The 57671-nt window shown below is 62.7% G+C and carries 48 protein-coding genes and 2 pseudogenes (1 of these 50 running past the window's edge); 28 read left to right on the plus strand and 22 right to left on the minus strand.

What is annotated here, in order from left to right:
- The coding region (locus NI2_RS08915; protein WP_371851951.1) for a WD40 repeat domain-containing protein at nt 1-326 on the plus strand (326 nt) is incomplete at its 5' end.
- A 1001-nt stretch (nt 327-1327) separates the two neighbouring features.
- On the opposite strand, the gene NI2_RS08920 is transcribed toward NI2_RS08915, so the two are convergent.
- Nucleotides 1328-1672, minus strand: a complete 345-nt coding sequence (locus tag NI2_RS08920) for a hypothetical protein (protein ID WP_133734071.1) — start codon at nt 1670-1672, stop codon at nt 1328-1330.
- Between the two features lie 273 nt (nt 1673-1945).
- Between NI2_RS08920 and NI2_RS08925 the strand changes: the two genes are divergently transcribed.
- From NI2_RS08925 to NI2_RS09020, 20 genes are all read left to right on the plus strand, one after another.
- Nucleotides 1946-2653, plus strand: coding sequence for a helix-turn-helix domain-containing protein (locus NI2_RS08925; RefSeq protein WP_208115357.1), 708 nt, complete (start codon nt 1946-1948; stop codon nt 2651-2653).
- Nucleotides 2654-2898: 245 nt separating this feature from the next.
- On the plus strand, nt 2899-3666 hold the full coding sequence (locus tag NI2_RS08930) for a TauD/TfdA dioxygenase family protein (RefSeq protein WP_084476216.1): 768 nt from the start codon (nt 2899-2901) through the stop codon (nt 3664-3666).
- A 13-nt stretch (nt 3667-3679) separates the two neighbouring features.
- Nucleotides 3680-4993 (plus strand): asparagine synthase C-terminal domain-containing protein, encoded by a 1314-nt coding sequence (locus tag NI2_RS08935; protein ID WP_067488362.1) that lies wholly within the window; start codon nt 3680-3682, stop codon nt 4991-4993.
- Between the two features lie 18 nt (nt 4994-5011).
- The gene (locus NI2_RS08940) at nt 5012-5791 is read left to right on the plus strand and encodes an enoyl-CoA hydratase/isomerase family protein (RefSeq protein WP_067488364.1); all 780 of its coding nucleotides are present in this window, start codon (nt 5012-5014) and stop codon (nt 5789-5791) included.
- Nucleotides 5791-10182, plus strand: coding sequence for an AMP-binding protein (locus NI2_RS08945; RefSeq protein ID WP_084476218.1), 4392 nt, complete (start codon nt 5791-5793; stop codon nt 10180-10182). The genes NI2_RS08940 and NI2_RS08945 overlap by 1 nt, the downstream gene beginning before the upstream one ends.
- On the plus strand, nt 10175-13909 hold the full coding sequence (locus tag NI2_RS08950) for a non-ribosomal peptide synthetase (RefSeq protein ID WP_067488368.1): 3735 nt from the start codon (nt 10175-10177) through the stop codon (nt 13907-13909). The genes NI2_RS08945 and NI2_RS08950 overlap by 8 nt, the downstream gene beginning before the upstream one ends.
- Nucleotides 13906-14160, plus strand: coding sequence for an acyl carrier protein (locus NI2_RS08955; protein WP_067488370.1), 255 nt, complete (start codon nt 13906-13908; stop codon nt 14158-14160). The genes NI2_RS08950 and NI2_RS08955 overlap by 4 nt, the downstream gene beginning before the upstream one ends.
- Before the next feature lie 113 nt (nt 14161-14273).
- A complete protein-coding gene (locus NI2_RS08960) occupies nt 14274-15269 on the plus strand; it encodes an acyl-CoA dehydrogenase family protein (protein ID WP_243749937.1) in 996 nt (331 codons plus the stop codon).
- Between the two features lie 5 nt (nt 15270-15274).
- Complete coding sequence (locus tag NI2_RS08965) at nt 15275-16045, plus strand: TauD/TfdA family dioxygenase (RefSeq protein ID WP_166655780.1); 771 nt, start codon at nt 15275-15277, stop codon at nt 16043-16045.
- An 80-nt stretch (nt 16046-16125) separates the two neighbouring features.
- The gene (locus tag NI2_RS08970) at nt 16126-17499 is read left to right on the plus strand and encodes an MFS transporter (RefSeq protein ID WP_243749938.1); all 1374 of its coding nucleotides are present in this window, start codon (nt 16126-16128) and stop codon (nt 17497-17499) included.
- Nucleotides 17496-18701, plus strand: coding sequence for a cytochrome P450 family protein (locus NI2_RS08975; RefSeq protein WP_067488376.1), 1206 nt, complete (start codon nt 17496-17498; stop codon nt 18699-18701). Before NI2_RS08970 ends, NI2_RS08975 begins: the two co-directional genes overlap by 4 nt.
- A 17-nt stretch (nt 18702-18718) precedes the next feature.
- Nucleotides 18719-19501 carry a phytanoyl-CoA dioxygenase family protein gene (locus NI2_RS08980; RefSeq protein WP_067488378.1) on the plus strand — a complete coding sequence of 261 codons (783 nt, stop codon included), beginning with the start codon at nt 18719-18721 and terminating at the stop codon, nt 19499-19501.
- On the plus strand, nt 19486-20610 hold the full coding sequence (locus NI2_RS08985) for a zinc-binding dehydrogenase (RefSeq protein WP_243749939.1): 1125 nt from the start codon (nt 19486-19488) through the stop codon (nt 20608-20610). The genes NI2_RS08980 and NI2_RS08985 overlap by 16 nt, the downstream gene beginning before the upstream one ends.
- Nucleotides 20610-21050 carry a methylmalonyl-CoA epimerase gene (mce, locus tag NI2_RS08990; protein ID WP_208115358.1) on the plus strand — a complete coding sequence of 147 codons (441 nt, stop codon included), beginning with the start codon at nt 20610-20612 and terminating at the stop codon, nt 21048-21050. Before NI2_RS08985 ends, mce begins: the two co-directional genes overlap by 1 nt.
- A 37-nt stretch (nt 21051-21087) precedes the next feature.
- A complete protein-coding gene (gene ccrA, locus NI2_RS08995; RefSeq protein ID WP_067488382.1) occupies nt 21088-22410 on the plus strand; it encodes a crotonyl-CoA carboxylase/reductase in 1323 nt (440 codons plus the stop codon).
- Between the two features lie 19 nt (nt 22411-22429).
- On the plus strand, nt 22430-24259 hold the full coding sequence (locus NI2_RS09000; RefSeq protein WP_067488384.1) for an acyl-CoA dehydrogenase: 1830 nt from the start codon (nt 22430-22432) through the stop codon (nt 24257-24259).
- A gap of 30 nt (nt 24260-24289) precedes the next feature.
- Nucleotides 24290-24733 (plus strand): VOC family protein, encoded by a 444-nt coding sequence (locus NI2_RS09005; protein WP_067488522.1) that lies wholly within the window; start codon nt 24290-24292, stop codon nt 24731-24733.
- Between the two features lie 49 nt (nt 24734-24782).
- Nucleotides 24783-25637 carry an alpha/beta fold hydrolase gene (locus NI2_RS09010; RefSeq protein ID WP_067488386.1) on the plus strand — a complete coding sequence of 285 codons (855 nt, stop codon included), beginning with the start codon at nt 24783-24785 and terminating at the stop codon, nt 25635-25637.
- 570 nt (nt 25638-26207) lie between these two features.
- Nucleotides 26208-26462: a helix-turn-helix domain-containing protein gene (locus NI2_RS35695; protein ID WP_067488388.1), complete on the plus strand. Its 255-nt coding sequence runs from the start codon at nt 26208-26210 to the stop codon at nt 26460-26462.
- Nucleotides 26459-26665, plus strand: a complete 207-nt coding sequence (locus NI2_RS09020; protein WP_067488390.1) for a hypothetical protein — start codon at nt 26459-26461, stop codon at nt 26663-26665. The genes NI2_RS35695 and NI2_RS09020 overlap by 4 nt, the downstream gene beginning before the upstream one ends.
- A gap of 407 nt (nt 26666-27072) precedes the next feature.
- Here the strand turns inward: NI2_RS09020 and NI2_RS32980 are convergent.
- The 3 genes and pseudogenes from NI2_RS32980 to NI2_RS35700 form a co-directional block, all read right to left on the minus strand.
- A pseudogene (locus NI2_RS32980) lies at nt 27073-27709 on the minus strand (integrase core domain-containing protein).
- A 173-nt stretch (nt 27710-27882) separates the two neighbouring features.
- A complete protein-coding gene (locus tag NI2_RS09030; RefSeq protein ID WP_133734100.1) occupies nt 27883-29310 on the minus strand; it encodes a peptide MFS transporter in 1428 nt (475 codons plus the stop codon).
- A gap of 867 nt (nt 29311-30177) precedes the next feature.
- Nucleotides 30178-30555, minus strand: a complete 378-nt coding sequence (locus NI2_RS35700; protein WP_133734073.1) for a response regulator transcription factor — start codon at nt 30553-30555, stop codon at nt 30178-30180.
- A 541-nt stretch (nt 30556-31096) separates the two neighbouring features.
- Between NI2_RS35700 and NI2_RS35835 the strand changes: the two are divergent.
- Nucleotides 31097-32260: pseudogene (locus NI2_RS35835) on the plus strand (ATP-binding protein).
- A 598-nt stretch (nt 32261-32858) separates the two neighbouring features.
- Here the strand turns inward: NI2_RS35835 and NI2_RS09035 are convergent.
- The 13 genes from NI2_RS09035 to NI2_RS09095 form a co-directional block, all read right to left on the minus strand.
- Nucleotides 32859-33410: an NUDIX domain-containing protein gene (locus tag NI2_RS09035; RefSeq protein ID WP_208115362.1), complete on the minus strand. Its 552-nt coding sequence runs from the start codon at nt 33408-33410 to the stop codon at nt 32859-32861.
- 9 nt (nt 33411-33419) lie between these two features.
- Nucleotides 33420-34652 carry an MFS transporter gene (locus NI2_RS09040; protein ID WP_084476226.1) on the minus strand — a complete coding sequence of 411 codons (1233 nt, stop codon included), beginning with the start codon at nt 34650-34652 and terminating at the stop codon, nt 33420-33422.
- Nucleotides 34653-34697: 45 nt separating this feature from the next.
- Entirely contained in the window at nt 34698-35855 is a 1158-nt protein-coding gene (locus tag NI2_RS09045) for an ATP-grasp domain-containing protein (protein WP_133734075.1), read from the minus strand.
- 128 nt (nt 35856-35983) lie between these two features.
- Nucleotides 35984-36784 carry a 2-keto-4-pentenoate hydratase gene (locus tag NI2_RS09050; RefSeq protein WP_067488399.1) on the minus strand — a complete coding sequence of 267 codons (801 nt, stop codon included), beginning with the start codon at nt 36782-36784 and terminating at the stop codon, nt 35984-35986.
- A complete protein-coding gene (locus NI2_RS09055; RefSeq protein ID WP_084476228.1) occupies nt 36781-37854 on the minus strand; it encodes a GDSL-type esterase/lipase family protein in 1074 nt (357 codons plus the stop codon). The genes NI2_RS09050 and NI2_RS09055 overlap by 4 nt, the downstream gene beginning before the upstream one ends.
- Before the next feature lie 36 nt (nt 37855-37890).
- The gene (locus NI2_RS09060; RefSeq protein ID WP_067488403.1) at nt 37891-38913 is read right to left on the minus strand and encodes an LLM class flavin-dependent oxidoreductase; all 1023 of its coding nucleotides are present in this window, start codon (nt 38911-38913) and stop codon (nt 37891-37893) included.
- Between the two features lie 40 nt (nt 38914-38953).
- A complete protein-coding gene (locus tag NI2_RS09065) occupies nt 38954-40066 on the minus strand; it encodes a radical SAM protein (protein ID WP_067488405.1) in 1113 nt (370 codons plus the stop codon).
- Complete coding sequence (locus tag NI2_RS09070) at nt 40063-41877, minus strand: M3 family metallopeptidase (protein WP_084476232.1); 1815 nt, start codon at nt 41875-41877, stop codon at nt 40063-40065. The genes NI2_RS09065 and NI2_RS09070 overlap by 4 nt, the downstream gene beginning before the upstream one ends.
- Nucleotides 41868-42515: an HAD family hydrolase gene (locus tag NI2_RS09075; protein ID WP_067488408.1), complete on the minus strand. Its 648-nt coding sequence runs from the start codon at nt 42513-42515 to the stop codon at nt 41868-41870. The genes NI2_RS09070 and NI2_RS09075 overlap by 10 nt, the downstream gene beginning before the upstream one ends.
- The gene (locus NI2_RS09080; protein ID WP_166655781.1) at nt 42500-43336 is read right to left on the minus strand and encodes a TauD/TfdA family dioxygenase; all 837 of its coding nucleotides are present in this window, start codon (nt 43334-43336) and stop codon (nt 42500-42502) included. Before NI2_RS09080 ends, NI2_RS09075 begins: the two co-directional genes overlap by 16 nt.
- A gap of 22 nt (nt 43337-43358) precedes the next feature.
- Entirely contained in the window at nt 43359-44573 is a 1215-nt protein-coding gene (locus NI2_RS09085) for a DegT/DnrJ/EryC1/StrS family aminotransferase (protein WP_084476239.1), read from the minus strand.
- Nucleotides 44570-45664, minus strand: a complete 1095-nt coding sequence (locus NI2_RS09090; protein WP_067488415.1) for an NAD-dependent epimerase/dehydratase family protein — start codon at nt 45662-45664, stop codon at nt 44570-44572. The genes NI2_RS09085 and NI2_RS09090 overlap by 4 nt, the downstream gene beginning before the upstream one ends.
- 183 nt (nt 45665-45847) lie before the next feature.
- Entirely contained in the window at nt 45848-46096 is a 249-nt protein-coding gene (locus NI2_RS09095) for a hypothetical protein (protein WP_067488417.1), read from the minus strand.
- Between the two features lie 87 nt (nt 46097-46183).
- Here NI2_RS09095 and NI2_RS35065 point away from each other — a divergent pair, with 87 nt between their 5' ends.
- Together NI2_RS35065 and tyrS are read left to right on the plus strand one after the other, a co-directional pair.
- Complete coding sequence (locus NI2_RS35065) at nt 46184-46309, plus strand: hypothetical protein (protein ID WP_255284008.1); 126 nt, start codon at nt 46184-46186, stop codon at nt 46307-46309.
- An 856-nt stretch (nt 46310-47165) separates the two neighbouring features.
- Nucleotides 47166-48131 (plus strand): tyrosine--tRNA ligase, encoded by a 966-nt coding sequence (tyrS, locus tag NI2_RS09100; protein WP_084476241.1) that lies wholly within the window; start codon nt 47166-47168, stop codon nt 48129-48131.
- Between the two features lie 56 nt (nt 48132-48187).
- On the opposite strand, the gene NI2_RS32990 is transcribed toward tyrS, so the two are convergent.
- Nucleotides 48188-48298, minus strand: a complete 111-nt coding sequence (locus NI2_RS32990) for a helix-turn-helix domain-containing protein (protein ID WP_084476263.1) — start codon at nt 48296-48298, stop codon at nt 48188-48190.
- 949 nt (nt 48299-49247) lie between these two features.
- Between NI2_RS32990 and NI2_RS09105 the strand changes: the two genes are divergently transcribed.
- Nucleotides 49248-50549: a UDP-glucose dehydrogenase family protein gene (locus NI2_RS09105; protein ID WP_067488421.1), complete on the plus strand. Its 1302-nt coding sequence runs from the start codon at nt 49248-49250 to the stop codon at nt 50547-50549.
- 656 nt (nt 50550-51205) lie between these two features.
- On the opposite strand, the gene NI2_RS09110 is transcribed toward NI2_RS09105, so the two are convergent.
- The 3 genes from NI2_RS09110 to NI2_RS09120 all read right to left on the minus strand — a co-directional run bounded on the left by NI2_RS09110 (nt 51206) and on the right by NI2_RS09120 (nt 53942).
- The gene (locus NI2_RS09110) at nt 51206-51433 is read right to left on the minus strand and encodes a hypothetical protein (protein WP_067488423.1); all 228 of its coding nucleotides are present in this window, start codon (nt 51431-51433) and stop codon (nt 51206-51208) included.
- Nucleotides 51434-51534: 101 nt separating this feature from the next.
- Entirely contained in the window at nt 51535-51918 is a 384-nt protein-coding gene (locus tag NI2_RS09115) for a hypothetical protein (protein WP_067488426.1), read from the minus strand.
- Nucleotides 51919-53081: 1163 nt separating this feature from the next.
- Nucleotides 53082-53942 (minus strand): SDR family NAD(P)-dependent oxidoreductase, encoded by an 861-nt coding sequence (locus NI2_RS09120; RefSeq protein WP_067488427.1) that lies wholly within the window; start codon nt 53940-53942, stop codon nt 53082-53084.
- Nucleotides 53943-54106: 164 nt separating this feature from the next.
- Here NI2_RS09120 and NI2_RS09125 point away from each other — a divergent pair, with 164 nt between their 5' ends.
- The 3 genes from NI2_RS09125 to NI2_RS09135 all read left to right on the plus strand — a co-directional run bounded on the left by NI2_RS09125 (nt 54107) and on the right by NI2_RS09135 (nt 57193).
- A complete protein-coding gene (locus NI2_RS09125) occupies nt 54107-54835 on the plus strand; it encodes an alpha/beta hydrolase (protein ID WP_133734077.1) in 729 nt (242 codons plus the stop codon).
- Nucleotides 54836-55219: 384 nt separating this feature from the next.
- Nucleotides 55220-56119 carry an SDR family NAD(P)-dependent oxidoreductase gene (locus NI2_RS09130; RefSeq protein ID WP_067488431.1) on the plus strand — a complete coding sequence of 300 codons (900 nt, stop codon included), beginning with the start codon at nt 55220-55222 and terminating at the stop codon, nt 56117-56119.
- An 84-nt stretch (nt 56120-56203) separates the two neighbouring features.
- Nucleotides 56204-57193 (plus strand): quinone oxidoreductase family protein, encoded by a 990-nt coding sequence (locus tag NI2_RS09135; protein WP_084476243.1) that lies wholly within the window; start codon nt 56204-56206, stop codon nt 57191-57193.
- A gap of 136 nt (nt 57194-57329) precedes the next feature.
- Here the strand turns inward: NI2_RS09135 and NI2_RS09140 are convergent, their stop codons facing one another.
- Nucleotides 57330-57671 carry the final stretch of a TRAP transporter large permease gene (locus NI2_RS09140; protein WP_067488433.1) on the minus strand. It continues 942 nt past the right edge of the window, so 342 of the gene's 1284 nt are visible here — the last part of the coding sequence; its start codon lies off the right edge, out of view; the stop codon is at nt 57330-57332.

Consider the following 57671-nt stretch of genomic DNA (forward strand, 5'->3'; position numbering starts at 1 on the left):
GCGATGACACGGTGCGGGTGTGGGACCCCGACACGGATCAACCCCTGAGGCCACCGTTGACCGGCCACACCCTCCACGTGTTGTCGGTGGCATTCGGGACCCGCCCGGACGGCACCCTGCTACTGGCCAGCAGCAGCGACGATTGTACGGTCCGGATCTGGAACCCCGACACCGACCAACCCCTCGGGCCACCGTTGACCGGCCACACCAACTCGGTATCGTCGGTGGCATTCGGGACCCGCCCGGACAGCACCCTGCTGCTGGCAGTCGCCGGCGAGGAGCTTGGCGTCGAATTGGTGCTGGCCACCAATTTGGGGTCAGCGTGAGGCTGGCCAGTTGTGCGGACGACCCCGTGGTCAACACACGATCTGTGTGCAAGTCCCCCGTCCCGCACAGATGTTTAGCCGATGAGTCATATTTTGCACGCCTTAAGGAGTTCGAGCCAGTTAAACGCTCATCGCTCTCAGACGTAAAGACGCTGCCCACCCCAGCATCCGACGCGACACACATCAACCACACATAAATGACCGGAATCAGCGGGAAACTATGGGAAGTGACCAGAACACGACGTTCGTGAAAATTCTGGTCTACCAGTAGTTTTGGGAACTTTCGGGCACCTTCGGGACGACCCGAACCGTCGTCAAGTGGACCCCTCTCGGGACCCGATTGCGCCCGCTCTGGCACCTACGTACCCAACGGACGCCCTGGCGTGGCAGAGACCACAAACCTTGAGCTTCAGGTCCCCAGGCCTAGTTCTGCGAGGTTCCCCAGATTTCGACGGCGCGCTTCACGAGCCGCCAAGCACGTGCCGATTCGGTCGGGACCTGCGGGTGGCGACGGTGTGGGTTGGGTCTGCGGTCCCCGCCCCACACCATCACGGGAATGGTAGTCAGTTCTGTTGTGCCCCAAGCTCTTCTGTGATCATCGCTACTCGGATCGAGAGGCCCGCCGGCTCAGCGGAAAGGGACGACGCTTCGGCCCCTGCCATCCACCGGGGCCGCCGGCTGCCCAGCGCTGGATAACCCGCCCTTCCGCCCTTGGCGGTTCCCCTCGTTCCATGGGCCGACATCACACCCACCCCCACAGGAGTCCGTATCGGTGGCTCGTTCGGGCACGCTGGAGTCGAGCGCGAGGACTGGAAGGCCAGAAACGCGGCCTCGTACTCGTCGGCGCCCGCGCAAGGGTCATCTGCCACGGCAAGTAGACCGCGGGACCGGATCAGATGCGCGACAACGGATGAGGGCAACCAGGTTCAGCTTCTCGAGCGGTCCTTCCCGCCGGTTTCCGGTTGATCTGATCGGACCCGTGCGAATGCCACGAAGCGCGATCAGGCGGGGATCATCGCCCCCGCGTAGGCCCCCGCCGCACCGCCTGCAGCGGCACTGTCTGCTGCACCGGCCATCATGCCGGGTGCTCCGAACAGCACGACTCCGGCCAAGGTCCCTACTCCAGCACCCACGCCCGCACCGACCCCGCATCCGAGTGCCGGCACGACGACACAGCCCACGGCCCCGCCCGCCAGGCCACCGGCGACAGCCAGGGGGATCGTCGGCACAAACCCGGCGGCGGCACCGGCGGCACCGCCGGCCAGCGCTCCCACCGTGGCACCGGCGACGAGCCCGTTGAACACATACGGGCTGTTTGGGCGTCCGTCGACGAACGGCTCTGACACCCCATATACACCTCGGACGCGGTTGCTGTCCCAGCAACACCACCCGGTTTGTCAAACGCGGTCAGTGTGCTTCAGTACCCGGAGCGTCAAGTCGCGACGGCAGGACGAAGAGGGATGATCGCGTACGCGGCCGTCGCTCGATTAGACGTCACATCAGAAACTAGAACATGTTCTTGTCAAGATCGGTAGCGTTGGGTACCTTCGAGATCGGAGTTGGCAACAATGCCGGTGGGAAAGGCGGGGGCCGCCGTGGATGCGGATATTGTAGACCAAGTGGATCGACCGAAACTGGCGTTGGATCGCGCCATTACGGGACCGAACGATCCTGTCGCCAAAATCGACGGAATAGCGCAGCTGATCCCCGGGGGCGAATGGAGTACCGACCTGCAGCGACGTCTGAAATCGGTGCAGAGGGAGATTGTTCTCGCCGTCTCCGACCCAATCCGGATGGAGCGTCGGTATCCGACAGCAGAATTGCTGGTACGCGATATGCTAACCGTGGGCAAACGGGTCCGGATATTAGTATCACCCAAATACGCTGACAGCCGAGGCGAGCGCGCTCTACGCGCCGGATGCCCGTTGATCGACCGGATACGCGTCACCTACACCGACTTCCACAACGCGATGATCGTCGATCGTCGCGAGGCCGTCGTATGGGCTTCTGCAGACGGGGCCCCGCGGGCGTATCTGTTCACCGGCAAGGTTCTGCCGGGCTCGATCGGGAAGTTTGTCACGCGGGCCTGGTCTGTGGGTCTTCCCCTACGTAACCATATGGAACTGCGGCGCAAGGACTTCGACTCCACCGCAATCACGGTGATGCGCTATCTCAACGCCGGGGTGACCGATGAGGTTGCGGCACGGCAGCTTTCAGTCTCGCCGCGCACCTACCGCCGGCACGTTGCCGACATCATGGCCCGCCTCGACACCACCACCCGTTTTCAGCTAGGGGCGCGCGCGGTAGAACTGGGCCTATTGCACTGAGTTGGGCCAGGCGCTACCCGAAAGTTGGCCGTTTGTGGCCACATAAGACGCTGTACCCACAGTGAAACTTGACCTATCGTGGATAGCGCACCAAAGATGATGCACGGTTGATTCGGTTCGACCGCCGGACTAGTAGTCTTTTCTCTCACTGTCTCGATGTCGGCCTGCGCGCGTGTAAAGGAGTTCAAGCACTGAGCAGGTACGATGCGTGGCTCGATTCTGCTCGGATGTAACGAGGATAAGCAATGTATGACATCCAAGAAATTGCCGAACAAGTGACGTTCTCGACGTCCAATTGGCGCGGTAAGTTCCAAGAAGCACTTGACAAGTTCGGCTTTGCAATCATCGAACCAGCCGATACAGATGACCATCCTATCCAGTTGGAGGACATCATGCTCCCGCTGGGCGATCCGGTCGAGTACGGATTCGGCACCAAGCTGGCTCTCGAACCACTGGAGAATTCGGTTAATCTGCAGTTCACCACCAAGGGAATGCGACTGCACGCGGACTCCACGTTCAATTCGGGGCCGTTGGTGAAGTACATCGGAATGCAGTGCCTGACCGCACCCGAGGTAGGCGGAGAAACGCTAGTGGCACGATCCTCGGCGTTTTTCGACAATGCTGCGGAAGATCTACTCAAGACGATGCGGAATATCGTCATCGAATACCGCAACCGCATCGGAGGATATTACAAGGACCGCGCGGAGGGTGATCACCCACGCCTGGCTCCGATCCAGGTCGACCCCGATACGGGCGAGGAGAAGCTCGTCGTCGGATTCACCGACCCGAAGGATCCTATGCGAACCCACGACGCCACCGTCGTCGGATACGACGCCGATCAGAGCGCGGAGCTACTATGCAGAATCGAAGAGACACTGCATCTTCCGAGTGTGCTCTACCGACACCAGTGGCGGGTCGGCCAAATCGTGGTGCTGGACAATCGACGAGTTCTGCACGGACGAGCAGCATTTCCGAATCAGTCGCGCAAACTGATTCGGCTGTCGGTCGCCTGATGTCGAGGCCGAAATGAAGAACTATCCCTCGGTGTCCTTGGAGGGCTGGATCACGCCCTTCGGACTGGCATTCGCCGATGCCGCCGATGCCGGCAGACTGACGGTCGAGGAATACGGCCGGGAGTGGCCCCTACCCGCGGGCGGGCCGGACAGCTGCGGCACGATCGAGTGGAGCAACGACGCGGTCGTGGTCCGCACGAACCGGCTGAATCCGACGACGCTGTATTACTGGGTTCACCCCGATTCCGATCGCTTTCTTATCGGAACCGACCGCGCCGGGTTGCTCGCCCGCATCGTCGCCGCAACCGGGTCTCACACCGATCACCCGCCGTACCCCATCGGTGCGGGGCGAACAGTGACGTTCTCGACCACCCATGGCGGCCTCACCGTCGAGGACACGGTAACCGCACGCTGGACGTCGGCTCCTATCTCCGGTGAGACCGCGCACGAGGCCGGGAACCGACAGATCGCGGCCCTGCGCCGCGAGATCGCCGCCGTCGGCGGACCGCGTCCGATCACGGTCGTGGTGTCGGGCGGGGTGGATTCGGGGCTGGTGGCGGCGCTGGCCGAGCAGGCGGGAATAGTCGACCATCTGGCGAGCCTGGGCACGCCTTGGGGCGACGAATACCCCGAGGCCGACGAACTCGGCGCCCACCTCGGTGTTCCGGTGCGACGAATCGCCTTGTCGGAGGAAGAGATTCTGCGGGCCCTGCCCGAAACCGTGCGTATGCTCGGCACCACTGACCGCGAAACCGTCGCGGCGGGAGTGAATCTCGTTGCCGTCTACCGACAGGGGACGATTCCCGCCGGGACCATTCTGACCGGTGTGGGCGCGGACCTCATCAATTCGGGAAACCGAGACGGCTCGGGCCCCGTCGCCGATATCCAGAAGGCAGTCGCTGAACGGCTGGCGGAGGCGGCGGCGAGTTCCGAACTCACCGGTGTCGGAGCCGCGGTCCACGGATACGCACTACGACACATGTATTGGAATTCCTCGGTCGTTCAAGCGGCCTTGGATACCGCGCCCGAGGTCATGCGGTACCGGGACCGGGAAAAGGGGCATATGCGCCTGGCCGCCGAGCAACTGGTGCCCGACAGCGTCGCGTGGCGGCCCAAACAGGCCTTGCATCATGGCAGCGGCGTGGAACGCAATCTCGACGCCGCGGTCGCACGACTCATCGGGGTGGAGCAGGTCGACGCCGAACGATTCTACAGGTTGATCGAGGCCCAGCTAGTCGAGGCGCTGCTCAAATCTCCGGACGGCCCTATCCATTCTGATGACTGTCTCAAGGCGGCGATTTCCGCCTATCTGATCGAAAACCAGTGACACGCTAAGGGGTTATATATGAGGCGAATCGAGATCGAGGATGTCGCGGGCGTGCGCCTCCTGACACTTACGCACGAAAAATACACCAATCCGATCGGCAAGCAGACCGCTGCGGACCTGATGAAGGCCCTCGCCGAGGCCGATCGGGACGACGGGGTGAGCGCGGTCGTGGTCACCGGTGGACGCGATCGCTGTTTCAGCGCGGGAGGCGACTTCAACGAAGCACGCATGCTGTTGGACGACGACATCGTGGACGAAACCATCGCCTGGTGCACCGATATGTATCTGGCCGTGTTGAACTGCGGAAAACCCGCCGTCGCTGCTGTGGATCATCACGCCATCGGCCTCGGATTCCAGCTGGCGATGATGTTCGACTGGAAGATCATGTCGTCGCGGGCCGATTTCATCATGCCCGAACTGGAGCACGGAATCGGCGCCTCGGTCGGCGCCACCGTGCTGACGACCACCTGCAGTTACGACGTTGCGCGCCACGTGATCATGTCGTGCCAACCGATCGGACCCGAGGCAGCGCTGCGTTACACCATGGTGGACGAGGTGTGCGAACCAGAGTTTCTGATCGATCGCGCCGTGGCCCGCGCCCGACGGCTAGGGAGTTACCCCCGCATCGCATTTGCCGGCACAAAACGCGTGTCCACTGAGCCCATGCGCACAGCGCTGCAGCGTACCCTCCCAGCCTCGCAGGCAGTTCACCGCAACGGGTTCAAGGCGAAGGCCATGCACAAACACTTCAGGCGTGTGCTCGGCACATCGGACGAGAAAGCGGTCGACGCGAATTGATGTCGTTGTATCCGAACCTTCGTCGCATCGCCATACGGCGGCCCGATGCACCGGCACTGATCGACTTCGATAAAGAAGTCACCTCGTATGGCCGACTGCTCGCAACAACAGACGCCATCGCTGAAACACTTTGTTCCGCTGCACATTCCGGCCACATACTGGGGATCGCGGTGGACGATCCCCTCGGGTTCGTCGCCACGTATTTCGCGGCGGCAAAGTGCAACCTGGTGACCATATTGTTGGATGGCCGATCGACATCGACGGACCTTGCGCGTATGGCGGCGAGATTCGACCTGGATCTTCTGGTTCGCGACGGCGACTCCGGGCCCGGGTCAATCTGTATCGAGAACGTCCGCACCGATGGGCGCAGGGCCCACGCCTACTGCTCCGGCGATTTCGTCGTGCACTGCACGTCGGGATCGACCGGCGCACCGAAGGGCATCGTGATGAGCCAGGCGGCGGTAGCCGCCCGCGTGCAATCCTGGAGCCGTGAGTGTGCGCTGCGACCGACAGACGTGGTGCTGTGCGCTCTCCCGCTATGGCACGGCCATGGAATCGACGTCCTGACCCTACCGACCCTGCTGGCCGGCGCGACGGTCGTTTTCACTCGCGGGTCGCATCTGACCGCCCGGGGCTTGACGCGGGCGATCCACCACCATGCGGTCACGATCGTCAGTGGTCTGCCGGTGATGTATCAGATGCTCGTCGGCGCGCAAGGCGTGAACGCGTCGATGCTGTCGTCGTTGCGCCTAGCCCTCACCGGCAGCGCACCCATTTCCGCCGACACGCAGGTGCAATTCGCCGAGCGGTTCGGGCTTCCGCTCCGTCAGGGGTACGGTCTCGGCGAAATCGGTATCATCGCATGGGACTCCGAGTATGCCGGGCCCGGCATGATCGGCTTTCCGGTGCGCGATGTCGAGATCCGGTTGGAGCCGACCGACGACGAATCGGTGTTCGAACTCCTGGCGCGGGGACCATCGCTTGCTCGCGGCTACTACCGCGACCCCGAAGCCGAGCACTCAATGTTCGCTGACGGCTGGCTGCGTACCCACGACCTGATCGCGGTCGAAGCGAACGGCTGGTCGGTGCGGGGGCGCAAATCCACCTTCATCAATGTAACCGGAAACAAGGTCGCGCCGATCGAGATCGAGGTCGCACTGCGCGCCTGTGCGGGCGTCGGCGACTGCGCGGTGGTCGGGGTGGACGACGGCGACGGCGGCGAGCAGGTCGCAGCGTTGGTCGTCGCGGACGGTTCTCGCGATGCCGAGGCGATTCGCCGACGGGTCGCGAGGCATCTGCGCCCATACCAGCTACCACAGCTGTATTCGTTCGCCGACGCCATACCGCGGACCGCTGTCGGGAAGACCGACTACGACGCAGTACGGCGAGCCGTCGAAAGGCTCGGGGCAGACCGGGATTTCATCCACGGGCGGCCAGCGGATAGTGCCGTCGAATGGGGCGACCGCCGCCTCACCTATGCCGAGCTCGAGAGTGCTGTCGCGGCCCTGGCCAATCGACTCATCACGCTGGCACCGCCGCGGACCGCGGTCCTCGTCCTGGGGCCTCTGTGTCCGGCCTATCTCGTCGGGCTGCTGGCGACCTGGCGGGCGGGGGCCGTGCCGGTGCCCGTCGATGCCGGGACGAGCGCGAATCGGTATGCCTGGCTGGAGCGGCGTCTGGGCCCGGCGGTGGTGATCAGCACTGACGTCACCACAGTGGACCAGTATGCGGGAGCCGCCTCCGGCGCCGGAGAGATAGTGCTCGATTCGGACACCGGTGCGATCGTGATCGATTCTGTTCCCGAAACTGCCTGCACTGCATCTACTTTTACTGACCCAGATGCGAGTTATGTGATTCCGACCTCCGGATCCACAGGCGAACCCAAGGCCATCGTCGGCAGTCGCCGGGGATTGCGGGACTTCCTCGCCTGGTTCAGCAAAGAATTCGGACTGACTAAAGCCGACCGTTGCGCGGCGCTGACCCGGGTGAACTTCGATCCCTCGCTGCGCGAGCTGCTCGGGGTGCTCGGGGTCGGTGGCACCGTGGTACTACCGGCGATCGACGCACGATCGGATCTATCACGCCTGGCCGGCCACCTGATCGACACGCGGCCGACCATAGTGTTCCTCGTGCCCTCGGTCGCGACCCGACTGGCCGCAGAACCACGGCTGGCGGGCACGGTGCTCACCGAACTTCGTTTGATCTTCTGCGCGGGCGAGGTGCTGGGCAGACGGGTCGTCGAGCAGTGGACGGTGCTGGCGCCCAACGCCGAGATCGTCAACTTGTATGGACAGACCGAGGCCACCCTCGCCCAGCTGTACCGTCGGAATGCGCAGGACGTCACCACCCACCCGATACCGGTAGGTGTGCCACGGCCGGGCATCGAGGTCTCGGTAGACCACGACGGCTCCGGGATCGGCGAGGTGTATCTGGCCTCCGAATCACCCGCGCTTGGGGTTCTGGGCCTCGAATCCGGTGCCGTTCACCGGATCGTTCCAATCCCGAATCCGCTGCCCACCGGCGATCTCGGATACCGTACCGGCGGAGGCGAGCTCGTCGTCCTGGGCCGGGCGGGCAACGACATCAAGTACAGCGGTCGGCGAATCTCGTTCCACGAGTTCGTCGATGCCGTCGTGCAACTCCCGGGGGTCGTGCAGTGCGTAGTAGTCGATCGAGATGGGCCGCAGGTCTTTGTCTCCACCGATCGCGCCGAGAACATGCGGACCTCGATCGAGAAGCTCGGCCGGCGTTTCGACCTGCCGCGGTTCGTCGTCCACCTGCGGTCGGACCTGCCCTCGCTGCGCAATGGCAAGGTGGACCGCCGCGCACTGCTAGCCTCTTTGAACGACACCACGACGGCAGCCCCCACACCAGAGGCGACCGCAGGCGACGGATCCGAGCTCGAACAGCAGCTATGTGCGCTACTGGGGATGGAGCACGCGGACATCGGCTTCGTCGAGGTCGGGGTGACCTCCCTGGACATGCTCGCGGCGCTCACGACAATAAACCGCACGTACGGGGTCACACTCACCACGCCCGAATGCTTCGGCCTACGCACTACCCGTGAGCTGGCCAAGGAGATCCGCGCCCGCCGAACCGACGATGTGCCGACTCCCAGCGAGCAACCCGTCGGGATTGACACGGCGCGGGACTACCCGCTGTCAACCCGTCAGGTGGCGTACATCCGGATCTGCATGCCGGGCGGCAACGCCAACTGGTGCAATTTGTCTCGGGAGATTCGATTCGACCGGCCGTGGACTAGCAGGGCTTTCGAGGAGGCACTGCGTACGCTGCTCGAGCGTCACGATGCGCTCGGGCTCGCTCTCACCCCGGATTGGCAGCGCCAAACCTTCACTCCAGCAGCAGAACTGACACCTTCGGTCGAGGTCGTCGATCTGGCGGTCGCGACGTCCGCCCCAGAATTTCGAGACCGTGTAGAATCCGCCCGTGCGGCCCTGGTGAGCAGGTTGATCGATCCCTCCGCGCCGCCTCCGCTGCGGGTGGTCTTGGTACGCGGGACCGACGGGTGCTCGGCAATCGTCGCCGCGCACCACCTGTTCGTTGATGGCCCTGGCATGGATGTGCTGGCCGCCGATCTTCGTGCGGCGGTGTCCGGAAGACCGCGTTCCGTGAGCGCCGGCACGGGTACCTATCGCGCTTACTGCCTGGCAACGGCGCGATCGGACCGGCGGGGCGTATCCGCTACCTATTGGCGGGATTTGCTCACCGATGTCGATCAGGTCCACCTGCCCGAGTCCGAGGACGGCGATGGGGCATCCGGAGAATTGCTCTCCCTGCCGTTCGGGGTGCTCCACACACGGGGAATTCACCAGATCGCACAGACATTGGGGGTGTCGGCATTTGCGGTGGTGCTCGCAGCCTTCGAGGCAGCCGTGTCCACCATCTTCGATGTTCGGGGGCTGCCGATCGTTGTCGCCAATCAGCAGCGGGCGGGCGTAGATGCGTCCGTGGTCGGCATGTTCACCGGCACCCTCATCGTCCGGGCGACCGGTTCGGCGTCGCTGCCGGATGCCGTCAAGGCTCTCGCCGATCAGCTGGCGGCGGGGACCGAGCATAGCGATTGGGAGTTCGACCAGCGCATTGCCGATCTGAACCTGCCCGCGACCGACTACTTCCCCCTGTCCACGGTCCTGTTCAACCAGCGTCCCGTGCCGCGAGGAACCCCGGTACGCGAGCTCGGGTCGTGGCGACCACGCTCGCTGGGACGGTCACTGCGCTACCAGCTGCAGGGCGAGCTTCAAATGTCCGGGGCCGACATGGTCATGACGTACTACTACCGCCGGGGAATCGGCGGCGCCGAGATCATCCACCGCGTTCACCGCACACTGCTGTGGGCTATCGGTGCAGCACAGGAGACGATTCATGCCTGAATTCGCGTCGGTCACGCTGCCCTCTACTATCGCCCTCGGACCGATTCAGCGCGCCTATCTGGTCGGGGACCAAGAGGGGCTGGAACTACGCAGCCCGGCCAGGTACTACCTGGCTTGTGAGCTGAACACCGAACTCGTAGACGGACTACAGCAGCGCGTCGATCGTCTGATCGGCACCCACCCCATCCTGCGCACCCGCATCGGTGCGGACCTAACACCGACCCCGATGCCTGAGGATGCCAGGCTCACCGTCGTAGTTCGCGAGACCACACCGCAGACCTTCACCACCGTGGACGCTGAGGTTGCCGACGAATTTAGGTGCGACACTCTGGAATTCGATGACTGGCCTCAGATGCGGATCACCGTTGTCCGCTCCGATAAGCGAGCCCGGCTGCACATCGTCTACGCCATGTGGCTGATGGACGGGGTCGGGCTGGCACGATTTCTGACCGATTTGGTGGCGACGGATCATCCGCAAACCCCGAAGGCGACAGTCGCGCCCGCACCACCCGAAGGCCCCCGCGCGCGCGACGAAAAATACTGGCGCGCAATCGCAACTACCTTGGCCGAGGCTGCGGATCTGCCCTTGCGGCCGGGCTGGCGACAGGCCGGCCGCGCCGTCGAGCATCGCATCGTGCGCGTCGACCCCGAGGCGGGGCAAGCGCTTGCAGCCACGGCACGGGCGCACGGGCTGACGGTCCCGATGATTTTCCTCACCGTATACGGGACGCTGCTGGGTTCCATGGGCGGCGGCCGAGCTCACACCATCACCCTGGTTCAACCGCGGCACCGATGCCAGGACGAAGGTGTGGCAATCAGCAACTGTGGAACCACCGTGCCGCTGCAGATTCCAGCGGCGGAGGGGCGCGACTTCGTCACCCTCGCGCGCGAAGTCCAGAGCTGCTATCTGGAGCATTCCCTGCATTCGTCGTTGAGCGGAATTGATATTGCCCGCCTGACGGGCCGACCCGCCGACCGGCGGCGGCTGGCCCACCCCTTCGCGTTCACCGCGGTCGAGCTCGACAGCGAGCGCGAAAGGGCTTCAGGGCTGCAACGAGATTGGGATAGCGTTCAGATGCGCGTCCCGCAGGTACTGCTCGACCATCAGGTCGGCGTCGATGCTGACGGCTCGATACTGCTCGGTTTCGACTGGCGCACAGATGCGTTCGACGATGGATTCGTCGGCGATCTCGTCGCGCAGTACACCCGGATTGTGCAGCGCCTGGCGAGCGATGACAAGACCTGGACTCGTCCACCACAGCGACCGGCATTCCTGGCGCATGACACACTGCATCGTCGCGTGCTGCACACTGCCGAGCGCATGCCTGACGCGATTGCAGTTCGTGACGCCGATGGGCTGCTCTCCTACGCCGACCTGGTCGACGCCGCCGCAGATATCGCGCATCGTCTGGTGAGTGTCGGAGCCGAGGTCGGCGAACGGGTCGGGATCCACATGGCCCGTGGGCGCGGTCAGATCGCGGCCGCGCTCGGAACGCTCATGGCGGGCTGTGTGTTCGTACCGCTCGATCGCGGTCTGCCGCCCGGCCGTCTCGACCGCATCACCCGCCAGGCGAGCCTGCGCTCGGTCGTGACCGACGCCGACGAGACCATGATCGACGGGTGGCTGATGCGTGGAGTCACGGCAGTCACGGTTTCTGATCCGCCAACGGCGCATGCGAACCCTCGTGTACAGGACCGTGGCTCGGCAGATGTCGCGTACGTGATCTTCACGTCCGGATCGACCGGAGAGCCGAAAGGCGTCGTGATCCGACACACCGCCGTGCTGAACACTATCGAGGCGGTCAACAGTCTGATCGATCTCACACCCTCGGATTCCGTTCTCGCGGTGTCCTCGCTCGGATTCGACCTGTCGATCTACGACATCTTCGGACCCTTGCTCGTCGGTGCGACAGTCGTAATGCTGTCGGAGGACGCTGCTCGAAAGCCGTCCGCATGGACCAGGTCGGTGTCTGAACACGGCGTGACTGTCTGGAACTCGGCGCCGGCCCTAGCCGGGCTCCTGAGCGAAGAAGGTGTCGCACTCCCGGGCGTCCGCGTCTATCTGCTCAGTGGCGACTGGATTCCCCAACAGCTGCCCGCAGCGCTCCAGCAAATCTCCGCCGATGCCGAGGTGATAAGTCTCGGCGGAGCGACCGAGGGATCGATCTGGTCGATCTACCATCGCGTCACACCGGACGACAGGATAGGACGGTCAATTCCGTACGGAAGACCATTGCCTGGGCAGAACATTCTGGTCTTGGACGACCAGCGTCGACCCATCCCTGACTGGCATGTCGGCGATATTTACATCGCGGGCCGCGGTGTCGCCGACGGCTACCTCGATGACCCCGACCGGACTGCGGCCGCCTTCATCGACGATCCCGAGTACGGGTGGATCTATCGGACCGGCGATCGCGGGCGGCGCGATCGCCACGGCGTGGTCGAATTCCTCGGCCGCTTGGACAGTCAGGTGAAGGTCAACGGGCACCGAGTCGAGCTAGGTGAGATCGAATCCGTGCTCGACACGCTTGAATTCGTCCGACGCAGCGCCGTCTGCGTCGGCGACGACGGTGGCGGAGTCGCGGCATATGCCGTCATCTCAGAGCTGGCACCGCCAACCTGGGCGTCGCAAGCCATAACTGTGCTGCGCGACGAACTGCCCTCCTACATGGTTCCCTATGCCCTCGTCGCGGTGAACGAGATTCCGTTGACCAGCAACGGAAAGATCGATCACCAGCGGCTACGAGCGATCGCACCCACAGCTGCCGATGCGGCCGACACAGCAAAACCGCCCGGAGGCGGCCTGCACGTGCAGGAGGTGGCCGCGTGCTGGACCGAGGTGCTGGGCCGCGCACCCGGCCGGGACAGCTTTTTCGAATCAGGCGGCGGCTCACTAGATGCTATTCGGCTGCTGTCGTTGCTGCGGACGAAGCTGGGCTACGACATTCCGTTCGGAATATTCGTGAGCGATCCCACGGTGTCGGGCCTGGCCGGGCTGTGCGCGAATGCGCGGCAGGCGACGGAATCGGCGGTGTGGAGTTTCGCGCCCCGGAGCGTGGATCGCCCACGCGGTCGCGTGGTCTTCTTTCCGCCCGTCGGTGGTGGTGTCTCGTGCTATTCCGAGCTGATCCACAGTGTGGCCGGCGATCTCGATGTGCGTGTGCTCGGGTTCGATAGCCCGTTAGGTGATCAGCCCGCGATGGATGAAATCGCCGCGGCCTGCCTGCGTGAACTCGCCGCGCACGACTCCGACACGGATGTGGTGTTCGTCGGTTGGTCGTTCGGCGGTGCCCTCGCCGTCGAGGCCGCGCACAAAGCCCCATATCCAGTGCGACGTGTCGTCGCGATCGACACCCCCGTCTCAACGGCCGCGCGGCGATGCGACGATGACGAGGCCGCTTTGCTGGCGGGATTCGTCGGTGACGTCCAGCAGTCGGGGGGCGTGGCTGTCCGCGCGGCGGACGTGCGTACCGATCAGACCCTGCGCCGCAGATTTGACGTCTACAAGCAGAACATGGTGGCGCTGCGCGAGTGGCATCCCCCCGTCGGCATACCGCACGTCGTCGAACTACGAGCCGCCGAATATCCGGCCGAGCCTGATCCGCGAGCGTGGAGCCGAGTGGCGGACAGTCCACCGAGCATCCTGCTAGGGGGAGGACATTTCGACGTATTCGAGCCCGACAACGCCAGGCGCATCCAGGACGAGATCGAAAGTGCATTCCAATGAGCGAAGCCGACATCAAGCAGGTGATCGCCGACGAGCTCGGTGCTCGCGGCTACCAGATCGGCCCCGATGAATTCGCCGCGGACCTCATCAGCGTCGGCGTCAATTCTGTGAATCTGGTCCGAGTGCTCACCACACTCGAAGAGCAGTACAACATCGAATTCGAGCCTACCGGATTCTTTCGCGAGCCGGTGACCGTCGTCCGCCTCGCCCAGAAGATCATCGGGCTCCTGGCGCAGAGTGCGAGCGCATGACGGCCATCGAGTACGACCACGACGCGCGCCTGACCGCCCGGGCTTTCGATGTCGCGGAGCTGGCCGCTGACCGGGCCGAAGAGGCCGAATCGGCGCGCACTCCGGATATCACAGTGGTCGACGCGGTCGTCGACGCGGGATTCGCACGCCATTTCGCGCCGCCGGAATTCGCCGGCGCTGGCGGATCGTTCACCGCACTGGCCCGGGCGGCGGCCACCGTCGGCGCCCGATGCCCGGCCACGGCATGGTGTGCGGTGCTGGCGGCCCTCATGACACGAGGAGCGGGTGCCCTGTCGGTCGAAGGCCAGCGACGCCTGTGGGGCGACAGACCCGACGTGCTCATTGCCGGTGGCGTGCTGCCAAAGGGCATCGTATCCCCGGGAGACGGCGGCTGGATATTGTCGGGGGTGTGGCCCACCGTGTCGGCCTGCGAATGCGCGGACTGGGTGCTACTGGCCGCCATCGTCGAGTCCGGCGGCGAGCCGACAGGACGAATATGCCTTGTGCCGCAGTCAGATATCCGCATCGAACGGACGTGGGACAGCACCGGGATGCTCGCCACTGGGAGCCACACCGTGGTCGCCGAGCAGCTGTTCGTTCCCGCGTCGCTGACGTTTCCGTCGAGCGCGCTCACCGAGACCGACTCTCCGCCGGTCGGCCCCGACGGTAGAGCGGTGCCCATGCTGGCGGTCAATTCCCTCGCCTTCTCTATGCCGATATTGGGCGCGGCCCGCGGAGCGCTGCGACTGTGGCAGCAACTGGTCGCGACTCGGGACCTCACCTACATCGCACCGGTGTATGCCCGCGCGTCGAGTGAGATCGACGCGGCGGGATTGATTCTCGAGCGGGTCGCCTACCTCGCCGATACCGCATCGACCTTCAGTCGAGCCGACGTTGTCCGCAACAGGCGCGACTGCGCCTTCGCCGCAGGGCTTCTGGTCGATGCCGTGGATCGGCTATTCCGCGCCTCGGGCTCTGGCGGGCACAGCACCAGTGCCCCACTGCAGCGACTGTGGCGCGACGTCCACACCGCGGGATCGCATGCCGCACTCCAATTCGGCCCCATCGCAACGGCCTACACCCAACACACCTTGGGCACGAGTTCATGAAGGGCATGCCTGTGCAGACAACTACCGATATGAGGGAATTGGCCGAGCACGCGCGCTGCGACCGCAGTCCTCGGTCCCGCTACCGCGACAAGCTCGAGCAGTACGGGTTCGTCGTGCTCGAGTCAGACGGCAATGAGTGCCTGACGCTCGAGGACATCATGGCTTCCCTCGGCGAGCCGGTCGAATACGGATACGGCACGAAACTGATCCAGGAGCAGCGTCCGCAGACCAACAACTCGCAGTTCCGAACCGGCGCGATTCCGATGCACGCTGACGGGTTCTTCAATGCCGACGGCGTGCGCTATATCGGACTGGAGTGTCTGGAGGCTCCACCCACAGGAGGCGAGACACTCATCGCCACCAGCAGCTCATTCTTCGCCTCCGCTCCGAGCGACCTCGTGGCGAGACTACGCGATATCGAGATCGAGTACCGCTCGAATGTCTCCGGATTCTACAACGAGCGGCCGGACGGAAATCTCGTGGTCGCTCCGATCCAGGTGGATCCGGTCACGGGCGGCGATGCACTGCGCATGGGAGTGGACTACCCGGAGGACCCGACACGCAACTTCCAAGCATCGGTGGTCGGCTACACCAGGAAACAGAGCCTCGCGCTATTCGAACAGCTCGATACAGTGTTCTGCCGCCCAGAGGTCACCTATGCGCACCGATGGGAGGTGGGCCAGATCCTCATCATGGACAACTTGCGCGTGGTGCACGGTAGATCCGCCTACCCGGTTGACGCACCCAGAAAGATGGTACGCATCTCGGTTTCCTGAGCCAGTCGCCGGAGAATAACGTGTCCAATTCCGCTGCACCATTAGAAATATCGAATAGCGTCCGTGGGAAGAGTTTGATCTTGGCGGGTCTGCTCGTCTGCCAGTTGATGATCATCGTCGACGTAACGGTCATGAACGTCGCACTCCCCCGGATCAAATCCGACCTGAATTTCAGCGCTACCGGATTGTCATGGGTGATCGACGCGTACACGCTGGTGTTCGCCGGGCTGCTCCTATTGGGTGGGCGGGCCGGCGACCTGCTCGGGCGACGACGGGTGTTCATTGCAGGCATCGCACTGTTCGCGGCGGCCTCCCTGGTCGGCGGCCTGGCACAGGGCCCGTCCTGGCTGCTTATCGCCCGCGTGGGGCAGGGTATCGGCGCGGCCTTGGCAGCGCCGAACACCCTCGCGCTGCTGACCGCCCTCTATACCGAGCGCTCGGCGCGGATGAAGGCATTGTCGCTGTATTCAGCGATGGCGGGTGCGGGATTCGCACTCGGGTTGATTGCCGGTGGCCTGCTCACCGAATGGCTGACCTGGCGGTCCGTACTGTTCATTAATGTTCCACTCGGCGGTTTCGCGCTTGTCGTGATATCGCGGAATCTGCCGACCGTAGAGCGAAATACAGGTCGGCTGGGTCTTCCCGGAGCGACCGCCGCAACCGCCGGGATCTCCGCACTAGTGTACGGATTCATCTGTGCGGGATCGAACGGCTGGGACGACCCGGTAGCTGGGGCCGCACTCGCGCTCGGCGCTTTCCTGACCATCATCTTCCTTGCGATAGAACATAATTCAGCGCAACCGCTCCTGCCGTTGCGGCTGTTCACCGAACGCGACCGCGCGGCTGCCTACGGCACAGTGTTCGTAGGATACATGAGCAGCATGTCGATGTTCTTCTTTATGACGCTCTACCTGCAGGACGCGCTCGGCTTCAGCCCGCTTGCCACCGGGCTGGCATTTCTGCCCACTGCACTACTGATGTTCGCCATGATCCGGGTTATCCCGCACATGCTGCAGCGTTTCGGTCCAAGACGGGTCACCATGGTCGGCGCGGCGATACTGTTCGCCGGGCTTGCGCTGCCGACCCAATTGAACACCAACACTGCTTATTTTCCCCTGGTATTCATAACAGCGGCGCTGATGGGCTGCGGTACGGGACTTGCCCTCATGCCGCTAAGTGTCATTGTCATGGCCGATATTCCTCCGGATCTGGCGAGCGTGGCGGGTGGGTCGTTGCAAGCGACTCAGCAGACCGGCGCCGCTCTCGGTTTAGCCATCCTGATCACAGTATTCGGTGGCTCGACCCGACACCTGACCGCAGCACCGGACCAGGTCCTCGTCCACGGCGTGACCTCGGCCTTCACCGCTGCCGCGGTCATGGGGATTCTGACATTCATGGGGACGCTTCTATTTCGGCATCACCGATCCGACACTGTGCACAAGGATGAACAATGACCGCTGATTCGATACATCGCCTGACCGAGGACTTCTACCGAAATCCCCAGGACACCTACCGCGTCCTCAACGAACACGGCCGGGTTCACCACGTCCAGTTACCGAATGGCTTGCGCGCGTGGATGGTCACGGGATACGACCTGGCGAAACAGGTGCTCAGCGACCCGACTATCAGCAAGGATCTGTACGGTCCGGCCGGCACACTGGCCCAGTTGAACGCCAACATACCGCTGCGTCTGGATCCGCCGGTGAACGACAACCTCGTGTATTCCGATCCGCCGCGGCACACTCGTTTGCGCAAGATCGCTATGAGGGCGCTGACCGGGCGGGCGATCCGTGAGTTCGATTCGAAAATCCCGCAGATCGCAGAATCAATTCTAGAATCGGTGGGCACGGCGGCCGAGGTCGACATTCTCAGCGCCTACGCGTACCCGTTCACCGTCACCGTGGTATGCGAACTTATCGGCATCGACCCCGCCGACCGGGGCGAGTTCCAGGGCTGGCTGCAGACTCAACTGTCAGCCGCTGGAACCCCCGAGAAGTACGCCGCTGCGGCCAGTTTCGAGAAGTATGTGTACCGACTGATGGACCTGCGCGACGGACGACCCGCCACAGACTTCCTCTCCGATCTTATGAGACCGCCCGACGACGGTGAACGGCTGGAGCGGAGGGAGTTGGTCGCCATGGTAAACGCGCTGCTACTCGGCGGCCAGGAGACAACCGCAGCACTCATTGGGAATTCCATCCTGACGATGCTGCGGCGTCCCGGGCTGATGCAGGAGCTGCGTGCGGATCCGGGAATCGTGCCAGCATTCATCGAGGAAATGCTGCGCTACGAGAGTTCCGGCAATGTCTCGCCGCCGCGATTCACAACAGCGCCGATCGAAATCGGCGGGCAGAAGATCGATTCGGGGCAGGTCGTGGTCGTATCGCTGGCCAGCGCCAACCGCGACCCGAACAAGTTCGAGCGACCGGACGAGCTCGAGCCGAACCGACTCGACAATCGACATCTCGCCTTCGGCTACGGCATTCACCGCTGTGCCGGTGCAGCTCTGGCCCGGCGGGAGGCCCAGGTGGCCGTGTCGAGTCTGCTGGCGCATTACTCCGATATCTCCGCAGCCACGGACCTCGAAACGCTCCGTTGGCAGTCCAGCTCCATTACCCACGGGTTGGTGTCCCTTCCCGTACGTGTGAAAATATGAAACAAAGGTTGTCTGAAATGCGGCTGACAGATCAGCAGATCCGAAGTTACGAATCCGATGGATTTCTCGTGCTGGAATCCGTGTTCAACGAGTACGAAGTCGCTTCGCTGCTCGATGCGATGGACACCGATGACGCCGAGGGCCCGCATCGGATCCTCGACGCGGAGGCGAACGAGCTCGTGGCCCTGTACGGCTCGCATCAACGTATCGACGTTTTCGCCGATCTCGTTCGCTCGCCACAGCTGCTGCACCCGGCCCGCACACTCGTGGGTGGGGACGTATATGTCTACCAGTTCAAGATCAATGTGAAGCCCGCTTTCGGCAAGGACCGAGTGTCATGGCATCAGGATTATACTGCGTGGAAGATCGCCGACTGGCTGCCGTCTGCACGACTGGTCAATGCCGCGCTGCTACTAGACGAGGCAACGGAGTTCAACGGCCCGTTGATCTTCGTGCCCGGCTCGCATCAGACAGGCAGTCTGCGTGACAAGCGCGACAAGGCATCGGCTTCGGAGCTGCACCTCGACCCGGAGGACATCGCCCTGCAGCCGCAGAACGTCGCCCACCTGGTCGATAAGTTCGGGATGCGTAGCGTGCAGGCGCCGGCCGGATCCGTGGTCTTGTTCTCCCCGGAGATCGTTCACGGGTCGGCGCCGAACATGTCGCCGACCCGGCGACGGCTGCTCATCGCAACCTACAACTCCTGCTCCAACCTTCCCCGGACCGCCGAACCGCGCGCCAGTTACCTGGTCGGCGACGATGTGCGCCCGCTGGAATCACCTGTGTGGAGCCAGAAGTGATGGCGCGCGCGGTCGTTCTCGACAAATTCGGCGCAACGCCGTCGCTGCGGGAGTTCAGCATCCCCGAACCCGAGGCGGGCGAACTCCTGATCGCTGGCACCTACGGCGGTGTGTGCGGCACGGATCTGCATCTGCAGCGAGGGCATCTGCCGATTCCGTTGCCACTGGTCCTCGGTCACGAGGGGCTGGGCACGGTCAGCCAAATCGGAGGTGACATGACCGATGCCCTGGGCGAGCAACTCTCGCCGGGCGACCGTGTTATGTGGGCATCCTCTATCGCGTGTGGCACCTGTGTGCCGTGCCGACAGTATCGCGAGCCTACTTTGTGCGAGAACCGACTCACGTATGGTGTCAATCGCCCTGCACTCGAAGGTGATGCGCTATCGGGAGCGTGGGCGGAATATATTCGACTACATCCCGGCGCCGCCGTGATCAAGGTGCCGGACGCGATAGACGATCTTACAGCCATTGCCTTCGCCTGTGCCGGACCAACCATGGTCCATGCGCTGTTCGAACGACGCCCCGTGCGTCTAGGCGAAACCGTGGTTGTGCAGGGCAGCGGTCCGGTCGGCCTCGCCGCCGCGGCGTTCGCCCAGCTGGCCGGTGCTCAGCGCGTGATCATCGTGGGCGGCCCTGCGGGGCGCCTAGAGAAGGCGAAACAGAGCGGTATCGGCGACGAGCACATCGACATCATCGATCAGGGGCCGGAAGCGGCCGCACGGCAGGTTCGTGAGCTAGTACCCGCAGGAGCAGATCTCGTCGTCGAATGCACTGGGGTGCCTGAAGCCGTCGCACAGGGCATCGGATTCGCGCGCCGCGGCGGTGCATACCTGATTGTCGGCCAGTACACCGACGCGGGGCCAACCACAATCAACCCGCATCACATCGTGCGCCAGCAACTGACTGTCGTGGGCTCGTGGGCGTTCTCCGGAGCGCATCTGGTCGAGTACGTACGGATGCTGCCGGCACTGGCATCCCGCTTCGATCTGTCCAGGCTCGTGACCGTCTACCCACTCGAAGAATTCGCCAATGCGCTGACCGCGGTCGGGCAAGGGCGCGTACTCAAAGCGGTGCTGGCCGCGACCCGTGCCCAGAGAGGGAGGGAGTGATGAGTCTGTTCACCCGGCTCGATCATGTCGGTATTGCGTGCCACGATCTGGATCAGGCTGTCCGCCTCTATCGAGCGGCGTTCGACCTCGAAGTATGTCACCGCGAGCGCAATGACGACCAGGGCGTCGTCGAAGCTATGATCCGGCTCAATGGCGCCGACGATGGTGGCGCCACCTATATCCAATTGCTCGCGCCGACCCGGGCGGATTCTCCGGTAGGTAAGTTCCTGCGGACGCGGGGTGAGGGCTTGCACCACGTCGCGTTCGGGTGCGCCGACGTCGATCGGGCCTCGGCGGTGCTGCGGGCTCGCGGTGTGGACGTTCTCTTCGATCCGCCGCGGGCGGCCTCGATGGGATCACGTGCCACCTTTCTCCATCCCCACGACTGCGGCGGCGTTCTGGTGGAAATAGTCACTGCCGCCACCATCCAATCGCATTAATACCCATCGGCTAACGCCGGTGAAAGAAGGATTGAAAATGGACGAGTTGTCTACTGCTGTCGTGTCGGGGGCATCACCCGAGGAACTCGAGCGTATTCCGGTGCCCACCCGGTACACCGCTGCACATGTGCGCGCCAAGGATGTCGAGATGTTCTCGGAGGTGACCGACAAGGATGTCCGAAAATCCATTCATGTGGGGCCAGTGGACATGCCCGAGCTCGCCCCCGACGAGGTACTGATCGCCGTCATGGCGGCGGCAATGAATTACAACACCGTCTGGTCCGCCATATTCGAGCCGCTGCCGACGTTCAACTTCCTGCGGCACTACGGGAAGCAGGGCGGATGGGCCGCGCGCCACGATCAGCCGTTCCACGTACTCGGGTCCGACGCGTCGGGGGTCGTGGTGCGCGTCGGCTCTGGTGTGCGCAAGTGGAAGGTGGGAGACCATGTCGTGGTCGCGACCGCTCACGTCGACGATCAGGAGCCGCTGACCCATCACGACGGCATGATGGGTGACGAGCAGCGGGCATGGGGGTTCGAGACCAACTTCGGCGGGCTGGCGCACTACGCCGTCGCCCGGGCTAGTCAGTTGCTGCCCAAGGCCGACCATCTGAGCTGGGAGGAAGCAGCCTGCAATCCTTTGTGCGCGGGGACCGCCTACCGCATGCTCGTCGGTGAGCATGGTGCGCGCATGCGGCAGGGCGATGTGGTTCTCATCTGGGGAGCTGCCGGCGGCTTGGGTGGATATGCCGTGCAGTTCGTTCGCAACGGCGGCGGTATTCCGATCGGCGTGGTCAGTTCGCCGGAGAAGGCGGCGATCGCCCGGCGGCTCGGCTGCGAAACGGTGATCGACCGACGAGAGATCGGCGAGATCTCGGCCGATCCCGATGCCACGGTGCGCGCGGGACGGAAGCTGGGGAAATTGATCCGGCAGGAGATCGGGGAGGATCCCCGAATAGTTTTCGAACACGTCGGCAGAGATACGTTCGGGATTTCTGTCTTCGTAGCGGCCCGCGGCGGAACTATCGTCACGTGCGGTTCGAGCACCGGGTACGCGCACAATTTCGACAACCGCTATCTGTGGATGCGGATGAAGAAGATCATCGGCAGCCACGGAGCCAACCTATACGAGCAGTCGCAGGTCAATCGGTTGATCCAACAAGGGCGTATCTCACCAATGCTGTCTGAGGTCTACCCGCTTGCAGAGGTCGGGGAGGCCGCGCGCGGGATTCAAGAGAACACACACATTGGCAAGGTCGGGGTGCTTTGCTTGGCTCCGTCGGAGGGCCTCGGCGTCACCGATGCCGACCTGCGTGCCCGTATCGGCGAGGATCACCTCGCCCCGATCCGGACCATGTAGCGGGAGGGGGCAGTCGAATATGGGGCACTACCGAAGCAATGTTCGTGACCTGGAGTTCAACCTCTTCGAGGTATTGGGCCTGGGTTCGGTTCTGGAAAGCGGTGCGTTCGGCGAGCTGGAGGCCGACACCGTCAAGGAGATGATCAACGAGGTTCGCCGTTTGGCTGAGGGCCCGTTGGGTGAGTCGTTCGCCGATGCCGATCGCAATCCACCGGTGTTCGATCCAGAGACCCACCGTGTCGCGCTGCCCGAGACGTTCAAGCGCAGCTATCGCTGCCTGGTCGACGTCGGATGCGAGAAGCTCGGTATTGCAGCAGAATTGGGCGGTATCACGGTGCCGTCGATCGTGCTGTGGGCGCTGTCCGAGCTCATTCTGGGCGCCCAACCCGCAGCGTATTTCTACGGTATGGCCGGGGCACAGTTCGCGAACATCTTCTTCGACAACGCGACTGATGAGCAGAAGAGGTGGGCGCAGATCGCGGTCGAGCAGGGTTGGGGCGCGACGATGATGCTCACCGAACCCGACGCCGGTTCGGATGTGGGCGCCGGTCGCACCAAGGCGATCGAGCAGGGCGACGGGTCCTGGCACATCGAAGGTGTGAAGCGGTTTATCACCTCCGCCGATTCCGATGACCTGTTCCCCAACATCATGCATCTGGTGCTGGCGCGCCCCGAGGGCGCGGGCCCTGGTACCAAGGGCCTGTCGCTGTTCTTCGTGCCTATGTTCCACTTCGACCCCGCCACGGGGGCACTCGGCGATCGCAACGGCGTGTTCGTCACCGGCCTCGAGCACAAAATGGGCCTGAAGGTATCGGCAACCTGCGAGGTGGCTTTCGGCAGGCACGGTATCCCAGCCAAAGGCTGGCTCGTCGGTGAGGTCCACGACGGTATCTCGCAGATGTTCAAGGTCATTGAGCACGCCCGGATGATGGTGGGCACCAAGGCGATCGCGACCTTGTCGACCGGCTACCTGAACGCTCTCGACTACGCCAAGCAGCGCGTGCAGGGTGCCGACCTGACCCAGATGACCGACAAGACCGCGCCGCGCGTCACCATAACCCACCACCCAGATGTGCGGCGCAGTCTCGCAATGCAGAAGGCCTATGCCGAAGGTCTGCGCGCGGTCTACCTATACACCGCCGCGCACCAGGACCCCGTTGTCGCCGAGCACGTCTCCGGCATCGACGCTGATTTGGCCGCACGCGTTAACGGTTTGCTGCTGCCGATTGTCAAGGGTGTCGGCTCCGAGCGCGCCTACCAGTACCTGACCGATTCGCTGCAGACCTTCGGTGGCTCCGGCTTCCTGCAGGACTACCCGATCGAGCAGTACATCCGCGACGCGAAGATCGACTCGCTGTACGAGGGCACCACCGCCATCCAGGCGCAGGACTTCTTCTTCCGCAAGATCGCCCGCGACCGCGGTGTGGCCCTGGCCCACGTGGCAGACCAGGTGCAGAAGTTCATCAGCTCCGAAGCCGGCAACGGCCGCCTGAAGGCCGAGCGCAAGCTGCTGGCCACCGCCCTCGAAGACGTGCAGGCCATGGCCGCCACCCTCACCGGGCACCTGATGGGCGCCCAGGACCAGCCGACCGAGCTGTACAAGGTCGGCCTGGGTTCGGTCCGCTTCCTGATGGCCGTCGGTGACCTGGTCATCGGCTGGCAGCTGCTGCGTCAGGCCGAGGTCGCTATAGCCGCCCTCGACAGCGGTTCGGACGAGGCGTTCTACCACGGCAAGGCCGCGATCGCGCAGTTCTTCGCCCGCAACGTCCTGCCCGAACTGACCTCTACACGCACCGTGCTGTCCGACCTCGACAACGACATCATGAAACTTGCCGAAGCAGCCTTCTGAGCAATGCTGCGCAATCAGAGGACTTCACCGATGAACGAATTGTTCGGCCGCGCACACCACATCTGCATCGTGGTCGCTGATGTCGACGCCGCGATCGGCTACTACGAGAACCTCGGAATAGGAAACTGGCAGCCCTATCCGGATCTTTCACAATACGATAACGAAGAACTCGATGTACCCGACCGACGGGCATTCCTCGCATTGCGCTATGTCTACACCGATGCCGTTGCCGGACTGCAGCTGCAGTTGGTCGAGCCCGGCCCCGGTGACACACCACAGCGGCGATTTCTTGAGCGTACCGGCGGCGGTGTCTTCCACGTCGGTTTCGCGGTGGATGATATCGACGCGTCGACCGAAACCGCCTGCGCTGCGGGGATTCCGGTCATGATGTCCGGCCGACGTGACGACCGCACCGGGTTCAGCTATCTCGACACCTCCGAACGCGCGGGGGTCGTCCTCGAGATTCGACGATGACGCCGGGTGGCCGCCTGACAAAAGTTAGAACATGTTCTAGTCTGTTGGGGTGGATGTGACATACGAGAACACACTGAAGACCGTTCACACCGAAAAGGGGGTTCTGCGTTATCACGAGGCCGGGGACGGGCCGCCGCTGATTCTGTTGCACGGCTCGGGGATCGGGGTAAACGGCTGGCGCAACTTCGGCGCGAATCTAGGGCACTTCGCGGAGGACTACCACTGCTACATCCTCGAGTTCCCCGGATTCGGAGCGAGCGATCCGGTACCGGGGGCACACCCGGTGCTCACCGCGATCGAGTCAGTGCAGCGGTTCATGGATGCGCTCGACCTCGAATCTGCTGCGATTGTCGGCAATTCGATGGGCGGTGTGGTCGGTGCGATGTTCGCGCTTGCGCATCCGACCCGGGTCGACAAGCTGGTGGCCATCGGAGGTGTCGGCACCAACATCTTCAGTCCCGGGCCGAGCGAGGGCACCCGGTTGCTGCGCGAGTTCGCCGATTCTCCTAGCCGCGAGGCGCTGGTGCGCTGGCTCAACTGCATGGTGTACGACCAGAACCTGGTCACCGAAGACCTGATCGATGAGCGCTGGAAGGCAGCCTCCGAACCCGATTCCTTGGCAACACTGCAGGCTATGTACAGTTCGAAAGCCGCTGCCCTACAAGAACAGTCAGAGGCTAAGTCGAAAATGCCGCCCTACTGGTCCATGCTGCACAAAGTCCAGTGCCCCACCCTCATGCTCTGGGGCGCAGACGACCGTCAATGCCCCCTCGATATGGCCCAACTGCCCCTCCGCCTAATCCCCCACGCCGAGCTCCACGTCCTCCCCCGCTGCGGCCACTGGGTCTTCGTAGAAGCCAAACTACCCTTCCATCGCATCACCAAGGAATTCCTCCAGCGCTAACCCACCTATCGGCCCCCCGTTCTTCACGTGCGCTACTCGGCGCGAGGAGGGCGGCGGGTAGCGAGTCGACTTCAGTGGAGGTGTCGGCTCGGCGATCGCGGGGAACGAACACCCCAGCCAAGATTGCGACCAGCGCGATCGCCCGTACCACCGGCAGGCGGCGGCGAAGACTGTGCCGATGCCAAGGATCGGCGACAGTGGAAAGATCTGCCGCCACCCCGCAGGAACCGGCGGCAGGGCAGCATCGGCACCGGCCGACGCCGGATAGTCCTGGGGCGGCAGGTCCCGGACAGCCGCCGCAAGCGATGATGGAAACGCTTACATTGCAATGTCTTTCGACGATCAGGTGCACGACCGTCGATCGTCACCGGCGACGGTGTGTCCCCATCGGCACGCCAAACCCGCAGGCCACAACCTCACATCCCTACTACGCCGGGCCCTTGGCCGGGGTTCCGGAAGCATTCGCTTCCGGAAACCCGGCGACGCTCTGCGGTAGCCGGATGGCGAACGGCATCTCCCGCCAGATTTTCGACCCCTGATCGCCGGACGAGCTAGTGGGCCGCCAATGGTGTGGCCCATGCCGAGATCGCCCACAGGTTCGATACCTCGCGGCAGACCGTGATCAACTGGCGATCCCGCTACCAGGCGCACGGACTCGACGGGTTGCATGACGAGCACTGTTCGGAGCGGCCGCGGACCATGAACCGGGACAAATTGATCACCACCACCTTGACCCCGCGTCCCCGTAAATATGGTGCTACACACTGGAGTTGGCGGTTTCTGGCCGATCACTCGCTATCGCACGGCACGGTATCGAAGGTGTGAGCGAGTACGGGGTGCAACCATGGCTAGTCGAGACGTTCAAGTTCTCCACAATCCGGAACTGGTCGGCAAAGTCACCGACATTCGTCGGGCTCTACCTGGACCCGCAGGAGAACGCGATCGTGCTCTGCGTGGACGAGAAGTCCCAGATCCAAGCCCTGGACCGCACCGCACCGACATTTGCCGATGAAGATCGTTATCCCTGAGGGCCAAACTCACGACTACATCCGCAACGGCAGGACCATCCTATTCGCGGCGCTGGAAGTCGCCACCGGCAAAGTCACGGCGTCTGCAAACCACGCCATCGCCACAGGAGTTTCTCGCATTCCTCAAACATGTCGCTCGTGCCTATCCGACCGGTTAGCTGCACCTGGTGATGGACAACTACGCCACCCACAAGGAAGGCCGAGGTACGCGCCTGGAGCACCGAAAACCTGCGTATCCGAATGCATTCCACACCAGGTTCAGCGTCGTGGATGAACCTGGTCGAGGTGTGGTTCGGCATCATCGAACGCCAACCCATCCACCGCGGCACCTTCCGCAACATCCGCGAGTTGACCACCAAGATCCGCGAGTTCATCAACGGCTGAAACCCGAGAGCGAAGCCCTTCGTCTAGATGTACTGACCTGAGAGGTTGGGGACACGGCTGGCTGATGGGTGGCCTGCGGGTGCGGTGTGGCCGCGGTAGTGATCGTAGGTGTGGAGCCAGGCGGTGAAGGCTGCACATCGTTCGGTGTCGCTGCGGTAGAGCCGGGCGTAGGCCCACTCATCGGCCAAAGTCTGGTGGAAGCGTTCGACTTGCCGTTGGTTCGAGGCCGGTAGGGCGGGTCCGTTTGTGCACGACGGACCGAGAGATTGGCGGATGTTTTAGATTGATAGCAGGAACCGTTTTCCGTCAATACTTTTCGATCGGCCACGCCGTGCCTGGCGAACCAAGCGTTGGCGCGGGTCCAGAACTCGGCGGCGGTGTCTTTGCGTTCATCGGCGAGTAGTTCGGTGTGGGCCAACCGCGAGTGGTCATCCGGTGCGGTGTGGAGGTAGTGGTAGCCGCGGACCGGGTTGCCGTAGGCGTTGTGTTCCCCGGTCGGCTTGTGTCCTTGGGAGTTTCGATAGCGGCTAGCCCAGCGAGCTGCGGTGGTCGGTGAGACCTGGAACCGTCCGCGGCTCGGCGCAGCGGACAACCGTCATCGATGACACAGCGAGCCAGGCACCGGACCAACTCCGACAACGGGGCGTTACGGTGTGACACGAAGACCTCCGAGGCGTGGGTGCGTTCCTAGACAGCTCGCAGTTCACTCGGAGGTCTTCGCCATGTCAGCTCGCCACGCCGTCACCAACGTCCATGGTCAGTACAGACCAAGACCGCTGAGCAGATCAGATCCTCGCCAAGGCCCACCGTCCAACACCTTCACATACGGCCCGCTAGCGCTCGTGGGCTGCATGCATCAGGCCGCTCATCCTGGGGGCGACGCCATAAATGACCAGGCCCACAGCAACTGCGACGACTCCGGTGATTCCGAAATACGCGACCTCATGGCTGGCATCGTAGAAGCGCGACAGCACACCGGACATCGACGAACCGATAGCCGCGGACAAGAAGTACACGGCCATCATTTGTGCCCGAAACGCCTCGGGCGCAAGCTGAGTCGTGACCGCGAGGAGAGTCGGCGACATCAGCAGCTCGGCTACCGCGAAACCACCGAGAACGAAGAACACCAGCAGCGCTGGCACTGTCCGGCCAGAAAATCCGGCAAGTGGCACGAACAGCAGAAAGGCAGCACCCATTCCAATCACGCCATAGGCGACCTTGTGCCAGGCGGAAGGAGCCCGGTTGCCCAGCCGGGTCCATACGATCACCAGCAACGGTGAGAGAGCGATGACCCAGGCCGGCTCCAGCCAGCCGAGCCAGTTCGAAGGCGCAGTCCACCCGAAGAAGGACCAGTTCATCCGCTCGTCGGAGTACACAGCCAGCACCGTGAAGACCTGCTGGAACAGCGAGCAGAACACTGCATTGGCGATGAACAGTGGAATATAGCCGACTACCCGAGTTCGCTCAACCGCAGTGACTTTCGGACTGATGAGGATGACAACAAAGCAGACGAAAGCGGCAGCGGCAATAACACCAGTCATAGTCCACGCCAGATTGGACAGGGTCACAAGTCCGGTCATCAACACGACGAGAACGACTGCCACTGCTACAGCTGCGACTGTCAGCACCTTGCCGATTTCATTGCGTCGCAGTGGATTCGGAATTGTGCGACCCTGTATGCCAAGGTTTCGTCGGAAGATTGCGTATTGGGCCAGGCCTACAGACATACCAATAGCCGCCGCGCCGAATCCGTAGTGGAAGTCTAGATTTATCTGGAGCACACCAGTGATCAACGGGCCTGTTAGAGCACCGATATTTATGCCCAGAAAGAACAGGGTGAATCCACCGTCAATGCGACGGTCGTCCTTGTCGTAGAGGGTTCCCAGTAGTGACGACGCATTCGCCTTCACCGCGCCGCTACCAAGCGCAACCATGACGAGGCCGATGCCCACACCTTGCAGGCCAGGAATAACCGCCAACGCAGTGTGCCCTGCCATAACCAGTAAGGCGCCGTAGAACACACAACGCTCCATGCCAAGCATCCGGTCTGCGACCCATCCCCCCAGCATGGTCGACAGGTACATCAGGCCGCCGTATGCACCAACGATGCCTGTTGCGGTCGACTTTTCCAGACCAAGGCCGCCGTCCAAGAGCGAATAATACAGATAGTATCCGAGGAGAGTGAGCATTCCGTAGAACGAGAATCGCTCCCACAACTCCACGCCGAACAAATTTAGCAACCCAATCGGATGTCCGAACATCATCCGCCTGCTAGTGGGCCAAGGCTTTTGTGCGACCCCAGTCATAAATTGACCTCTCATGATTCTATCCCCCAGAGTGGGCAAATTCGTTTTGCGCATACGCGTACCCATCTAGAGGCCTATCAACGAAAGCGCGCCAAGATTCGATCGGCCCTGCAAAAGTTTGCATATCCGTGCCCCTTAATTCAACTACGCGGATCCGTTGCGACATCAGCGTGCGGACATTCGGCACCGATCAGCCACTGGCCCTGGATTGGCGAGCCTGCAGCGTGGGCCGAATCCCCACCTGATATCCTCGACTTTCATCAGCCTTCGACTAATGAAAGTCGCCGCTTGACCCGCGTAGATTCCGAGCAGAGGTCGACTCAGCGTGGTTGCCCATATCTCTTTCATGCCGCCATTCCATCAGATAAGCGGAAAAAGTTCCATCGTGGATTCATAATCATCTCCGTGGCGATACACACATTTGGCAGTAACTCTAACAACGGCTCCTCTGCACTGCGGAGGCACACAAGAGATCAATTTACCTCGGCCCTCATCCTCGTTTACCTGTGCCAAACAGGCGCAGCACCGCAGTTCAATCGAAGTAAATAGGACCGATTTCCGCCCCCGCCGCGAATTTCAGCGTTCCGAAGCCTATGGATACCGTCGATTACCGCCATCATGAGCTGATGAATGATAGCCGGAAAGCAGCGTTTCAACGCTAAAATTGCCTACCGACCACAAATACTGGATATCCCCCTCGGCGGTAAGATAAAGCTAAGAACTCTAGAACCCACAGCGGCCATAAAATCTGCGCAGCCTGCACCATCAACCGAACACGTATCAAACGCCTACCGGACCCGAGACCGGCTAATCCCATACTAATCAGCCCTTCTTCAATTCCCGCACGCCCAACCAACCTGCAGCAACGGACTTTGCGCCAGCTTCAAATCGGCTTCGGGCTCCTAGAAGTTCAACAATGACGGCCACTCGACGCCTGACCGTACGTTCCGAGATTCCAATACGTCGGCCAATCGCGTCATCGGTCAAGCCTTCTGCCAAAAGCAAGATGAGCGCCAGTTGCTCCCCAGATGGCTTCTCCTCATTAGCACTTGAGAAGTACTCGACGGTCGTCGATGGCGATGGACCACATCGGCGGGCGCCGCGGCGAGCAGTGCGCGCAGTTCGTCGTGACTGCTGGCTGAATTCTTCCGTGTGAGATACCGGGCCTAATTCAAATCCTTCGAATATCCGCTGATCCATCCGGACCCCCTAGGCATTTCTTTGTTTACGAGAAGATCTACCGAATCGCTTCCGACTTTCGCGACTCAAGTAGCGCTGTCCGCCCCCTCAGACTCGTCCTATACCAGCACCTTGAGTCTATTCCTACCAGACAATGAACCACTGTCAAACCCGTGGTGATCACCGTTGTCGGTTTGCACACAAATTGCCCTCAGTTCATATTGTTCACATGCTGCCATATCTCCAATGCCGGCAAACCGGGCCAGCTTGACTCAGTTTCGCGGGTTTTGGCCAATCGGGGTAGCTGGTCGACATCCCCCAGGTCCGTTGCCGCAGTTGGGCTCGGGTACACGATCGATGCCTCGATCCGAGGCTAGCATCTTGTAAGCCTTCATAACGAGCCCTTGAGATAAAACTCAATCATCATCAACCGTAGCCGCAACGGACCCGCAAATTTGTCCGTTCTTTCCGACCCGCGAACTTTAGTCCCCCTTTAACATTAGGAGTTGTCCTAATCCGGTCACCAGTAGTGAGCCGCCGCGCTGAAAATCGAGGGTCTGCCGTGAATTCGCCGATCCCGACGCGGGCACCGATCCGGGACCTGGCCAGTTTGTGGTTCCGCAACAACGCGGCGAATGTGCTGTTCCTTGGTCCGCCCGGAGTCTGCAAGACCACGCTGACCGTCCGTTGGCGCGCGGCCGCGCTCTAGGCCGGTCACCGCGTCTACTTCACCACCGCCGCCGAGCTAGCAGCGAAGTGCCACAGAGCCGCGCTGGAGGGACGTTGGTACACCTGCATGCGGTTCTTCGCCGGACCGAAGCTCCCCGTCATCAACGAGCTCGGCTACCTCCCACTGCACGGCGACTGAGCCTCGACGTTGTTTCAGCTGATCAATCAACACTATCTGAACAGTGGCACGATCTCGATGAGATGCATCGGGATCTTCTACTGGACAACAGCTTTCGGAGACGCGGCCGTCGCCGCGGCAATGCTGGACCGGCTCCTGCACCGGACCACGGTCGTCGGCAACGACGGGCGCTGCAGCAGCAGAGTCCGCCGCCGATATCAGGCCGCGAACTGCGGCACCTTTTCCACGAAAGCCCCTTTGCTGCAGTCGGAATGGTTGCAAAACAGCCGTCGGACCCGCAGTTCGATCACTACCTCGCGCCCGGTGATCGAGGTGTCCGCCAGTCGCCGACTGCAGCGCCTGTGGCCTCGCCCTGACGGTGTCGCACAACTCGGACAGGCGGCCGGTTCATCGCGGGTCGCGGCCTCGACCCACACCGTGGAGCCAGTGGCTCGAACTTGGCTGATCGCCAGTCCGTCGAGGTGCGAGAACAAGATTCCCATCGGTCAGGATCAGAACACCAGCCACATGATCAACTATCAAGCACCCCTTCGCATCTCGATGTGGTCAATCACGGAGTCTGTGCCAGATCCGGTTTTCGACGAGCACAGACAGCCGGCCGCCACCCGCGATTGCCCTCACTGCGGCGAGCCGAACACCGTTGTCGCGCTGCTCACCACGTCGGAAGCAGCTTCCCCACAGACAACCGAATCCTCCCGCTACATCACGTCACCTGATAGCTCAACCTCTGCTCCGTCTGGGAATTTCGCCGCGCGCTTCTGGGGACTAATTTCTAGCGCCATCAGAGATGAGGACACGCCGAATAGCGCCGCGCCGCTGAGCGAGGCCCTGACGCCGATGGGATTGCAACAGCTGTAGCCGCGAAGACCCTAGTCATTCATTTTGCCAACGGGTTCGACTTCCTCCCTTCCGCATCAAGTGAATGCGCAAACGACGAAGGGACCAGCACATGGGCCGACGCTTCGAGCACGCGATTGCCAAGAACGCCTTCGCTCAGCTCTCCACGTATGTTTGGTGGCGGGAGATCCGTGGGGAGGGCACCGACACCGCATCAGATGGAAGCGATTCGACCAGGTCGCACTCAACGGGGATGGGTCCCCATCGAATTCGGCGCCATCCAACCTCGCTTTGATCTCGGCCACGCGATGCAGCTCTCGAGGCATCATGATCCCTTCCGGCACGCCGGGTGCGGCTGGCTGGAGAGGGCGCCAGCGCAATCCGAGCACCGCACCTAAGTCCGCCCTACATCCTCACCGAGGTTGCAAACAAGGCGATGCGATCCCACCGCCGATGCCGAGCAACCCGGATACCGAATCGGGTGGTCGGGATCGCCAGGGGTCTGTACCGCTCGCGCGACCAGATGAACCGCTGATCCGGGGGCGGCCCGCCCCCGGACGAATGCAGCGAGGCGACGTGGACATGCAGCCAGCCAGCGGAACGCAGAACAGAACCGTCGTCATTGCCTGAGGAGGAAGAGGCTGAACGCCGCGAGCGTCATTGCGTCGATGACCACGCCGCCTCTGACCATCTGAATGAGGTCGTCACAGGAAACCCACCTCTGCTCCATGTCCTGTTCAGTGCGCTCACGAGCGGTCACGCCCTGGGACAGCCCTGTTGCGAGGAAGACGTCGCAGCGCTGGCTGGTCAGACCCGGCGCGACCCCGACTTGGCCGAGATGGGAAAGCTCCCGGGCGCGCAGCCCCGTCTCCTCTGCAAGCTCGGCCCGGGCCAGTTCCTCGCCAGGCGGGCCGGCATCCGGCCATGAGCCCTGAGGGAATTCCCAGGTGCGGACGCCGAGCGGATAGCGGAACTGCCCGACCAGGTGAACTCCGTTCCGCTCGAAGGGAATCACACAAGCGGCGGCCGGCTTGTCGACCACCGCATAGAGGCCGGGCGTGCCGTCCGCCAACACAGTCTGGTCCTCCCGGAGGGTCAGCCACGGGCACGTGTAGACCACCTTGGAAAAGCGTTGGAGCATAGGATCCACTTGGCCTTTCAAAGCATCCATCCCTCGGTCTCACTTGGCGAGTGTCATTTGCGGCTTAGCGGCCAAGCTTCGCTCCGCCCAACGGCTGATACGGGGTGCCACGAGGCCCGGCGCGACAAGGAGGAGACCAAGCAGCAGCCAGCCCCAGGTTCCGAGCCCTATGCAAAGAGTCGTCACTAGCACGGGGGCAAACGACCCGGACAGCCCTTCGCCGAGATTGAAGAATCCCTGATACTTGCCCATCGAGTGCTCCGGTGCCAGGCCGAGGGCAATCTGGAAGATCCCCCCGCTGTGCCAGATCTCGCCGAGGCCGTGAACAGAGACGGCGAACAGCACCAAACCGATCGCGATCCACCCGGGCAAGACTGCCGCGACTGGAACCAGCATGCAGGAGAGCAAGAAGCAGAATCCGGCGCGCTGCCACGCTCGGCCAGCCGCGCCGGGCGTATCCAGTCCGCGGACCACTCGGACCTGGAAGAGCACGACAATGAGCGTGTTCGTGAGCATACACGCCGAGATCATCCACAGTGGGACCTTGTGCTCCGTCAAGATCCAAAGAGGGAGGGCGAGCACTGTGACTTGGTGCTGGATCATCAGCATCGCGCTGACCGCAGTCACCGCGATGTACGGGCGGTCGCGGTACACCGACCGCGCGGCCGATCCACTCACCGCGTTCTCGGTCTTCGGCACCGGCGGCAGGAACGGCATCGACCGTTGGATGACCGCCGCCAGCGCGAAACTGACCGCGTTCGCCAGCAGCGCGGATGCATAGATCTCCTGGGTTCCAAAGGACGCGAGGACACCGCCAAGTCCCACCCCGATGGCAGCCCCGCTATTCGTCACCACCTGGAGCTTCGCCCTGAACCTGACGGGGTCCGCGCCGATCCTGGCAATCACCGTGTACCGCGAGGCCCTGCCTCCTTCACCGGCGAATACCCCTACGCACAGCAATAGCAGGACCGGCAGGAAGCCATGAACGACAGGCAGAATCCCCGCGGCAACGGCCTGTGTCGTATAGGCCATCACAACGACGCCCCTGGGCCCTTTCCTGTCTGCCAAGTACCCGAAGGCTAGCCCCGCGGTGAGCGCGAGCACTCCGGCGATGCTCAGAGCCAAACCGAACTGCGTGGCGCTAAATCCGACATGGCGAATAACAAAAATCGGTAGAATGGCGTAATTGAGGCCCGTTCCGATGGTGTCAATCAGCGAGGCCACCGCGAGCCGACGTTCAGGCCCCGGCGGGAACACATTGACAGGGTTCAAGAGGCTGACTCCTCATGTCCTCGAAATCGCCGTTCGTTTAGCGGTCTATCGGGCCTTGGAACAGAACCAGTTGAAGATTTCATTCGCATCGCGCTCCACCGCTTCTACGGAGCCCCCCTCCAGGAGGACCTGACCCGTTCTCACATTGATTCCTGTTCGCGAGTCGGGCACCTCGCCGCCCGGCTGCACCTGCATGAGGACCCTCAACACTCCTGGCATCAGCGCGATCTCTTCAGCGCCTGGAAAGCTGCTCCATTCAGTTCGTGCCGGCAGATGGATGCTTCCGTATGACGATGGTGAGGGCGCGCGCCTGTGCAAAGGAGGCGCACCCATCAATACACGCGCCCATTCCTGGTCCAGCACGACTCCGTATTTCTGGTGGACCTGGAGTGGGATAATCCCGCCAGCCATTCGCCCCGCGCATTCGCCGAACACGAATTCACCGCCGCGCTCGAAAGACTCGAGGTGGAAAACACCGTCCCGGAGGCCTATGGCCGCCAACGAATCCTCGGCCATCACGCGTGCGGCGCTAAAAATGTCGCGGTCCACGACTGGATCGAAGAGCACCGACCCTACGATCCTTCCTTCCCGAGCCCCAACCAAAGGGGCGAAGTACCGGCCCACGCTGAAGAACTCGATGCGACCAGCGCGAACGACCCCGTCGAAATGGTATTCAGCCCCGTCGACATACTCCTCCGCCAGCCACGGGCGGCTCTCCGCGCGATCTCCAAGAGAACGGGCGAAGCATGCCAGGTCAGCCGCGTCCCGGACAACGCAGGTGTCGTGACTCGCTGCACCGGCGTGAGGCTTCACGACGATGGGGAATCCGACGTCGGTGTTCATCAGGTCACTCAGCCGATCGACCGTGCGACAACGAGCGGTGGGGATCATCGCGTGCCGGACTGCCTCCTTCTGCACCGCCTTGTCCCGGAGAACCGTTGCGGTGCGCAGGCCGATTCCGCGCGTGCGCCCTAAGTCGACGAGCACGGCGGCGGGCATGATCAAAAACTCGTCCGCAGTGCAGATGAGGTCGAAGTCGGAAGCACTCAGCCCACGGCGCGTCAGAGCCGAGACTAGTTGCTCGATGTCGCGCAGGTCGCCCACCGCGACTGGTAAACACGCCTCGCCTGATGCGGCGATGTCGACGAGATCCGATGATCTCGCCAAAAGCACGACCTCATCCGCCAGCTTCGAGATCTCCATTAGAACCTCTTTGCGCCACCCGAGAAGGAGAACCCTCATCTAGACACCACCCCTAGCCCTGCAACAACCTTTCACTGCGAACATCTACGCGTCCTCCTCGGTTCTTCGTGCAAATCCGCCACCGCGCATCACACGAAGCCAATATTCATCATGGAATGTCCATCGATGCTCAGACGGAAATCGTCCCCTCTCGCCACCGCGAGGGCACGAGACGGAGAACCAGATAGCACCACGTCCCCCGGTCTGAGCTCCTGACCGTTCTCCCGAAGTTCCATGGCGAGCCACGCCACTGCCATGGTGGGGTTTCCAAGAACCTCGGACGCCTTCTCCCGGGTCTCACCTTTGCCATTGCGTCTCATGCTGAGCGTGAGGTCTCCGAGGCCAAGCCCCAGGAGATTGCCCTGCCATTCCCCAATGGCGAACCCGCCAAAGGATGCGTTGTCAGCGACCGTGTCCACCATGCAGATGCGTTCATCCGCGAAGCGGCTGTCCACTACCTCGGCGGCCAGCGCCACGGCATCAGCAGCGGCAATCACGTCCTCCGCAGTGACAGCGCCGCTTTTCAGCGGCCTTCCAATCAGAAAGGCCAGCTCCGCCTCCAGTCGGGGCCGCAGGAAAAGGTCGAGTGGAATCTCGACTTTTCCGCAATGCACGGAAAACCTCCTGGACTCGAGCAGACATCCGTAATCTGGATGATCGAGTCCGTACTGATCACGCATCGAGCGACTCACTAGACCGATCTTGTAGCCGACAAGCCGGTCGCCGTTTGCGACCTTGAGTTGATTCCAGCGCGCCTGGATTCTTTTCGCCGTCTGCACGGAGTCCGGTCCGATGATCCCGCTGATAAGTGGCATGGGGGAACGAACCGACATGGCCTGCTCAAGCTGGCAGACGATCTGATCGATGTCGACACTGGAGCTCGGCGTCATGACCTCAACACCTCTCGCTCCCAGGCCACATATCTTTCAGCGAGCGTGCGGTGACCCTCCGCGTTCGGGTGCAGTCCGTCAGGAAAATGCTCGGCATCCACCAAAAGGTCTCTGCCGTCCACGAAGAACAAACGACCATCGCCCCTACTCCGCCTGATGTCCGCCACGGAGCGAACCGTCGCTCTGATCTGTGACAAGGTCAGCTCCTCTCGCTCACTCAGGTCTTCGAATGACGGACAAATGACTGGAGAAATTAGCGCAATCGGAGTTTGTGGCAGTTCACGTCGGATCAGGCCGAGGAAGCCGTGCAAAGCAGGCCCGAACGTCCTAGCGGTGAAGCTCTTCGCCAGGAACACATTGATTCCGACCTCAAGGCTGATGTAGGCCGGTCCGAGCGCGACGACGTCACCCGCCACCGAGGGGTCGAGATGACAACCGCCGTCGAATCCCAGGCAGTGGAGCCGCCGTCCGAGCGCATGCGCGGCGAGCACGGACCACGAGGATGTCGGGCTGACCCCGACGCCCTGAGTGATGCTGCTACCGTAAACCGCCCAACCGGGCCGGGGGGCCGCTCCAACGGGAAAGAGCCGTGCCCGCCCGTCGACCCAAAGGGAACAGAGACGATAGGCGGGTTCGACCGGAAGCCAGACCTCCACGTCCTTGACCTCCGCTGGCAGGTTCGCAAACAGCACTTCTCCATCAGCGGCGACGATCGCTGTTGCGGACCGCACACCCCCGATCGCCAGATCGCACAGGCCATGCAACCAGGGTCTGAGCATCTCCGGGTCGTCAGAGGGCTCCAAGCGGAGGCCGATCGAAATCGCATCGGTCCGAAGGCGGATACGGACACCGGCACCACACCTCGCCGGTCCGATCAGGGAGGGATGCGCCATGCTGGCGGCCGTGTGGTCCATCCGCCAGGGCTGTACCGATCCGTCCTCAAACGTCTCGATCGTGACCGCCCCTTCGAGAACGGCATCGGGGTCGGCGAGCGGAACGCCTCGCCGAGACGGAGCGGCCTCTCCTGCCCTTATGCCACTCCGCTGGTCCGCTGAAACGCTCGAAGACATCTCCCACCTCGCTCTCGGCTTCTTCCTGTAGTCGGCTCAAAATCGGGGAAGGACTTCCTCCGCGAATAGCCGCATGTTCTCCGTCGCCTCGTCCAGGGGCATGGCCCCATAACTCAACTCGCCGACAAATCGAGTCAGGCCGTACCTCTCCCGGTAGCCGTTGATCTTTTCGAAGCACTCATCAGGCGTACCTACGACGTGCTTTCCGATGAAATGCGCGGTCGCGGCGGTGATCTCCTCGTCGGTCCCGATCCGCCTGTCCGGGGCGTTTATCTCGCCTGGCTTCGCCGTGTAGTGCCTCGCGAGTGACTCGACCATCGGCTGCATATACCGCTCAGCCCTGGCGACGGCATCCTTCCGCGTTGCGGCCACCGAGACGTACAGGTGCGCGGTCAGCTCGCCCGGACTGAATCCGGCCTTCTCGGCAGTCGTCCTATATGTGGCGATCAGTGAATCGGTGTAGTCCTGGTTGTCCTCAGGCGAGAAGAGTAGGTTGAGGCCCTGTTCGCCGGCGAGCTTCGCGGAGCGCTCGGTGTGAGCCGCCCCGTAGAATTCTGCCTCGGGCCGGTGTACCGGGCGGGGCCTGACTGTAACGTTCTCTAGTCGGTTGAACTTTCCAACATAGGAAAAGATCTCGCTCTCCAGCAGGCCACGGACGCATTCGATTCCTTCTTCCAGGCGTTGTGCACCCTCGTCCTGCAGAACTCCAAAATGTCCGTACTCCACAGCGCTACTGCCACGTCCGAACCCGATGACCGTGCGGCCTCCTGAGAGGATGTCGAGCACCGCGACCTCCTCCGCGACCCTGATCGGGTTGTGCCACGGCAGCACCACAACGGACGTTCCCAGCCGAATACGGTTCGTTCGTCCGGCCATGTATGACAGCAGTTGGAGAGCATTGGGAATCGGCGAGTGGCCGGTGAAGTGGTGCTCGACCGCCCACAACGATTCAAATCCCAGTGGCTCCGCGCAATCTGCCAAATTCAGGGCGTCCCGATAGACGTCGACGTCAGGCCGGGTGACGGGGTTCATCAACGCGAGTCCCATGCCAACGAGCATCTGTTCTCCTCTAGCTTCGATAGTCGGTCGGCGAGATGGATTAGACTGGCGGGCTAATCGTCGTGTTGGTCTCGCGCACGAGCCGGCGCCACACATGAACGATCAGCTGCTGTAGAGCAGCGCAATAGACGCTCGGATTCCGCAATCCGTTCTCCTCCGAATAGCGGTGGGACACATGACCGCCACGGCACACGTTGACCACGTTGCAGGCACGGCAGCTGTCGCAGAGCAGAACCAGGTCATTGCGCATGGCTTGTACGGAGCTCAGTTCGGCGACCTGGGCGAGCGAGTGGGCGAAGATGTTCATGTCCAGCTTGGCGGCGCCGGCGTAGGCTGTCTTCAGAGTGTCGTCTAGTTCGAGCGAACCGTCTGTCTCGACGACTAGGTATTCAGAGTCGGAATTGACCGCTCCTTCGCCCATCAGTCTAAGGATTATGTCATCGAAAGTTCTGACGCGTACCTGGCTCTGCTGGTCCAGCCAGTAATCGAACGCGGTGCAGAGCCAGTCTCCGTAGGCCGCGACGCCTTCCGCCGGCACTCTGTCGTGGTTGTTGAGCGGCAAGAGAAAGTCGATCATCGGCGGCTGATGCGCGCTCAGGTAGTCGACGACTTCCCTAGGGTTCGACCGCACGTCTACGACGGACAGAAAGCCCGCGAAGATCGCCCGGTGCCGCGGCCCGGTGATGTTCGGGAGCGCAGCGTCGAGGCGCCCGCCGATCGGACGCCCCCGGAGGTCGAGCCGGTTCTTGTCATTAGTCTCCGGCGGTCCGTCGACGCTGACGTAGAGGCCGATGCCCAGCTCCGCCAGCAGGTCTCCGATCTCGTCCGTGAATAGGAGGCCGTTGGTTTGGATCGCGGTCGACACCCGAATCCCGGTGTCCTGGAACACATCGGTGATGCATTTGAGCAGGGACCGCAGATGGCGGGTTCCGCCAAGGAAGGGCTCACCACCGTGGAAATTGATGACTACTCCGGTCAGCCCGCGCTCAAGCGCGTGTTCGAGGACTCTCCCGGCCGCCTTAGCGGCGACCCTCTCGGACATCAGCTTGGGCTGAGACTTCCAAGAGTCGTCGCCGAGATTGTAGACATAACAGTAGCTGCAGTCCAGATTGCACCTGCTGGCGATCTTCCATACGAACGTGTCGAAACTCATGCAGCCGAGCCCTTCTTTAGCAGGCGAGTCAATTGTTCGAGCTCGTCCATCCAGGACGCGAGGCGCTCGATGCCTCCGCGCCACGCCGCTTCCCGATCGATTTCGATGCCGATTTCCGCCAAGAGGTCGGACAGGCCGCGTGAGCCCCCGGACTCCAGCAATTCCACCAAGTGCACTGATCGATCCTTCTGACCCTCCAGGCGGTCCATCAGGCAGAGCGCCAGTAACTGTCCGTACGGGTAGGAGTAGAGGTATCCAGGAACCTCGAAGAAGTGCCGCACGGTCATCCAGAGGTCGGCGTAACCCTCCCGGTATGAGCCGACGGTCTCTCCATAGAGTTCGCCTTGAGACTCCATCCAGAGCCGCCTCAGATCGTCCTTGCCGAGCGCTCCACTCTCCTTGAAACACCGGTGGATCCCGTCTTCGAATGCCCACAGGGCTCCGATTCTGAAGACAAGGTCCATCACACGATCGATGAGCGCTCCCAGGCGGGCGAACCTCTCCTCCGGCCGCTCCACAATGTCCACGCGCCTGCGTAGCGCTATCAGTTCCGCGAAGATGGCGATTGTCTCGGCATGGACGACCGGGACCTCCTGGTGGAAGACTCCCTGGCCTGCCGACAGCAGACCGTGCACGCCATGGCCGAGCTCGTGGACGAGCGTAATCAGGTCCTGGGTGCCGCCGCGCCAGCTCAGCATGATGAAGGGGTGCACCGATGGCACCGAGAACTCGCAAAAGGCTCCGACGCGACGCCCGCCACCTGTCCGCGCGTCGATCCAGCCGTTCTCGACGAAGCGCTCCGCGCTCTTCCTGAGGTCCGCTGCGAACCAGCCAAAAGAGTCGAAAGCGGTCAAGAGAGCCTCGTCCCAGTCCAGGTCGTCCTCCGAAGAAACAAGCGGGGCAAGCCGGTCACTATCGGTGAGCGATTCCATGTCCAGCACGCGCGCTTTCAGCCGGCACCACCGGTGCATTAGGTGGTAGTTGCCAGTGATGGACTTATACAGCGCCTCGACGCTGGCCGCTGTCACATCGTTCTCGCGGTTTCGCCGCTCGAGCCAGTGCTCATAGCCGTGCAGGCAGTCCGTGGTGGTCCAGTCCTCAACGATGGCGCGCAGGATGTGGGCCATCGTCTCGGTCTCCCTGCCGGGCACCGAGCAGAGACCGTGCAACGCGGCTGATCGGACGTCAGCCTCCCGCGAGGACAGTTTTCCGAGTGCCTCACCCATCGAGATTTCTGCGCCTGCATAGGGCACGCGAACCTGGTCCGCCACCGCGTAGTAGAGCTGCTTCCATGACTCCGAACTTGTGCCGGCCTTGACCGCCAGAACATGCGCAGCCTTCTCGCCGAGCGTGGATCCGCCCGTGGATCTGAGTCTCAGCAGGTACTGGCGGGCGCAGGCGACACGTCCGTCCGCCAAGAGCTCCAGAGCCCGGTGTTCCGGTACCGCCGCCCAAACCTGCGTGAAGCCGTTCAACCGCTGCTGGATGGCTGACGCCCAGCGGGTAACCGCCTCATAGACGCGGATGTTCCCGGGAGCGTTGACGTCCGTGCTCCACACCAGGACCGCATAGCATCTGAGGCGCTTGAGCCGGTCCAATATCTCGGCGAGCTTGGCAATCTGCCCACAGAACAATTCTGACGAGTCGAAGACCGTGTCGTCCTGCGCCCTTGCAAACAAATCCATCAGGAGATCGACCTCCGCCATGATCTGCTCAACTGTGCGGGCGCCGCCGCCTTCGGCCGCGAGAAGTTCTTTGACGTCCCAAGGTCCTTCATAAACAATCTCGGTAGGAGATTGGATCATTTCCATGACCCCTCCTTGAAATTCGGCTCAATCACGTGCTGGCGAAGATCTCTCAGGTCGGTCAGGGCCGGTCGCGGGCCGACTCCGAACCAGATGAAGGTGACACCAGCCTGCGCGGCTGCTTTCCGATCGTATTCCGAGTCACCGATGTAGACCGCAGTCTCGGGCGGCGCTCCGACCGTCGCGCACGCCTGCAGGATCCCTTCGGGATACGGCTTGGGGCGTTGCAAGTCGTCGGAAGTCAAGACGGTATCGAAAGCTAGGCCACTCAGTCGCAGAACGAGCGCGGCGAAGTCCTTCGACGAGTTTGTCACCAGACCGGTGCTGATTCCCTGCGAGCGCAGCTCGATGAAGGTCTCCGCCGCGTGTGGGTTCAGCACGAGAAGGTCCGCGAAGGACTCCAGGTGACACTTGTAGAACTCCTCAAGCCGCCGTCCCGACCAGCCCGGGAGGAACTCAGCTGCGTCGGCCTCCGCGTCCTGGCCCCAGCTCTTCCTCAGCGCCTGCCAGCTGACCGCAGGAAGGCCTTCAGAAGCCGCGGCATGGTTGATCAGTGCTCGCCAGAACTCGAAACTCTCGACCAGGACTCCGTCAAGATCGAAAAGTACCGCTCGGCAGCGCTCGCCGTTCACGAGATCAGCCACGAGGCTTGGTCTCGGTCGCTGTTCGACACTTCCTTGTTGAAACACCGTGTCCGGAGAAGGAGTCGTTTCTGGTCGGTGAAGTTGGTCCGGCCGTGCAGGGTCCGCCGGTTGAGCGTGACGAGCAGGTCCCCTGACCGAAGGTCGCTTATGTACGGCTCAACGGAATCGAGTGCCTCAATGAGGCTACCGAGGGCGCGGTGCTGCGTCTTCGTGAGTTCCCTACCGGTCACCTCGAGGGCGTCCTCCATGGACCCAAGCCGAAACCGGATGCCGTCATCACCGAAAAGGACCGGCGCCTGAAGGATCCTCGGCGGGTTGCGAAGTTTTCCGCCGAAAAGGAATACGGGCTCTCGGAGGACGCGGAGGGCATCTTCCCCGTCCGGCTGGTCGCCGATGTACGCCGCGAGTTCCGAAGCCGGCCAGACGAGGCTTGTGCCCCCGTCGTCCGCCGGGGTCACGCACCACAGCATGACGACGTCCTCGGGAAACGGCTTCGAGCTCTCATCCGAATGGGCTTCACAGGCCCCCAGCGTAAAAGTGACGTCTGTCCCACCGGGTTCCGTCGGCTTGACTTCGTCGATGAAACTGCCGCTTTCCTCGTCGAAGCGGTTATTGTCTGAGACTTCGCCGAAGAGGCTGGCGGTCCGGCGCACAAGTTCGCTGCGGTCGGTATCGCTTAGTGTGTGGAAGCCGATCCCTCGAACCACGCACGCATAAGGAGCACGGGACAGGATCTCCATCACCTTGTGCCTCAACGCTTCCCATGCCTCTGCCGTGGACCTGGCATGGTCAGCAACGTCTAGACGTGGAATGGATTTCATCCAAACCCTCCCTACCTGCCGTTTAAGAATTCGTGTTGCGGGCGAGCTCGTGATACGCATCGGCCATCCGCTGAGCGAGGTCGTTGACCTCCTGGATGCCATACCGTTCGTTCCAGGGAAGGACCAGCACTCCGGCGCGGGCCCGCTGCACACCCGGGAACCGCTCCGGTGCATAGTCGACGGCTTCAGGGTCGGCGAGCGTGAACGGGTATCGGCTGGTCCCGAAGGTCCGCTGCTCCTTCACCGCTTTCCACTCATACGCGGGACGCTGGTAGCCCGGCATGACACCGAGGACGCCCAAGTCCTTGAGGGCCATGGCGTAGCGGGCCATGCCGCCGTCGACAATCTGCTCGTCGATGTGCAGCGCGATCCTCCAGAAGGACTGGGTCGCACCAGGCAGCGGCTTGATCAGTCGCAGGCCTTCCAACCCGCTCAGCTGCGCCTCAAGGGCATTGGCCGCATTCCGCCGCGCGGCGAGCAGGTCCGGTAGCCGCTCGAGCTGCGCCGCGCCGACTGCAGCCTGCAGCTCCGTCATGCGGTAGTTCAGGGACAGGAAGTGGTGCTCAGCGATCTCGTCGGTGTAGATTCGAGCCTTGTTCACGAACTGGTGGGCGCGCTCGAAGAAGGCGGCACCGTTCGCCGTGACCACGCCGCCTTCCCCCGTCGTGATGTGCTTCGTCTGCTGCAGGCTGAAGCAGGCAAGCGCGCCGAAGGCACCCACATGGCGGCCGTCCAGTGTTGCACCGTAGGCCTGGGCGCAGTCCTCGATCACAGGGATGCCGAGCCTGTCCACGACCTTCAGAATCTCGCGGACGTCCGCCGGGTTGCCGAACAGGTGCGTCACGATCACCGCTCGGGTCCGGGGGGTGATCCGCGCGGCCACGGTTTCGGCGGTGATGTTCAGCGAAACCGGGTCGACATCGGCAAAGACTGGAATGCATCCCTGCCAGAGGATTCCGGCCACCCCGCCGAAGTCCGTTAGTGGAGAAGTGATCACTTCGCTGCCGGGCTCAAGGTCCAGAGCGGCGATGGCAACATGTACGGCAGCCGTCCCCGATGCGCAGGACACCGCGGGTGCACCGATCAGATCGGCGAAGGCTTTCTCCATACGAGCGCTGAACTTTCCCCGGGTAGAGTTCAGTTGGCCGCTCGCAAGGACCTCTTGCAGATACTCAAGTTCCCTGCCGTGGAACGAGCGGCCCGAAGCGTCCTGGTCGGAAGGCCAAGAGCGGCTCATCGCACGGGCTCCTCGGCGGCAACCGCATAGTCCAGGTGGTAGGCCGTCATCGTCTCGCGCATAGTCCGTTCCAGGGTCTTCACCGGACTCCAGCCGAGCTGTCGCTTTACCTGCTCGATGCTCGGCATCCGCCGGTCACAGTCCTCGTAGCCGGGCCCATAGAAGCTCTCCGCGGGAACGTCCACGATTGGGTGTTCGAGATAGGAGTCGTCGTGGGCGATCTCGGCGTACAGCCGACGCATCAGCTCGGCCAGCTCGCGGATTGTTACCTCGTTGTCCGGGTTGCCGAGGTTGAAGATGTGATTCTTCGCCGCCTTGGGCATCTCCAGCATCAGCATGATCGCGTCCATCGCGTCATCGATGGACAGGATCGTCCGGCGGGCTGTGCCGCCGTCGACGAGCTGCATCGGCGTCCGGTCGATCAAAGCGCTCATAAAGCAGGCAAGGACCCGCGGGACTCCCTCGCCGTCACGACCCGGCAAATAGTCCATCCTCGGGCCGAAGAAGTTCAGCGGCCGCACGACAGTGAACGGGAGTCCGCTCTCCTTGTGATGGGCGAAGATCAGGCGTTCCACGACCTGCTTGGCCGCCGCGTAGGTCCAGCGCTGGTTGCGGATGGGACCCATGATGAGGGGAGTCGTGTCCTCATCGAGGACGTAGAGGTCGGTGTCCCGATATCGGTTATCCGGAAGGTAGCTGGCTACCGTCCGGCCGTAAACCTCGCTCGTCGAGAAGTGGATCAGCCATGTGCCGTACTCAGCGCACATGTCGACCACCGGGTAGAGGTCGAAAAGGTTAGCCTTCAGGACCCGGATGGGCTCCGTGTTGTATTCAGCGGGGTTGCAAATCGCCGCGAGGTTGATCACCACGTCGGCGTCAGCGATGACGGACCGGAGATGCCGTCGCGCCGCGGCGGTTGAAAGATCTTCTTTCCGGAACTCGAAGTCTGGGTGTCCTAGATAATCCGAGATCTTGTGATCATCAAGGTCCCACCCGATGATTTTGTTGCCCCGCCCGCCGAGCAGCCTGCCCAAGAGGTGACTTCCAATATAGCCGCCACATCCAAGCATGACAATCTTTGCGTCCCGCACTATATTTCCCTACCCCAATAGATCCAAGCCCGAACGGGCACCAATTCGGCCCGACGACGAGTACAAATCCTCCTCATCGGCACTTCTACTTTGCGACCGTCGCCGGGGCCTGGATCAGATTCGCCCCGGCGACGGCCATCACTAAAAAGGCTGGTCTATACCAGCCGAGGGCAAAGGACCCTCTTAGATGCCAGCGGCCTTGGCCTCGGCCAGCGAACCAACCGGCGGGGAGGTGTAGGTTCCACCGATGTGGCCAGCGAGGCGCTGCTGAACGGCCTGGTTGACCAGGTCCTTCAGCGAATTGTTCTGGAGGGTGCTGATGTCACCGATAGAGATTGACTCGATGTCGGCAACGGACAGATTCTGAACCGCCTCGTACCACTCGCCCTGCGGCAGTTCGGATTCGATTTTCTTGACTTCTGAAGGCAGCATGTCAGCCCTTTCCAAACGGGATATCGGGATATTCCCGACACAAATGAATCTATAGCCCGGCAAACTGAATTGCCAGCAGTTCTTGGGATGCTGGCCGGAAGCGGTCAGACAACGGCGCTGAGTCAGCTGTCGGCGACCATGCGGCGGTTCGATGAACTCGAAACCAACCAGCCTGTCGTCAACCCGCTCCTCAAGGCCTGGGCCCTCCTGTGACGCTTCGATCCGAGTAGGCCTCGCTGACCGGCAGGATGCGTCCCACGTCCTGGCGGTCAGCGAGGTGGCGGTTGGCTGATCGGGATGGTCGACGTGGCCCGGCTCGGTCGAGTCTCGGCGTAGCCGCCGTTTAGCCAGCCTTCGCGTAGGTCTTGCGAAACCCGCGCCGGCTCCGGAGAATGTATGTCGTTTGGTGCAATGCTTTTCTCCCGCTAGTTGCGTAGACCGTCGGCGAACCGACTGGTCGCGTGCAGCTGGGCGAACGCGGCCAAGCTGAGCCAGATCCAGCGGTCGGCCACGCACCTGCACGCGAGTCCAGCCGAGAGTTTGCTGAACTGCCGGAGGTGTGCTCAATATCGAAGTGGCGCAGAAACATTCGCCAGCGAAGATCGACGTCTTCGACCGCGGCGCCGACATCAGACATCGCGACCGTGTGGATGGAGAACCGGAGCGTGGACCAGGCGCAGCAGTGAGTGCACGTGACGCTGGAGGAGTTCTCGCCGGTGATGGCGTTCCAGATCTTGGGGGCGGCAAGGACACCCGTAGCGAGTTCATCAACCACCATCCTGCAGGCCTGCTGTCAACGGATGTCCAGCTGATGCGCGGCTCGGGTAGCCACACTGCCCCGCGATCGCACTGGGCCGGTTGTTCTTCGCGGCCAGATGGGATTCCTCAAGGCCTTCCCAGTCCCAGCCAGGTTCAAAGGCCGGTTCAGCGTAGAGCTTCCGTCCCCGACTTCGCCTGAGAGCCGGCGATCCGTGCGATGGCACGCCGTACGGTGCTCGGCGATTACCGCACGGGGCCGTTGGTCGGGCAGGCTAGGGGCTGACAAATGTCAATTCAACTAGGGGTAGCTGTGACTGACATCGTGGATGAACTGCAGTGGCGTGGCCAGTTGGCTCATACGACTGATCTGGATGAACTCCGTGCGGTACTTGCTGACGGTCCGGTCACGTTCTATTTTGGGTTCGACCCAACGGCACCCAGTCTTCATGTCGGCAACCTCGTTCAAGTTACTGCCATGCGACGTCTACAGCTGGCCGGGCACAAGCCCCTCGCGCTAGTGGGCGGGGCCACCGGTTTGATCGGCGATCCCAGCGGACGCTCGACCGAGCGCCAGTTGAACTCCACGGAGATCGTGGCCGAATGGGTAAATCGGATCCAGGACCAAGTGTCGAGATTCTTGTCCTTCGAGGGTGAGAACGCCGCCCGGATGGTCAATAACCTTGACTGGGCCGATCCGATGTCGGCCATCAACTTCTTGCGGGATGTCGGCACACATTTTCCAGTCAACAAGATGCTGGCGCGTGAGGTCGTGGCCTCCCGGTTGGAGACTGGCCTGTCCTTCACTGAATTCTCCTACCAGTTGCTCCAGGGCATGGACTTCCTCGAGCTGCACCGCCGCTTCGGATGTGTACTCCAGGGCGGCGGGAGCGACCAGTGGGGCAACCTCACCGCTGGCACGGACCTGATCCGCAGGGTCACTGGCAATCACGTGCACGCGATCTCTACCCCGCTGCTGACCAAGCCCGACGGCACCAAGTACGGCAAGACGGCCGGTGGCGCGATCTGGCTCGACCCCGAGCTGACCTCTCCGGATGCATTCTTCCAGTACTGGATCAATGTGGGTGACAACGAGGTCAGCAAACTGCTGCGTACTTTTAGCTTCAAGCCGCGGGAGGAGATCGAGGATCTGGAGAAACGGTCGGCTGCGCGTCCTGAGGCCCGGATCGGCCAGCTCGCGCTCGCTGAGGAGCTCACCACACTGGTTCACGGTGCCCAAAAGATGGAGAAGGCGATCGCAGCATCACAACGCTGTTAGGGGCTCCAGCCGCGACCGCCGGCGTGCCATTGCGCAGTTGTGACACTGGGACGAAACTAGTCGCAATGAGTCGCAGCGTTGCGCCGCAGACTGCGTGAGATCGTCGACTGTGATCTCCTCATCCGGCAGGCGCTTCTGCGCAGGCCGAAGCCTTGAGCGCGCAGGATGGTGACTTATTCTCGCTCGCTGAGCGAGAATAAGTTGCCCATCAGTCAAGTTAGTCAACGACATGCCGCCACTTCCGCGGAACGTACGCGGGCCTCCCGTCGGAGAATCCTGTCCAGCGCTGCCGCGTCCTCACTCGGGCTGCCACCAGACACTGTTCTTAGAACTGTCGCAGCTCTTTGCATTTAGACCTTCCCTGCGGACTATTCGATGCGGATCTCGCACGAGGCGATCTATAGGCGTTGCCCATCGTTGACTGGGGATTAGATACGACGCGCCTCATCCGCCCGCTTTCGCATCGGGCGGGTGCTGTGCGCACCTATATCCGTGGGTGGGCAGGAACGTTGGCCGACCAGGCAATCAGGACCAGTCTTGTCCCGCCGAGACTCGCGATCGTGCCACTGCTGACACCGCGGAGGCAACTTGATCTTCGGTCGGGAGAGCTCCTCGATCGGGGCACTGACCGAACGGGACACCTGATCCACTGTGCTGCTGTGCTTCTCCCACGCCTACCGAAAGGCACCCATCTCAGTCGACGCGCCGCCGTAGACGACCACACGGCACTGATCGGTCACTCCCAACCGGCGGCGGAAGGTTTTCGGCTGGGCAACTCCAGGTGCCGGCGGCTGGTTGGAGTGAAGCAGTACGCGTCGATTCGCCTTCGCGACGACTGTTCGTAGGCTGGCGCCGGGATCGGTTGACCGCAATAGGACATATATCGCAACACGGTTGGCGAGTCCCTAAACACGTTGTACAAGAAGGTATCAGGATTCGTTGTCGAGTACCGCTGAAGTTGTTCGTACGACTTCTGATTCAACAAATCAAGTGAGGACTTTTCCGGGCGGCGATGGCCAGACCACCCTGGCAGTCCCGAGTCGACTTTGACCAACACACCCGAGGCCACCGCCGCCGCAAGGCGTAGCCTCGCGAAATGGCAAGCAAGGAACAACAATGCGAATCGCTGTCTACGGTATGGGCTACCTGGGCGTAACCCATGCGGCGTGCATGGCCGAGCTTGGGCACGACGTGATCGGCGTCGAGATCGATACTGCCAAGCTCGCCAAGCTTCACGCTGGCGAAGTCCCCTTCTACGAACCGGATCTGCCAAGGTTGCTGTTGGACAACATAGAAGCTGGCCGGCTACGGTTCACCGACTCCTATGCTGAGGCGGCCGTGTGGGGCCCAGCTCATTTCATTACTGTCGGCACTCCGCAGCGCAAAGGCGAATACGCTGCTGACACGTCCTATGTCGAGACAGTAGTGGAGTCACTCCTACCACTGCTCGACTCCGATGCAGTCATCTTTGGCAAATCGACAGTGCCGGTCGGCACTGCGGGCCGACTAGCCCAACGTGCCGCGGAGCTTGCCGACGTCGATATCGATGTTGAGATCTGTTGGAACCCCGAGTTTTTGCGTGAAGGACACGCCGTCGCCGACACCCTGCGTCCGGACCGACTGGTGGTAGGCGTGCGTTCCGGCGGACGTGCCGAGGAGATGGCGCGAGAGATCTATGCCAGCATGCTCGCCGCGCACACACCTTTTCTAGTCACCGACCTGCCGACGGCTGAGCTGGTCAAGACATCAGCGAATGCCTTTTTGGCAACTAAGATCTCGTTCATCAACGCGGTCGCTGGTGTATGCGAGGCCGTCGGCGCGGACGTGGTCGCCGTCGCCGATGCGATAGGATACGACCAGCGGATCGGGCGCCGGTTTCTCGATGCCGGACTCGGTTTCGGCGGCGGCTGCCTCCCTAAAGACATCCGGGCGTTCATGGCACGTGCCGGAGAGGTCGGCGCCGATCATCTGCTGACGTTGTTACGCGAGGTGGACTCGATCAACATGCGGCGTCGCACTCGGGTGGTCGATATCGTCCGCGAAGTGTGCGGGAGCCTGATCGGCGCCCGAATCGCTGTCCTTGGCGCGGCATTCAAACCCGAATCCGACGATGTGCGCGACTCACCCGCTCTCAACGTGGCCGGGCAGCTCCAACTGCAGGGCGCCAATGTCACCGTCTATGACCCCCGGGCCATGGACAACTCACGGCGCATCTTCCCGACCCTGGACTATGCCACCTCTGCGTTGGAGGCGTGCGCGAAGGCGGACGCAGTACTCGTGCTCACAGAGTGGACCGAATTCATCGACCTCAACCCGCTCGACGTTAGTGCTGTCGCCCGAGGACGTCACATCATCGATGGCAGGCAGTGTTTGAACCAGGCGGATTGGGCAACGGCAGGCTGGACTTACCACACCTGAGCCTAGTGGGGTGCTTCCAAAGCCTCGCCAAGTTGATCGGGACCGTACGCGCGCAACGCCGCCGTAGTAGTCGGGGTCAGCGAGCTTCGCACCCAATTTCCGTTGGCTCGGATTGGGGACCCGATGACTCAACCGCGCTCTGCCAACCACCGTGCAGGTGCCACAGCCGTGTCTGCGCAATCGCATCAAGGATTTCCGCCGGCAGCTCGAATGACACCCGCAGCACCTGAGCTACGCGGCCATAGCAGGGCTCGGCACAGGCCAGTCATGCCCAACCTTCACCAGCGATCGACGGCGCGCAGGCCATCACCAGTGCGGCCCCGGACAAGATCACGGCCAACTACATTCACATCGTCCGTCACCGCACATCGGAACCGCGACAACAAGAGGTACGCAGACGGGATCCATCAAACCCACAACCAAAACGGGGAGTTGTGCGGGCCTGACCTGCTATTTCTGTGGAGCTAAGGGGATTCGAACCCCTGACCCCCACTCGGCAGTTCACAACCTCCGATGATCACCACCACACCCGCCTACAGCCCGTAGTCAGCTTCGATTCTTGACTGACCGGAAGTCTTCGACGCTAGCGCGTTTCAAAGTCCGCGGCCTTGGTAAGTCCGCCGAATCCTGCCCCGACGACGACCACCGGTGCGCCGTCATGGCCACGCCCAATTGATCACCGACCGGGTCGCGGTGGGCCTGGGTGGGTTCGGCCAGCTGGTCCAGTGTTGCCACCAGTGCAGGTAGTCGGGGGCGGCCATCGGTGCGTCGAAGACGTCCAGGCTGATGCCGAATCCGTCGACCAACTCGCCCAGGTGTGCTCCCAGGTGTTGGCGGTGGCGGTGTAGTTCGCGGTGGACGCGCTGGGCACGCCGGGGTGTCATCCGCCGGTGGGCGGCGAACCAGGTCCCTCGCTGCAGGATTCCTTCCAGCGTGTAGACCGCGGTCGCGGATTCGAGCAGGCCTCGCGCGGTGTCGCCGTCGGCTATGGTCGCGCGAGTCGTTCGCTGGTGGCGGCGGCGAGTTCGACGGCGGCGGTATCGCGATCGAGCGCGGTTCCGGCCGCAGTGATGTTGTCGCGTCGCAGTCCGGCCGCTATGCTGGCCGCTCTGTCGATGAGCATCCGGATATACCAGGACAGATGCGATGGGGTGGCCGGCAGCGCCAAGGTGATGATGTCGAAGGAGGTGAGTTGTCCGGCTTGTTTCCACAGCAGCTGTGATTCGCCTTCGGCGGTGATGATTCCTTCGGTGTTGCCGATCCAGTCCTGGATCCAGTTGGTGCGCAACGATCCTTGGGCGCCGCTGCGTTGCCGGCAGGTCAACAGGACCTCGTGGGCGGTGTAGGCCAGTAGCTGTTTGATCAGCATCGACCACACCGATGAGCGGGTCACCCGCCGGTGCGGCCACGGCCATGTCCTGCACGCAGCGTCCAAGCACGCTGGTGGCGTAGGTCGCTGCCAGCACGGAGACCAGGTCGCGGCTGACCGTGCCCCGCTCAGCCATCAGGGTCCGGCCACCGGGTCGTTGCCGTGCATAGTTGACCGTCACCGCCAACCCGGCCCGCGCACCGGCGGCGGACGCGCCCGAGTGCGGACCATAACCCCAGTCTGCACCCCCCTGACCAGATGTCGACCGTGCTGGCCACCCTCACGCGAGGTGTGCCGGGTGGCTGCCAGACTCGGAAACTGGTGGTTTGATCATGGTGGGGTCGGCAGATCGCCACTGCTGGGAGAAGGAGACGACGACCACGGTGCCGACGACTCCAGCCTCGCTTCGGCCAGGTAAGTCAAGCGTGTGCCGGGCCGGTCCCCGAGTTCGGTGATGACGGCATGAACGCGCTGGTGCATGTCTGGTTCGGTGCCGGGACCGCGGTGCGTAACGATGGACGATCGGATCACAGCCGGGTGCGAGCCCTTCTGAAGAGCCGTAAACAACGAGAAGCAACCAGGATTCTGTGCGCGCCAAAGTCCTGATCTACCAGTAGTTTTGGGTACATTCGGGCAGCTTTGAGTCGATGCGAACCGACGCCGGGTAGTCGCAGGTTTTCAAATCTTCCGCCAACCACCCTGCCCTGAGCGGGCGGTTGGCGCAGTAGACCGCTGAGTTAGAAATGCTTCATGACGATCCCGCCGTCAGCCCAGCACCAATGACGTCCGCTGAATCAGACGGTGTGTGTAGTGGTCGAATCGCCCTCCGGACACAACGCTTTTTATTGATTTACCTCGCTGACCTGCACATATAGATGTAAGTCAAATCCGACTTCGAGCCGTGCTAGTTGCGAAACCGCAGGCAGGAGTTCGTGGGGGTTCATTACGGTTCTATCTGAGAGAGCCTCGAGAAGGCTGACAGCATCAGCGAATCATTGAGGCCATCTGCTGCAGAGGCATCAACCGATCGAGATCACAAACTCCCGATTAGGTCGGCCGCTTTGAAACTCGTCCCCTTGCAGCAATTGGACCGATCTGTGAACTCCGTCGACGTACGCAGTGCGACAGACCACCTGCTCGCTCGATAGCCGATGACCCGCGGGTCAGTCCGCCGCGACAGCGCATCGGCTATCGAGGCCGGTAAGCTCTTCCGAATATGCCCACAGCTGTGCGGCCAGCTCGAGATCCACCGCCTGCTTACGGAACGAACGCCAGGGGACATGTCGTTCGAAGTAGGCGCCGTTGATCCAGCCCGCGTCGGCCGCCAGGTACACCAGTGGATCGGCACCGCGCTCTGGGCCGAGGAGCAGCTTCCGTACCGGACGTGACCGGACGATCGCGCCCATCTTGTACGGTCCGTTGTCCCAGGCACCGGTGAGCACGGGGCCCGGATTGACTGCTGCGGTTGTCAGACCGGTGCCCGCGGTGCGGCGCGCCAATTCTCGTGTGAACAGAATATTCGCCATCTTGGTGTCGGCGTAGGCGGTGATCTGGTTGAACGGCCCGGTGACCGCGTTCACGCGATCCAGCCGCAATCGCGCGAAGCGGTGGTCCGAACTCGAGGTGTTCACTACCCGCGCCCGGGACATCTCCAACCGTTCACGCAGCAGGTTCGTGAGGAGAAACCCGGCGAGGTGGTTGACCTGGAAGGTCAACTCGTTGCCGTCGACAGTAGCCGTGCGTCCAGGCCAGGATCCACCCGCGTTGTTGAGGAGCGCGTCGATCCTGTCGTAACGATCGAGCAATCTCGTGGCGAGCATGCGGACATCGTCCAAGCGGGTGAAGTCGGCCGTGAACGCCGTGCCTCCGATGCGCGCCGCCACCGCGGAAGTCCGCTCCGGTGAGCGGCCGACAACTGCGACCTCGGCACCGCGCGTGGCCAGTTTCGCGGCGGCCGCGGAGCCGATACCCGCGCTCGCCCCTGTCACCACGATGGTCTTCCCGGTCAGATCCGACCCCTGCATGTATCCCTCCGGATGCGCACAACCAATCACTTTGCCGCACAATATATTTCATTTATCATCCCCTGTCGCGGCGAAACGATCCGCACACCGTGCCGCGAGCAGGTCGGACACGATGTGAGATGTCGCACAGGTAAGGCTCCACTTACCTCTGGCACACTTCCGTTGTGCTCTTCTTCGATGGACCATCCGGGCTGGTGCACTACCGGCGCTGGCGGACAGCGCGATCACGGATGGCCGTGGTGCTTCTCCACGGACTCGGGCAGCAGAGCGCGGACTATCACCGGTTCGCCAGGTTCCTGAACCGGCACCACATCGATGTCTGGGGCATCGACCACATGGGCCACGGATTGAGCGAGGGCGAGTTCGACGGGGTCCCCCCGGTCGACGAATTGGCTACTGCGACAGTGCAGTTGATGGCTCTTGCCCGATCGGCAGACTCGTCCGGCTCGCTGGCACTGGTCGGACATTCCCTCGGCGCGGGAACGGCGCTCATCGCCATGCAGTCCGGCTCCGCCGAGGTGCGGAATGTTTCGCGGGTAGTCCTCACCGGAACCCCGGAACAGGCTCAGACCCTCGCCATTCCGGCACCGAAAGTTCCCACACTCGTTCTGCATGGGCGTGAGGATCGGCGGGCCAAGATCGACCCGATCAGGACATGGTGCGCGAATCGGCCGACGGTCACCCTGCGGGAGGTGCCCGATGCGGGGCACGATCTGCTACACGAACCGGCCCACCGGACTGTCAGCGAAACAATCGTGGACTTCCTCGCCCAGGAAATGGATCCGTTCACGTCGGCGCAGCAGATCTCGGCCGGGTCATCCTCGGTGCCACGACGGTTCGAGCATCGACGACGGCACAGCTGCCATCCGGGATGTCACGTCAGCAGCCGATAGGTGACGTTCGACTGCTTCGTCGGCCCGCGTCGGCGGCGACGCAGGCACGCCGAAAACCCTGGATGTTCGGCGACCACCCCATCGCGCCGCCCTTGACATGCGTGGTTCGTCTCGACCGGTTTCCCGGTCGAGACGAACCTTCCCCGTGCACCCACACGGCGCCGCCACGTCGCGGGGCAGCCCGACCCTAACCGATCCAGTAGCTCGACCGTTTGAGCCGCGCCGACCCCAGCAGTGCCCCGTCCTAGCCGCTGATTTTCGTGCGATCCTTGCGTCACCACACACTCAGCGGCATATACTATTAAATATATTTTAGAACCCGATGGGTCGCCTCGCGACCCATCGACCTGCGTCCATGCCATGCATGGAGGGAAGTGAGAGACCATGTTGCGTTTCGACGGGAAGGTCGCCATCGTCACGGGCGGCGGCCGGGGGCTCGGCCGTTCGCACGCGCTGCTGCTGGCCTCACGGGGAGCATCGGTCGTAGTCAACGACTTCGGATCTTCTGCCGCCGGGCAAGGGTCCGATACCTCTCCGGCCGACGACGTGGTCTCCGAGATCATCGCGGCGGGTGGAAAGGCGGTGGCGAACCACGACAGTGTGACCACCGGAGCCGAGTCGATCGTGCAGACCGCGATCGACGCGTTCGGGCGTCTCGACATCCTCGTGAACAATGCCGGCATCAACCACATGACCCCTTTCGGGCCGGAGGCGATCGAAGGCATCCGGCAGCACATCGAGGTCAATTTTCTCGGCACCGCGGCTGTGACGGCCGCAGCCTGGCCGCATCTCATCGCGTCGGGCGCGGGGCGAGTGGTCAACACCGCGTCGCCGACGCTGGTCGGCTTCGAACAGCAGAGCGCCTACGTGGCCTCGAAGGGTGCGGTCTTCTCGTTCACCCGCACTCTCGCCATGGAGGCGCTCGCGGTCGGGATTCGTGTGAACGCGATCGCCCCCACCGCCTACACGCGGATGGCGGCGGAAGCGGAGATCCCCGATGATCTCAAGAAGAAGCTCGAGGCGACGATGACCACCGAAATGGTGTCTCCGACGGTCGCCTACCTCGCGCACGAGGACTGTTCCATCACCGGCGAGACCCTCCTGAGCCAGGGTGGTCTGATGCAGCGCTTCGCACTCACGATGAACGACGGGTATACGAACCCCGAGGCCACGCCGGAGGACATCCAGGCGAACCTCGACGCCATCCTGGCCGATGGCAGCAGCAAGCCGGTCGGAATCATCGGGTCCGAGAACGAGGGCTCGCTTCTCGACTTGTTCAACTGATCCTGACCAGGCCGGGGTGGGCATCGACCTCACCCCGGCCGGAGCTGTCGGGCACCGCTGACCCAGCTATCGCCAGGAGCACGCTTGACCGACACGATGCGCGCACTCGTTTCCGGAATCGGCCCCGACTGGGTACTACGAGAAGTTCCGCGACCGCAGCCCGCAGCAGGTCAGATCCTGGTGCGCAATCGCGCCGCCGCCACCAACAACGCCGACCTGCCGATGCTCGCCGCCGCGGACCCGACTCACGGCGGACACGGCAACCAGTTCATCGCCGGTTTCGAATACGCCGGTGAGGTAGCCGCGCTCGGCGACGGCGTGGACGGGTGGCAGGTCGGCGATCCGGTGATGGGGTCGATTCCATCGTCTTTCGCCGAATACATCGTCGCCGATCAGCGCTTCGTCCTCCCCCGCCCCGGCGATCTCGATCCGGCCGTGGCGTGCGCGCTGCCGACCGGTCTGCTCACCGAACACGGCGCACTCACCGCTGCGAGATTCACTGCTGGACAGAGCGTGCTCATCACCGGCGCTTCCACCGGTATCGGACTCATCGGCGCCCAGTTGGCCAAAGCCCTCGGCGCCGCCCAGGTCATCGGCACCTCCCGTACCGCCGCGAAACGCGAGCTGTTGGCGGAGGCGGGGGTCGACACGGTCATCGTCACCGACGAACAAGAGCTTACCGAAGCCACCCTCGATGCCACCGACGGTGAGGGCGTCGACGTGGTGCTCGACCACATCGCGGGCCAGACCTTCGCCCGATGCCTGCCCGCGACCAAGATCGACGGTCACGTCGTCAATATCGGCCGCCTCGCCGGCCCGGCCTCCACCATCGACCTCGACGCCCTGTCCTACCGGCATCTCACGGTTCATGGAGTCTCATTCGGCTTCACCCGCGACCAGGAGATGGCCGACGTCATCGCCGCGCTCCTGCCCGAGGTGATCCCGGCCGTCGCTCGCGGGCAGATCCGACCGGTGATCGACAGCACCCTGGGCCTGACGCAGGGCAAGGCAGCCGCCGATCGGCTGCGATCCGGCGAAGCAGTCGGAAAGATCGTGCTGGTCATGGGGAACTGATAAGCACGTTCGCCCCGGTTTCGATTTGCCGTCGTGATCATCGGCTCGTGAGCGCAGGCGCGGCATCGAAGTCGACCTGCCGGCCTGCGCTCACATCCCGACATCCGTGCCTCCGGCAGCCGGCGACAGTGACCAGCTATCGCGAATCCGGTAGCCAGGTCACGACATCGGGCCACAGGATGAAGCCGATGGCGACGATCACCATGGCGACCGCGTAGGGCGCGGCACCCCGGAACACTTCGACGGTGTCGCGGCCGGTCGCCCGCGCCACGACGAAGACGTTCAAGCCGAGCGGTGGCGAGATCAGGCCGATCTCGCCCATGAGGACAACGAACACGCCGAACCAGATCACGTCGTAGCCGATCGTCTCCACCAACGGCAGGACGATGGGCACGGTGAGGGCGATGATGGCGACCTGGTCCATGAAGAAGCCGAGCACGATGTACATCACCAGCAAGGCGAGCATGATCGCGATCGG

This window comes from Nocardia ignorata NBRC 108230, assembly GCF_001612905.1.
Taxonomy (GTDB): Bacteria; Actinomycetota; Actinomycetes; order Mycobacteriales; family Mycobacteriaceae; genus Nocardia; species Nocardia ignorata.

Bases quoted from the DNA above. Each gene is read 5' to 3' on its own strand.
- NI2_RS09120 (WP_067488427.1), bottom strand. From the start codon at position 53,942: ATGCAGGGGTCGGATCTGACCGGGAAGACCATCGTGGTGACAGGGGCG.
- NI2_RS09055 (WP_084476228.1), bottom strand. From the start codon at position 37,854: ATGTCTTCGAGCGTTTCAGCGGACCAGCGGAGTGGCATAAGGGCAGGA.
- NI2_RS09095 (WP_067488417.1), bottom strand. From the start codon at position 46,096: ATGCTGCCTTCAGAAGTCAAGAAAATCGAATCCGAACTGCCGCAGGGC.
- ccrA (WP_067488382.1), top strand. From the start codon at position 21,088: ATGGACGAGTTGTCTACTGCTGTCGTGTCGGGGGCATCACCCGAGGAA.
- NI2_RS08955 (WP_067488370.1), top strand. From the start codon at position 13,906: ATGAGCGAAGCCGACATCAAGCAGGTGATCGCCGACGAGCTCGGTGCT.
- NI2_RS08950 (WP_067488368.1), top strand. From the start codon at position 10,175: ATGCCTGAATTCGCGTCGGTCACGCTGCCCTCTACTATCGCCCTCGGA.
- NI2_RS09050 (WP_067488399.1), bottom strand. From the start codon at position 36,784: ATGACGCCGAGCTCCAGTGTCGACATCGATCAGATCGTCTGCCAGCTT.
- NI2_RS09000 (WP_067488384.1), top strand. From the start codon at position 22,430: ATGGGGCACTACCGAAGCAATGTTCGTGACCTGGAGTTCAACCTCTTC.
- NI2_RS08965 (WP_166655780.1), top strand. From the start codon at position 15,275: ATGCCTGTGCAGACAACTACCGATATGAGGGAATTGGCCGAGCACGCG.
- NI2_RS09115 (WP_067488426.1), bottom strand. From the start codon at position 51,918: ATGCTGATCAAACAGCTACTGGCCTACACCGCCCACGAGGTCCTGTTG.
- NI2_RS08975 (WP_067488376.1), top strand. From the start codon at position 17,496: ATGACCGCTGATTCGATACATCGCCTGACCGAGGACTTCTACCGAAAT.
- NI2_RS09070 (WP_084476232.1), bottom strand. From the start codon at position 41,877: ATGGAAATGATCCAATCTCCTACCGAGATTGTTTATGAAGGACCTTGG.
- NI2_RS09080 (WP_166655781.1), bottom strand. From the start codon at position 43,336: ATGAAATCCATTCCACGTCTAGACGTTGCTGACCATGCCAGGTCCACG.
- NI2_RS08935 (WP_067488362.1), top strand. From the start codon at position 3,680: ATGAAGAACTATCCCTCGGTGTCCTTGGAGGGCTGGATCACGCCCTTC.
- NI2_RS09035 (WP_208115362.1), bottom strand. From the start codon at position 33,410: ATGGATGCTTTGAAAGGCCAAGTGGATCCTATGCTCCAACGCTTTTCC.
- NI2_RS09105 (WP_067488421.1), top strand. From the start codon at position 49,248: ATGCGAATCGCTGTCTACGGTATGGGCTACCTGGGCGTAACCCATGCG.
- NI2_RS35065 (WP_255284008.1), top strand. From the start codon at position 46,184: ATGCTGGCCGGAAGCGGTCAGACAACGGCGCTGAGTCAGCTGTCGGCG.
- NI2_RS08980 (WP_067488378.1), top strand. From the start codon at position 18,719: ATGCGGCTGACAGATCAGCAGATCCGAAGTTACGAATCCGATGGATTT.
- NI2_RS08940 (WP_067488364.1), top strand. From the start codon at position 5,012: ATGAGGCGAATCGAGATCGAGGATGTCGCGGGCGTGCGCCTCCTGACA.
- NI2_RS09085 (WP_084476239.1), bottom strand. From the start codon at position 44,573: ATGAGCCGCTCTTGGCCTTCCGACCAGGACGCTTCGGGCCGCTCGTTC.
- NI2_RS08930 (WP_084476216.1), top strand. From the start codon at position 2,899: ATGTATGACATCCAAGAAATTGCCGAACAAGTGACGTTCTCGACGTCC.
- NI2_RS35700 (WP_133734073.1), bottom strand. From the start codon at position 30,555: ATGGATCAGCGGATATTCGAAGGATTTGAATTAGGCCCGGTATCTCAC.
- NI2_RS09030 (WP_133734100.1), bottom strand. From the start codon at position 29,310: ATGTTCGGACATCCGATTGGGTTGCTAAATTTGTTCGGCGTGGAGTTG.
- NI2_RS09045 (WP_133734075.1), bottom strand. From the start codon at position 35,855: ATGGAGATCTCGAAGCTGGCGGATGAGGTCGTGCTTTTGGCGAGATCA.
- NI2_RS09130 (WP_067488431.1), top strand. From the start codon at position 55,220: ATGTTGCGTTTCGACGGGAAGGTCGCCATCGTCACGGGCGGCGGCCGG.
- NI2_RS09065 (WP_067488405.1), bottom strand. From the start codon at position 40,066: ATGAGTTTCGACACGTTCGTATGGAAGATCGCCAGCAGGTGCAATCTG.
- NI2_RS09060 (WP_067488403.1), bottom strand. From the start codon at position 38,913: ATGCTCGTTGGCATGGGACTCGCGTTGATGAACCCCGTCACCCGGCCT.
- NI2_RS09110 (WP_067488423.1), bottom strand. From the start codon at position 51,433: ATGACACCCCGGCGTGCCCAGCGCGTCCACCGCGAACTACACCGCCAC.
- NI2_RS08945 (WP_084476218.1), top strand. From the start codon at position 5,791: ATGTCGTTGTATCCGAACCTTCGTCGCATCGCCATACGGCGGCCCGAT.
- mce (WP_208115358.1), top strand. From the start codon at position 20,610: ATGAGTCTGTTCACCCGGCTCGATCATGTCGGTATTGCGTGCCACGAT.
- NI2_RS09005 (WP_067488522.1), top strand. From the start codon at position 24,290: ATGAACGAATTGTTCGGCCGCGCACACCACATCTGCATCGTGGTCGCT.